The organism is Micromonospora sp. NPDC049107 (genome assembly GCF_040648595.1).
GTDB lineage: Bacteria > Actinomycetota > Actinomycetes > Mycobacteriales > Micromonosporaceae > Micromonospora.
The window spans coordinates 115,344-172,254 of sequence record NZ_JBEZEC010000001.1 but is presented as its reverse complement, the minus strand read 5'-3'; the positions used below and the strand labels follow the sequence as shown (position 1 = coordinate 172,254).

Here is a 56,911-nt window from a genome sequence, read left to right as displayed (position 1 = left end):
CCTTGCCGTCCTTGCCGTCCTTGCCGTCCTTGTCATTGCCACCGTGGTCGCCGCGGCCGAGGATCCTGGTGTCGCCGAAGTTGGCGATCCCACCGCCGGTGCCGTTGGAGTGGTTGAAGACGACGTCGATGTTCTCCAGGGTGGCCCGACCGCCGACGTCGACGCGGATGCCACCACCGCCACCGCCGATCCCGCTGGTGTCGTCGCCGCCCTTGATGGTGGCGTCGCGCAGTTTCAGGTCACCGCCGGCCCCCACCTCGAGGATCCGGAACGGCGTCGCGGCGGCCGCCCGGACGATCGTGGAACCGTTGCCGTCGATCGTGATCGGCTGGGTGACGATGGGAAGTCCGACGGGGCCGAACGGCACGGGCGGCTGGGGCGCGGACGCGTTGAGGGTGTAGGTGCACCCCTTGGCGAGCCGGAGCTTCGCCCCGTTGCCGGCGTTCGCGCGGACGATCGCCGCGATCAGCTCGTTGGCGCCGCACGGCACGTCCCAGGCGTCCCGGCCGCCACCGCTCCAGTCGTCGTCCCCGCGCTCCTTGTCGCCCCCGTGCTCCTTGTCGCGACCGCCCGGATCGTGCTTGCCGCTGTCGTCGTCCGCCGCCCGGCTGCTGCCGGCGAGGACCTGTTTCCCGAGCAGTCCTCCGCCCGCTCCGAGCGCTCCGGTCAGGCCTCCGGGCACGCCGACGGCCGCCAGACCGGCGACCCCGGTCAGTCCGGCCACCCCGGCGACGAGCCAGCGGGCCCGGCGCCTCTTGGCCGGACGTGGCTGGTCTGCCGCCGCATCGCTGACGTTCGGGTGTCGATGGTTGGACATATCTGGCCCTTCTCCGTACACCGTGTCTCTGCACGCCACAGTCGGCGCAGACAGCGACAAATCGGTTGTCGCTCCCACGGGGAACGTAGCCGAGTCGAACTCACATCAACCGGACTTATACGAAGAAGTCCTACGTTCGACGCAGGAGTGCGCATGACGGCCCCTTGCCTCGGCCACGCCGAAAGGTTATCCTCTAACATGTTATTCGCTAACTTTAAGGGGTCGTAGCCGATGCCAGCGGGTACGGGTCGCTGGCATCGGCCTCGCCGGCTGCGGGTTCGGCGTCGGCGCCGTGATGGCCACCTCCCTGGAGGCGGCGGTCGGTTCGGTTGGTGACGACGACGCCGGCAGCGGCTCGGCGGTGGTCAACACGTTGCGGCAGGTCGGTAGCGCCGTGGCGGTGGCCGCGATGGGCAGCGTGCTCTCCGGCGTCTACCAGCGGGACCTTGATCCGGCGCTCGGCGGTCGCCCGTCCACAGCGGCCGACGCGGCCAGGGAGTCGGTGTTCGGCGCGGCCGCCGTCGCCGAGAAGCTCGGACCAACCGGTTCCGCGCTGTTGCGCTCCGCCCAACTGGCGTACGTCGATGGAATGTCGGCGGTCATGTGGTGCTGCTTCGGACTCGCCGTGGTCGGCGCCGCGCTCTGCCTGGCCCTCCTGCCGAAACGCGAATCGTTCGCATCGGTGACACCGCACGGGCCGGGTGCCGGGTGAGCGGCATCGCGCGGAGCGGCGGTTAGGCTGCCACGGTATTCAGACGAATCCGCAGAATGAGGCCCCTGTGAGCAGTGCCGATGCTTCCCGGGCACCGGGATCCGACTGGCGCCGCGAGAAGAGAGAACGCACGCGCCGGCAGCTTCAGCAGAATGCCATGCGGCTGTTCCTGGAGAAGGGTTTCGACGCCACCACTGTCGAGGAGATCGCCGCCGCCAGCGGCGTCTCGCACATGACGTTCTTCCGCTACTTTCCCACCAAGGAGGACGCGGCACTCGAGGACGGCTACGACCCGATGATCGCCGACCTGATCGCCGAGCGTCCGGCCGACGAGCCCGCCATCGACAAGATCCGGCACGCTCTCACGCACGGGCTCAACCAGCTGTACGACAGCGAACGCGAGGTGCTGCTGTCCCGGATGCGACTGGTCCACCAGACGCCGGCGCTGCGGGCCGGCACCGGACAGCGACGCGACGCCGACCAGCAACTGCTCATCAAGGCGCTGGCGCCGACCGCCAGCGGATCCCGGGACAGGCTGCGCCTGCGGGTTCTGGTCGCGGCCGCGCTGGCGGCCACCACGGAGGCCATCCGTTACTGGGCGGAGAGCAACGGCGCCGACGACCTGCGCCACCTCATCAACGAGGCCTTCGACGCGCTACGCGCGGAGGTGACCCAGGGCGCTTCGGGCGACGAACCCCGCACCGACGCCGCCGCGCCGCGATCGCGGTGAACGGCCGGGACCGGCTGGGACTGGTCGTCACTCGGCGAGCAGGTGCTTCTGCACCTTGCCCATCGCATTTCGGGGCAGCGTGTCGAGAAACCTGATCTGGCGCGGCCGTTTGTGGACGGACAGCGTCCGCGCCACGAAGTCGACGAGCTCGGCCGCGCTCACCTGGTCCGCGACGACGAAGGCGGTGACCTCCTGGCCGAGGTCGTCGTTCGGCGTGCCGACGACCGCGGCCTCGCGAACACCCGGGTGGGCCAACAGCGCATCCTCAACCTCACCAGCGCCGATCCGGTAACCACCGCTCTTGATCAGGTCGGTCGACCGACGACCGACCAGTCGATGCACACCATCGGGCGACACGCTCGCGATGTCCCCGGTGCGGAACCACCCGTCCCCGTCGAGCAGCCGGGCGGTCACGTCGGGCTTGCCCAGGTAACCGTCGAAGAGCATCGGTCCGCGAACCCACAGCTCCCCGATGGCCGTCCCGTCGGCGGGTACCGGCCGCCCGTCCTCGTCGAGCACCCGCGTCTCCGCGCCCGGCACGGGAGTGCCGACCATGCCGGGCCGACGGTGCGGGTCGTCGGCGCGATTGCTCAACGTGATCAACGTTTCGGTCATGCCGTAACGCTCGACCGGCTGGTGACCGGTGAGCTGGCGCATCCGCTCGAACGACGGCGCGGGCAGGGCAGCGCTGCCGGAGACCAGCAGCCGCGCCGAACTGAGGCGCGCGGCGGCCGTCGGCTGGGCGCAGATCCGCGACCACACCGTCGGCACTCCGAAGTAGAGGGTGCCGCCCGCCTCGGCGTACGCCTCGGGCGTCGGCCGTCCGGTGTGGTGCAGCCGGCAGCCCACCCGCAGCGCGCCGAGCACGCCAAGGACGAGACCGTGGACGTGGAACAGGGGCAGACCGTGCACCAGGAGGTCGTCAGGGGTCCAGGCCCAGGCGTCGGCGAGCGCGTCGATGCCGGCCTCGACGGCACGGTGCGACAGGACCGCCCCCTTGGGCGCTCCCGTGGTGCCGCTCGTGTACATGATCAGAGCAGTGCGTTCGGGGGCCGGCGTCGGGTGCCGGGTGTCCGAGGTACGGCCCAGGTCGACCCGACGGACACCGATCCGCGCAGGTTCGTCCCCGGTGCCGCCGAGCAGCAGTGTCGCGCCGGAATCGCGCAGGATGTGCGCCCTCTCCCGAGGACCGGAGTCGGGCGGCACCGGGACGACGGCGGCTCCACCGAGCAGCGCGCCCACCATCCCCACCACGGTCTCGGTGGTCGCGCTGGCGTGCACGGCGACGACCGGTTCGCCGCGCAGGTCGTCTGCCACCGCGGCGGCGCATCCCCGCAGGCGCTCGGCGGACATCGTCACCGGCCCGAGGCGGATCAGATCATCGACGGTCGGGCTGGAGCGGTCGAGACCGTCGAGCAGGCGCATGGACCGAGGCTACGCCGAATGTCACGCGTACCTGACCGTCAGTATCTCCGGGGCTCACCCGGCGAGCGCGACGCAGCGGACGGACGTCGGTCGCGGCGGTGCGAGCAGTCCGCCCCCGACCGGCGGCGGGCGGGTCAGAGCCGGCGGAGCCGCTCGCGGAGCCAGCCGCGGTCGGGGTTCACCACGGCCTGAGCGTCGAACACGACCGTGGGCACCGTCTCGTTGCCGCCGGTGATCGCCCGAACGGCCGCGGCACCCGCCGGGTCGTGCCATATGTCGACCCAGTGTGCCTGCCGAGCGAGCCGGCCAAGTGAGAAGCGGAGCTGGAGGCAGTAACGGCAGGCGGGGCGCCAGTACACGATCGGCAGCCCGTCCGCCGCGCTGGCCCGCTGCGCTTCGGCGGCCCCCATCGAGCGGGGGAAGGCCCACGGCGACACCCCGAACGCCACCACCAGAAAGATCAGAAACTCGACACCGCCGACCACTGGCGACCCGGCGGCCAGTTGCGAAGCCAGGACCAGCACGCCGAAGGTCGCCGTCAACACCGTCAGGGCCCACCGCCGCACCACGCTGGGGACACTACCGTCGACGACCGGCTGCGCCCGCGCCACCCCGGTGGAGACCGGCCCGACACCCAGCGTCGCCCGGCGTCCATCGCACCCGCCGGGGGGCGCGCCCGACATCCATTGACTGATGCGAATACGTAAGCGCATCGCTACTATGGGTCAGTCTCGAGGCAAGGGGGTAGTGCCCGCGTGCGAAGTCCCGTCAACGGAACCGCGCCGACGTCCGCGCCCGGTCGACCCGCGCCCGTCGTGGCCGACCGACCGCGCGGGCTCGTCCGGCGTCTGGCGCTGTTGGCGGTGGCCGTCGGGGGCGGCTTCGTCCTGGCCCTCCTGTTCCAGGGGCCGGCCAGCGCCGACGACACGCGCGGCGGTTCCGGCGGCGCGCTTCATCGGCAGCTCGGCGCTCTGGTGGAGCCGGTCCGGCAGGTCACCATCACCGAACGCTCCGACCCCGACCCCCGCGGCGGCGTACGCGCCGAGGACCCCCGCCGTGGCGGGCGCCACGCTCCGCTGACCGGCGCGATAGCCGGTGTCGTCGGCGCACGCGACGTGCCGTCCCCGACCGCGTCCCGCCGCCCGACGGCGGCCGCGCGGACCTCCGTGCCGCCGTCCCGGACGGCCACCTCCGTCCGGTCCGACGCCACACGGTACGAACGGCTGCGATCCTCGACCGCGGCCCGCGCGACTCATCGTTCCGCCCACCGCGCCCGCCCACCTCGATCGGCGGCAGATTTCGCACGGCAGCCGGCGACCGCCGCGCCCGATCACCGAGAGCTGCCCGAAGCGCTCGTCTCGCCCGCCGTGGCGGGCCTGCTCACCCCGGTCCTGCGGCCCGCCGTCGACGTCGTGCGCGCCCTGCCGATCGCGCCCGTCGTCCCGGCGCTGCTGCGCGTCGTCGATGCCGTCCTGCCGCCCGCTCTCGGCGCGGTGGTCGTACCCGCGCCGCGTTCACCGGTCGCTCCCCCGGCGCTCGAACCGACCGCCGCGTCGCCCGCCGCCTCGCCCGGCGCGGCGCCCGCACCGGCCCCGCCAACCCCGCCGCCGGTTCCGGCGCTGCCGCCGATACACGCCGCGGCGACGCCAGCACCGGTCGCACCGCCGCCGACACCCGTGGCCGCGTACCCACCTGCCATGGCCCCACCGGGCCACCTCGCCGCGCGCCCGGCGCCGCCGGCCGTCGCGGCCTACCCTCCGGGTCAGCCCGTCACCCCGGTCGACCAGGACGCCGCCGGCACCGACGAGGGCTCGGCGCCCGCGCCGGGCCTGATCCGGCCGGCTCACCGGCAGTCACACCCCGGCATCGCCGCGCTCTGCCACCTCGTGCCGCTCTCCGTCGAGAGCCGAACTCCGTCTGGGATCGCCCGCCCGGGCTGAAGCCGGCCGCCGACCGCCGGGCTGCTCGCCCGCGCGGTCGGTCCCACCCCGCTGGCCTGGTCAATGGTGCCCGCGCCCACGCGCCCTGACGGCGTGGTGGGCCCATGGCCGCCCGACTTCTCGCGTACGACGATCGCTGCCAACCCGTGGACACACCGGGTTCGGTGACCGTCGTGACGTGCACCTGAGATCGGAGAAACACGGTGATCCACGTTGTTGTCGCCGAGGACATGGGTTTGCTGCGCGGAGCGCTCTGCGCCGCGCTGTCCCGTGAGGAGGACATGGAGGTGGTCGCCGACGTCGAGGGCGTCGGCGAACTGTTGACGGCGGTCCGCCGGTGCAGGCCGCAGGTGGTGGTGCTGGCGCTGACACCGGAGCTGCCCGACCCGGTGGAGGTGGTCGCCCGGATCAGCGCCGAGGCGCCGCACGCCGCCGTGTTGGCGATGAGCCCCCGGTGGAGCCCGGCCCTCGTGGAGGCGGCGCTGGCGGCCGGCGCACGCGGCCTGGTCGGCAAGGACAGCCCGCTGGTCGAGTTGGTGCGGTCGATCCGCGCGCTCGCGGCCGGGGAGCGGGCGATCGACCCGGCGGCCGCGGTGGCGGTGCTCAGTCCGTCGGAGATGCCGTTGACGCCCCGGGAGTTGGACGTGCTGCGGATGGCCGCCGAGGGTCTGCCACTCAAGGAGATCGCCGGTCGCCTCTTCCTGGCCCACGGGACGGTGCGTAACCACCTGTCGGCGATCCTGCGCAAGATCGGGGCCCGCAACCGGTTGGAAGCGGTGTGGCACGCCCGGCGCAACGGCTGGTTGTAGCCATCGGGGCGGGTCCGTCACGGGCCCGCCCCGTCGCCGTGCGGCCCCGACGAATGCGTGTTTGAATATTGACGTTGAGTGATCGTCATGCAAGCGCGGGAAGGTTCGTCGTGATCCGTACCCTGCTCGCTCTGGACGGGGCCCTGGTGTTGGGGGCGCTGTCGTTCGTCCTCGCCGCCGAGGACGACATCCGTGTCGTGGCGGAGGTGGATCGCGGCGACGCGGTCCGCGCGGCCGTCCATGCCCAGCGCCCGGACGTGGTGGTGGCCGACCTCGATCTGGTCGAGGAGGAGGTGCCCGGTCGCCTGGGCCTGTGCCCCATCCTGATGCTGGTCCACCCGCACCGGGCCCGCCGACTGCGGGGGATGCTCAGCCCGTCCCGGACGGTCGGCATCCTGCGCAACGACGCCGCCCCCCAGCGGGTCGTCGACGGGATCCGCCGGCTCGCCCGCCGGGAGCCCGTCCTCGACGCGGACCTCGTCGTCGCGGCCCTGCACTCGGACGACCCGCTGACCGAGCGGGAGCGGGAGGTGTTGACGCTGACGGCGGCGGGGGCACCGGTCGCCGAGGTCGCGGCGTCGCTCGGGCTCAGCCGTGGGACCGTCCGCAACCACCTCGCTCGGATCGCCCGCAAGGTGGGTGCGCGCACCCGGGTCGAGGCGGTGCGGTTGGCGGGCGAGGCGGGCTGGATCTGACCGGCGGAGGTCAGGCCGGCCGGGTCGCCGGGGACGGCGTCACCGGCTCCTCCCAGCAGCCGACGAGCGCCCGGTAGGTGGCCGAGCGGGTCAGCAACTGCTCGTGCGTCCCCACGGTTGGCGCGTCGCCGTCGAGGACCAGCACCCGATCGGCGCGCAGGGCGGAGCTGATCCGGTGGGCTACCACGACGAGGCTGCCGGGCCGTCGAGCGAAGGCGGCCTCGACGGTCGCCTCCAGCGCCGGGTCGAGATGGCAGGTCGCCTCGTCCAGGACCGCCAGCGGGGCGGGCGCGAGCCAGGCCCGGACCGCCGCGACGAGCTGCCGCTCACCGGCGGAGAGCTGGGCCGGTACGACCGGCGCGTCCAGGCCACCCAGGCGGGTCGCCAGGGGGCGTGCGCCCAGCTCGTCGACGGCGACCGCCAGGGTGTCGTCGTCGGCGTCGGGCCGGAGGTAGCGGAGGTTGTCGGCCAGCGTGCCGGTGAAGACGTACGCCTGCTGGGGCAGCAGCACCCGCATCCGGGCCAGGACGGCCGGCGCGGTGTCGGCGACCGGAGCACCGGCCAGGTGGACCGTGCCCTCCTGCGGTGGCACGAGCCCGGCCAGCAGAGCGGCCAGCGTGGACTTGCCCGCGCCGCTGGGTCCCACCACGGCAAGGTGATCGCCGTTGGCCAGCGTCAGCGAGAAGTTCCGCAGGATCGGCTCGGCGCTCGGGCCGTACCGGAAGGTCAGTCCCCGGACCTCGGCGGCCGGTGACCCCCCGACCGGCCTGGTCGACCGGCGCGGGCCGGGAGTCTCCCCCGTGGGCGCCGGCCGGTGGGGATAGACGCGCAGGATGTTCTCCAGAGTGACCGCGTAGCGCAGCCCGCCGCCGCCGAGGCCCTGCACGAGGGTGTGCACGGCGGGTTGCAGCCCGGTGGACACGTAGATCAGCGCCCCCAGCACCGCGCCCGCCGTCATTCCGCGCTCGACCAGCCACGGAGTGGCCACGAGCAGCACCACCAGCGGTGACCATCCGCCGATGCCGAGGCTGAGGCTACGGATCACCGCCATTCGGGCGAGGGTGCGCTCGGCGGCGGCCTGCGCCGACACGTGCTGCTCCACCTCGGACGCCACGCGCGCCTGGGCGCCACAGGCCAGCACGTCGCGGTGACCGGCCAGCGCCGTCGCGGCCGACTGGCCCAACCGCTCGCCCGCGCGGACGTACGCCCGCTGGTGCGCGACCATGGCCGGCAGAGCGGCGAGAAACACGGCCAGGCCGGCGACCAGCGGCGCGGCGGCCAGCGCCGCCGCCACCGGCGCGAGGGCGAGGAGGCCGAGCAGGGCAGCTCCGGCGGAGAAGAGGAAACCACGCGTGACCATCAGCAGGCCGGCGAAGGTGTCCCGGACGATCTCCATCTGGTGGGTCAGCCGGGTCATCGCCGCGCTGTCCGGGCGACCACCCGCGCGGGTGGCGTCCCGGAGCGCGCCCCGCACCACCTGGGCGGCCACCTCGTCGCGGAACGGCTCGACCACCGCGCCGAGGCTCCGGTACGTCCGGCCGGTCGCCGCCGCGCCGACCAGCACGGCCACGGCGAGGACCCCCAACCACGCCAGCCCGTCGACGAGACGCCCGGCCAGGAAGCCGTGGTCCACGGCACGGGCGACCAGCAGGCCGGCGAGCAGCGCCGGCAACGCCTCGACGAGCGACCACCCGCAGAGACGGGCGAGGTCAGCTCGGCGGGCCCGCAGCGCCCGCCAGGTCACCCGGCGCACGGTCAGCGGGGTCACGATCCACCGCCGGCCGGCTCGAACACGGCCCGGTAGTCCGGCTCGGCCCAGAGTCGCCGGTGCGGCGCCAGCGCGCGCAGCCGACCGCCGTCCAGCCAGGCGACCAGGTCGGCGCGGGCCGCCGCCGCCGCCCGGTGGGTGACCACCAGTCGGGTCCGCTCGCCGGGGCGCCCGACGATCGCTTCGGTGATCCGGTGTTCGGTCGCCGTGTCCAGGCTGGACGTCGCGTCGTCCAGGATGAGCAGCCGCTCGGCGGCGAACGCCCGGGCCAGGCCGAGGCGTTGGGTCTCACCACCGGAGAGCGGCGCGTCCACCAGCGGTGTGCGGTACCCCTCGGGCAGCCGGTCGATGACGTCGGCGACCGCCGCCAGACGGGCCGCCCGCAGAACCGCCGGCGTGGCGGGGCGCGCGTCGGCCGGTGGCACCGCGACGGCGCCCGGCAACGCCAGGCCGACCGCGTCGTGGACCGTCGCGCCGATCAGCACCGGCTGGTCGAAGGCGTAGCCGACGGCTCGGCGCAGCGCCGACGCGTCGAGGTCACGCAGCGGCACGCCGTCGAGGAGCGCCGTACCGTGATCCGGGTCGTGCAGCCGTCCCGCCACGGCCGCGAGGGTCGACTTGCCGGCACCGGACGCGCCGACGACGGCCACGGTCGCGCCGGCCGGCACGTCCAGGTCGATGCCGTCCAGGATGGGCCGGCCGTCATCGCCGTACACGCGCACGCCCCGCAGTCGCAGCGCGCCGCCGCCGGGCGGTAGGGGCCGGTCGCCGCTCGTCATGGCGGGCTGTCGCAGCGGTTCGGCGACCCGGTGCGCCCCGGCGCGGCTGCGCACCAGGTGGTTGAGCGTGGCGAGGACCGCACCGAGGCCGGCGCCCATGGCCGCGTACCGGACGGCGGCGACCAGTTCACCGGGCGTGAGCCAACCGGCCGTCAGGGCGTACCCGCCGACCGCGACGACGCTCAGGTGCAGCAGCGGCGCCACGGCGGCGGTACGCGCGCTCGCCCGCGCCAGCAGGTCCCAGGTACGTCGGCCGTGCCGGCCCAGCTCCGGCAGGGCCGCCAGCACGCGGGCCTCCTCGCGGTGGACGGTGGCGGCGGCGGCGATGGTCCGGGCGCCGGTCAGCGACTCCAGCAGTCGGCCGGCGATTTCGCCGAGCACCCGTTGGTAGCCGGCCGTCGCGGCGGAGGCGTCGGCCACGAAGGCGCGCATGAGGACGGCGAGCAGGCCGAGGCCGGCGAGCAGGGTGATCCCCAGGATCGGTTCCAGGAGGGCGAGCGCGACGACGCTGCCGAGGGGCGGCAGCACCGCCACGGCGGCCAGGACCACGGCGTTGCCGGCCTGCCCCGCGTCGGCGGACTGGCCGACCAGGCGACCGACGAGATCGCCCACCGGGTACCGGCGGGTGGCACGCACGTCCAGCGCGAACAGGTGGCGCAGCAGGTGGCGGCGCAGTCCGGCGGTGGCGCGGGCGGCGCCGAATCCGCTGGCCAGGTCGGTCAGGGCGTCGACGCAGACGAGGGCGACGACCAGGCCGCCGGCGGCCACCGCCCACCAGAGCGGGCCTCCGGTGAGGGCGGCGTCGACGGCGCGGCCCAGGGCCGCGGGAAGCAACAGTTCGGCGGCCGCGCCCAGGAGCGCGACCGCCGCGAGCCCGGCGGTCCAGCCGCCGCCAGCCAGGACCGTTCGCCGCAGCAACCGGTCCCCCGCGTCGAACGTCGACATCGCTCCTCCCGGTGCCACGCGGTCGCCCTGGGTGGGCACGTCTACCCACCCAGGGCGATCACGTTCGTGCGACGGATCAGTTGCAGGTCGTGACGGAGAGCGAGCTGTCGCCGCAGAGCAGCAGGCTCGCCCGGCTACCGCCACCCGTGCGGTCGGCCGGAGCCATCTCCAGGCCCTGGAGGTCCAGAAGCGCCATGTCGTTCACCTCCCTTCCATTCCTTCGTCGATCCGGTCGCCCCCGCTGTCGCGGGGGAGTCTCTGCGCGCCCGGCAGGGGCGCGAGGAAGGGCAGCACCGGCGGGTTGTCGTCCCGCGCGCAGGTCAGCGCGTACAGCACGCCGGCGGTGCCGGTGCCGAAGTCCATCGAGAGCCGGAGCAGCTGCTCACCGGGGAAGGCGGTCCCCTCCCGGTACGGCAGCGCGTGCCAGGCCAGCCGGTCCACCTGCGCGTCGAGCTCCCGGCGGTCGCCGTCGTGAACTGAGGCGGCGAGGTAGGTGATGATGCCGGCCCGGCCGGCGAAGAGCCCGGTCTGCGCGTAGAACGGTGACCGTGCCGCACGGCGGATCCCCGCGCTGGCCTGTGCGAACCCGTCGTCGTCGCGATGGCGCAGGTACTGATCGAGAACCAGTCCGATGCCGACGCTGCCGTGTGCCAGGTACGGCATGGTCCGCCAGCCCTCGTTGACCTCCAGGGCGCCGTCCGGGCGCAGCACGCACCGGCGCAGATCCTGGCGCAACGCCGTGGCGGCGTGCCCCAACAGGTCCTCGTCGCCGCTGAGCTCGTAGAGCCGCAGCAGCGTCAACGCCGGTCCGGTCCGGCCGCGCAGCAGCCCGGCGTACGGGTGGCGTCCGCCGCTGATGTCCGGGCCGGGATCGTCGGGCAGCTGCCCGATCAGCCGCTCGGCGGCCCGCCACGCGGCATCGCGCAACGACACCTCCCCGGTACGGGCGGCCAACTCGGCCAGGTTGAGCGCGATCCCGGACACTCCGCTCGCCAGGCTGTGGTCGAGTCCGTCCAGCGGCTCGCGCAGGCAGATGTCGAGCACGTCCAGCGCATCCTGCCGGCGGCCGAGGCTCTCGAGGGCGTGGGCGACACCGTGCAGGCCGTCATAGAAGCCGCAGCGGGTGCCGGACGGGGGCGCGGTCGCCCGTCGTACCAGCCAGTCCTCGTGTTCGGGCCACCGTCCGACGCCGCTGGTGTGCAGCGCGTACAGCACTCCCGCCGCCCCGTGGGCGAGGTTGAGGCCGCCGCTGCGGAACTGCTCGATGTCGCCGGGGAAGAGCCGGTCGGCGCGTGTCGGGGTGGCGCTGGCCAGGATGGCGCTCGCCAGCCTGTCCCGGGTGACGGGTGCGTCGTGCGCGGCCGTCACCTGCGGGCCGCCGGTTATCTCCTCGACCGCCGGGTCGAGGAAGGACCTCGGCACTGGAAAGTTCGCGGCGATGACGTCGGCCAGGTGCGCCGCCTTCGCCGGGGCGAGCCGCACCAGCTGGGTCAGCGGCAGGAACAGCGCCAACCGCAGGCAGGCCAGGGCGTACCTGTCGACCGCCGGTCCGGTCCGGTCGCGGGGAGCCGCGAAGCCCTGGTTGCGCAGCCCCGGTCGGCGGTGCCCGTCGATCGGCGCGGCCACCTCGAAGTCGACGAGGGCGACCCGGTCGTCCGGACGGATCATGATGTTGAACAGGTGCAGGTCGCCGTAGACCAGGCCGCGTTCGTGGATCGCCGCGATGAGGGACTCGACCTGCTCGTGGACGTGCCGGGCCCAGCGGGCGTACGCCGCCCGGTCCTCGTCCGTCGCGTCCGCGTCGATCAGCGGATACCTGTCGACCAGCACCTTGTTCAACGGTCGACCCTCGATGAACTCCAGCGCGAGGAACCGGTGCTCGCCCAGCTCGAACTCGTCGTGCACCCGGGGCACCTGGGGCAGGTCGGCGAGTTGCCGCAGGGCGTCGGCCTCGCGGGCCAGCCGGGCTACGGCGTCGGCGCCGTCGGCGTCGAGGCCGGCGTGCGGCCGGGCCTCCTTCAGCACGACCTCGGTGTCGGTGCGCAGGTCGCGGCCCACGTACAGGCCACCGCCGTTGGAGAAGTGGATCACCCGTTCGATCCGGTACGGCACCTGGTCGGTGCTGGTGCCGCTGCGCGCCGCGAGGTGCGGGCCGAGGAAGTCGGGCAGGGTGACCCAGGACGGCACGTGGAAGACGGGATCGCGCCGGTCCGGCACCAGCGTGCCGGAGTCGTCCTCGATCGCCGGCACCACCTGACCGTCGGGCGAGTGGCAGTAGCGGGCGGCGAAGCCGCCGTAGCGCACGTGGATCGGGCCGGCGCCATAGCGCAGGTCGCTGAGGATGTACGGCCCGGACTCGCCGGTGAGCAGCTCGTCGAGCTCCTTGCAGACCAGCTCCAGCTCCGCCTCGTCGCGCGGGTAGACGGTGACGAACTTGCCGCTGGCGGCCCGGGAGGCGTACTTGGAGTTGCGCAGCAGCAGTGTGCGGGGCCCTCGGAGGAACTTGAAGGACAGGCCCCGGGGTACGCAGTAGTCCCAGACGGCGTCCAACACGCGCTCGGCGTTCGCCAGACCCGCCGACACGTGGATCTTCCAGCCCTGCTGCGGCAGCGAACCGCCGTCCGGGGCGTAGATCAGCCAGTCGTCGAGCGGCTCACGACGCCAGCCGGTCGGGATGTCCCGCTCGGCGGCCGGAAAGACCGGCTGCGCGACGGCGCTGCCGAGCGAGTCGTAGAACAGGCGATCCGCGGCGCAGTAGCTGTCGTAGCGTTCGTCCACTGTCCCGCCGCCTCTCGATTCCGGCCGGCTGCTGTCGTCCGGCGTTGCATCGAGTCTCATCGACGGGGCCCGGTGGGCTCCAGTGCGCTAAGTCACCGACCGTGATGCGAGGTGCACACGAACTCGTGACAATAGTCAGGCACTGCCGAGGTTTGAAAAGACGACAGGTGGGCACCGGGCCGTCGCCCGATCCCCACCTGTCGTCGCGCACGTCGTCAGCCCAGGTACTTCTCCCACGGGCCGGTGATCGCCAGGGTCAGGCCCGGGTCCTGCATGTTGACGAACAGCACCTTCCCGTCGGCGCTGAAGGTCGGGCCACAGAACTCCGAGTCGTTGAGCTGGTTGCGGGCGATCGCGTACGTCGGCCCGCCCGGGATGGTGCTGAGCACGTGCGAGGCGCCCTTGCCGTCCTCGGCGAGCACGAGGCTCCCCCACGGGGTGACCGTCACGTTGTCCGGGCCGTCGAAGGTGATGTCGGTGTACTTGACCGGCGTCCCCTCCTCGGCGGCGGCCTGGTGCGGGAAGTACGTCACGAGCTGGATGGTCTGGTCCTTGAAGCTGTAGAACCAGACCATGCCGTCGTGCGGCGCCGCGTCGGCCGGCAGGTCGCCCTCGTCCCAGGCGTAGGAGTTGACGACGTACACGCCCTCGTCGGTGCTCCAGACGCCCTCGAACTTGCGGCCACGGGTGACCTGACCGTCGGCGAACTGCTCGCGTACGGAGGTGTGCCGCGCGTCGCGGTCCGGCACCTCGATCCACCGGACCGGGAACGGGCGGCCGAGCTGGGCGGAGGTCAGGTAGGCGACGTCCGGCAGCACGGAACCGTCGTCCATGATGATCTGCATGGCGGCGAGGACACCGGCGTCCGGCGCGAGGCGGGTCAGCACACCCGGGCCCAGCTTCACGCCGCGCGGCGCGGACCAGCGGTAGAAGAGGCCGTTGGGCTCGTCGGCGTCCTCGGAGAGGTAGACGTGGGTGCGGTCCCGGTCGATCGCCAGCGCCTCGTGGGAGTAGCGACCCAGACACTTGATCGGCCGCGGGTCAGCGCTGCCGTCGGCCCAGACCTCGAAGACGTACCCGTGGTCCTTGGCGTAGACGCCGGAGCGGTCGCCCTCCTCCCACCTGTCGCCGGCGCGGTCCTCGGTCTCCTCGCAGGTCAGCCAGGTGCCCCACGGGGTCGGGCCGCCGGCGCAGTTGGAGATGGTGCCGGAGAGGGCGACGAACTCGCCCAGGTTGCGGCCCGCGAGATCGGTCGTGATCACCGTGCAGCCACCGGCGTCGACGGCGCCCGGGTCGTAGACGGTGCCCTTGACGTGCGGTACGCCGAACTCGGCGCCCGGGTCGATCTCGTGGTTCTGGATCAGGGTGTAGCGGCCGCGTCCGGCGTCGTAGACGGCCATGCCGTCGTGGTCCGCCGGGGTCACGCCCTGACCACGGTCGAGGCGGGTGACGCCGGTACGGGTGACGATCGTGTAGCGGAAGCCCTTGGGCAGGGCCAGGATCCCCTTGGGGTCGTCCACCAGCGGCGGGAAGGGAACGCGACCAGCCCCGCCCGGCGAGTGCGGTCGGGCGGGGCTGGCCTGCGCCAGGGACGGCAGGCCACCGGCGACGGCGAGGCCCACACCGGCGGCGGCGCCGCCGGCGAGGAAGGTACGACGGGAGGAAGGCACGGGGATCAGCTCCTGATCAAGACAGTGCGACGGCCGAAAGCCAACCCGCACCGATGAACACCGAAGCGTCAGCTGTGGGCTCCACCGGTGACATCGGGGTGAAGAAACGGCGTCACCGGGGTCGTCGCGGTGACGCCCAGCCCTGCTCGTGCAGCCGTTCGATGCCGTCCAGCAGCAGGTCGAGCGCGAACTCGAACTCGAACTGGTCATCGCAGCCCTGCCCCACGACCGACTCGTCGTCGTGGGACGCCGCGGTGGCGATCTCCGCCAGGTGTGGGAACCGGGCGGCGAACTCCGGCGGCATCGCCGCGGCGGGTTCGGGGCTGGCCGCTCCGGACCGACCGGCGCGGCGGGAGTCGTCGAACAGCTCCTGGCTGAAGCCCAGCACCCGGCTGCCCATCGTGTGCATGACGTGGTGTGCGAGGTTCGCGGAGAACCCACCGGCCCGGAGGGTGCCGACCACCGAGTCGAGGTAGGCCAGGACGGCCGGCGTCGCCATGGTCCGCGACTCGATGGCCAGCGGCGCCCAGGGGTGCCGGCGCAGCACCGCCCGCGCCGAGAGGATGCGCCGGCGGATGGCGTCCTTCCAGGTGGTGTCGCGCTCGGGTGGGTCGATCTGGCCGACGACCACGTCGATCATGCCGTCGAGCAGTTCGTCCTTGTTGGCCACGTGCTTGTAGAGAGCCATCGGCACGACGCCCAGGTCCTGGGCGAGGTTGCGCATGCTGAGTGATTCGATGCCGGTCTCGTCGGCGAGCGCGACGGCCGCCCGCAGGATGCGGTCCCTGCTCAACGGCGTACGGCGCAGCGTCTCAGCCTGCTCGACCATCTCGTCCTCGTCCTGTCCGGCGGTTGTTGAACGATAACCACCATTGACAGGTGTACGGCGTACACTTACCGTTGGTGTACGCCGTACACCCCAGGGAGGGGCCATGAAGGCGATCGTGCAGGACCGGTACGGCGGCCCGGAAACACTCGTTCTCGGCGACGTCGACACGCCGACACCCGCCCCGAACGACGTGCTCGTGCGGGTGCGGGCCGCCTCGCTCAACGCGTACGACTGGCACGCCATGCGCGGCGATCCCCGGATGGCGCGGTTGGCGATGGGCCTGTCGCGGCCCCGCGCACGCATCCGCGGCCGGGACATCGCCGGCCGCGTCGAGGCCGTCGGGGCCGACGTACGCGACATCCGGGTGGGCGACGCGGTCTTCGGCGACCTCGGCGACGCCAACGGCGCGTTCGCCGAGTACGCGTGCGTGCCCCAGACGCAGGTCGCACAGCTGCCGACGAACCTGACCCCCCAGCAGGCGGCGGCCCTGCCACTGGCCGGCACCACGGCGCTCCTGGGACTCTGCGACGTCGGGCGGGTCGAGCCCGGTCAGCGCCTGCTCGTCAACGGCGCCTCGGGCGGCGTCGGCACCCTCGCGGTGCAACTGGGCAAGGCGCTCGGCGCGACCGTGACCGGGGTCTGCAGCACCCGCAACGTCGACCTGGTCCGCTCCCTCGGCGCCGACGACGTCGTCGACTACCGCCGGGACGACTTCGCCGACGGCTCACGCCGCCACGACGTCGTGCTCGACCTGGTCGGCAACCGCTCCCTCACCGACCTGCGGCGCGCGCTGACACCGACCGGGACGCTGGTGCTCTCCGGCGGCGGCGTGTACGGCGGCGGCAGCCTCGTCGGGCCGGTGTGGCTGATCGCGCGCGGACGACTACTCGCGCCGCTGGTCCGGCAGCGCATCGTCACGCTCACCACGACGCCGGGCCGGCAGCACCTCGACACGCTCCGCGCCCACGTCGAGGCCGGCCGCCTCACCCCGGTCGTCGACCGGACGTACCCGCTGCACGAGGTGCCCGACGCCATCCGGTACGTCGAGGGCGAACACGCGCGGGCCAAGGTCGTCATCACCATCTGACGTCCGCCGCGCGACCGCATCCGCCGGTACGGACGTCCACCAGCGTCGCGACGCCAGCGCGGCCAGACCCGCACCGGCGGCGTTGAGCAGCACGTCGTCCACCGAGGACACCCGGTCGAGCCGCAGGACGTACTGCGCGGCCTCCACCAGGACCGAGCAGCCCGCCCCGAGCAGCAGAACCCGGCGCACCGACGTCAACGCCGCGAACCGCAGCGGGGCGAAGAACCCCAGCGCCGCGAACACCAGCAGATTGCCGACGATCTGGCCCGTCGCCCTCGACGGGCCACCATCGACGACGATCGTGATCAGATCGCGTAGCGGCACGAGGTTCACCCGACCGGCGACGACGCCGGCCGCCGACCCCGGCAGGAGGATCATCCACACCCACGGCACCGTCCCGTAGGCGATGCCGACCTCCGCCGCCGACTTGCGCCACGCGTGCGGGTCACCGGCGGCCCGCCGACGACGCGCCAGGGCCCACACCGCCAGCGCGGCCAGCGGCAGGACGACCACCGTGACGAGGGCGACGCCGGTGAAGGTGCCGAACCAGCCGTGCCAGCCCCGGAGCATGGCTATCCGACGCCCTTCCACTGCGTCGCCGGGGTGAGCGGCACGGGCACGGGTCGGCGCGGCGTCGTCGTCAGCTCGATCCGGCGGCCCTGCGCCGCCGACTCCAGCAGCGCGGTCATCGTCTCAAGGACGTGCAGGGCGACGTCGCCACCGGCGCGGGGCGCACGCTGGTCATCGGCCAGGACGAAGTCGAGCAGGCCGATCCCCCGGCCGCTCTCGGCGTACCCGGCGCGCGCCTGGAGGGCACGCCACTCGTCGCCACCGAGCGCGAAGTGGCGGACCTCGCCGTCGAAGTAGTTCGGGTCCGGCACGGCGAGCGTGCCGGTCTCCCCGTGGACCTCGATGGGCGCGGCGGTCGTCGCGATGCCGTCGAAGCTCGTGGTGATCGTGGACAGCGCGCCGTCGACGTGTTCGAGGACGCCGGTGACGTGGGTGTCCACCCGAACCGGGATGTGCTCACCGGCGCGTGGGCCCGAACCGATGACGCGCTCGGAGCGCAGGCGGCTGGCGGCCCCGACCACCGCGCGGACCGGCCCGAGCAGGTGCACGAGCGCCGAGATGTAGTACGGCCCCATGTCGAACAGGGGGCCACCGCCGGGGGTGTAGTAGAAGTCCGGGTGCGGGTGCCAGCGCTCGTGACCGGCCGTGACCATGACGGCCGTCGCGGACATCGGGCGGCCGATCAGGCCGTCGTCGATCGCCGCACGCGCCGTCTGCGTGCCCGTGCCCAGGACGGTGTCCGGCGCGCATCCGATGTGGACGCCCGCCGAGGCGGCGCGGTCGACGATCGAGCGGCCGTCCGGGAACGTCACGGCGAGCGGCTTCTCGACGTACACGTTCTTGCCGGCGTCGATCGCGGCGCGTGAGACGTCGGCGTGCGCCGCGGGGATCGTCAGGTTGAGCACCGTGTGCACGTCCGGGTGGGCGAGCAGGCGCTCGACGCTCATCGCCGCACTGCCGGGGACCGTGGCCGCCGCCGCGGCCGACCGGGACTCGTCGAGGTCGGCCAGCGCGGCGATCCGCACCGCGGGGTGGTGCGCGAGGGTGTCCAGGTACGCGCGGGAGATGACCCCGAGACCTACGATGCCGACGCCGTGCGGGTCGCCCACACCATCCCCCTCTCGATGACGGTACGTACCGACGGGTGCTCCAGCACGTCGAGGTTGTGGCCCGGAGTTGTCACGACGACGCGGCCCGCGCCCCAGCGGCGGGTCCAGATCGCCGGCGAGGTGACCGACCGGTGCCACGGATGCCACTCCCGCGTGGGGTGGGTGGTGACGGCCAGGACGTCGATCAGGTCGTCGTGCAGCACCCAGTACTGCTCGCTGACCAGGTCGAAGTCCTCGATGCCGGCGGTGATCGGGTGTTCCCGGCCGAGGTCGGTGACGCGCACGCTGTGCGGCAGGAAGTTGTCCTCCTCCCCACCGTGGCGCTCGCACGGCTCCTTGCCCGGGTGGGTGGCGAACTGGCCGCCCACCAGGTGCAGGTACTCCGCCGAGGCACGGAACGCGTCCACCATGCCGCCGTGCCAGCCGGTGAAGCCCGTGCCGGCGACGACCGCCGCGGCGAGTCCGGCCACCTGGGCCGAGGTGATCTCCGACATCGTCATGCACTGCACGATCAGGTCGGTGCCGGCCAACTCGTCGGCATCGGCGTAGATCTCCGTCGACTCCTCGACCCGTACCGCGTAGCCGTTGCGTTCGAGGAAGGGGATGAACAACTCGGTCGCCTTGACCGGCTGGTGCCCTTCCCATCCGCCTCGGACCACAAGTGCTCTCAGCTGCGTCACCGTCGCTCCTTCCACCGTCCGTCGCCACCGGGCCGACCGCTGCCGCCCCGGCGTTTGTCGGGCATCGAAACCGTACCCGTGCGGCCGTGTCACGGCACGGCGCGGTGCGTGCCGGATCGTACGTCGGATGGCCGATTGTCCACGCTCAGCGCCGTCGATACGGTGATTCCGTGTTCGGGGAGGCCGTGCAGGAGCTTCGGCGCAGCAGCGCGTTGACCCAGGAGGATCTGGCCGCGAAGACCGGGCTGTCGGTCCGTCACCTGCGGGACCTGGAGGCCGGGCGGATCGCCCGACCGCGTCCCGCGACGATGCTGTTGCTCGCCGACGCCTTCGGTCTACAGGGGTCGAGACGGGACCGTTTCCTCGCCGGGGCCCCCACCCCACCCCCGTCCAGTGGCGTTCCGGCGCAGTTGCCGGCGGACGGTTTCGGCTTCGTCGGCCGCGAGGGCGCGCTGGCCCGCCTCGACGAGATCCTGGCCCGGTCGGTGGATCAGCCGACCGCGATGGGGCTCGCGATCGTCTCCGGCACCGCCGGGGTGGGCAAGACCGCGCTCGCGGCGCACTGGGCGCACCGCGTCGCCGCGCACTTCCCCGACGGCCAGCTCTACGTCAACCTGCGCGGCTTCGACCCGGGCGGCGTCCCGCTCAGTCCGAGCACGGCGCTCGCCGGGTTCGTCAACGCTCTCGCGGGACCGGCGGCCCGCCCGTCGACCGGGCTGGACGAGCAGGTCGCCCGGTACCGGAGCCTGCTGGCCGGCCGACGGGTGCTCGTCGTGCTGGACAATGCCGGCGACGCCGACCAGGTACGCCCGCTGCTGCCGGGAGCGCCGGGCTGCTTCGTCCTCGTCACCAGCCGCCACCAGTTCCTGGGCCTGGTCAGCGTGAACGGCGCCCATCCGGTCACCCTGGACGTCATGTCCGGGGCCGAGTCCCGCGCGCTGCTGACCCGACGCCTCGGCGCGGAACGCGTGGCCGCCGAGCCCGAGGCCGTCGACGCCATCGTCGGCGCTTCCGCCGGGCTGCCGCTGGCGCTGTCGGTCGTGGCCGCCCGCGCGGCGATCCACAGTGGGTTCCGGTTGACGGACCTGGCCGCGCACCTGCGCCCGGAGGCCGATCGCCTCGACGCCTTCGACGGCGGTGAACCCGTCACCGACCTGCGGCTGGTCATGTCCTGGTCGTACCGGACGCTCGACCCGGCCACCGCCGGGCTGTTCCGGCTGCTGAGCGTGCATCCGGGCCCGGACTTCGCCGTCGCGGCGGCGGCCAGCCTCGCCGGGATCACGCCCGCGCGGGCCCACCGCCACCTGACCGAGCTGACCCGGGCCCACCTGCTCAACGAGCACCGGCCCGGCCGGTTCACGTACCACGACCTGCTGCGCGCTTACGCCGCCGAGCTGACGGCGGTCGAGGACGGCGAGGCGGACCGTCACGCGGCCCGTACCCGCCTGCTCGACCACTACCTCGGCGTCGCGTACGCCGCCGACGAACTGCTCTATTCGCAGCGGGACCGACTGCCGATCGACCCGCCGGGGCCGGGGGTCGCGCCGGTGCCACTGGCCGACCGGGACGCGGCGCTGGCGTGGTTCACCGACGAGCACCCGGTGCTGCTCTCGGCGCTGCGGCTGGCCGCCGACCACGGTTTCGACCGTCACACGTGCCACCTGGCCTGGGCGATCACCACCTATCTCAACCAGCGCGGCTACTGGGAAGACTGGACCGGCAGCCTGCGGGCGGCGTTGTCGGCGGCCGTCCGGCTGGCCGACGACCGGGCCGAGGCGTACGCCCACGGGGTGCTCGGCTTCGCCGGCATCGCGCTGCACCGGTACGCGGACGCGCAGCGCCACCTGGAGCTGGCGTACGACCGGTACCGGCGGCTGGACGACCTCGCCGGGCAGGCCCGCGCCGAGCTGAACCTCGGCTGGATCCGCGACCAGACGGGCGAGCCCGAGTTGGCCCTCGGCCACGCCCGGGAGGCGCTGCGGCTGCACCGGCAGGCCGGCCACGTCACCGGCCAGGCCTTCGCGCTGAACGCGGTGGGCTGGTCCCAGGGCCAGCTCGGCGACCACCACGCCGCGATCGAGAGCTGCCAGCAGGCGCTGGCCCTGTTCACGTCGGCGGAGAACGTGCTCGGGCAGGCGATCACCTGGGGCAGCCTCGGGCAGTCGCACCTTCAGCTCGACGCGTTCACCGACGCGGTCACCTGCTACGGGCACGCTGTCCGCCTGCGCCGCGAGATCGGTCACCGCCGGTTGGAGGCGGACGCGTTGGTGAGTCTCGGCGACGCTCACCTGGCCGCCGGCGACGCCCCGTCGGCCCACCTGGCGTGGCAGCGGGCGCGGGACATCCTCTCCTCGCTCGGCGAGGCCGACACCGGGGCGCTCGACGCCAAACTCGCGCAGCCGCGCTGAGGGCCCCAGGTGCCCCGCGTACCGGTCAGAACGTGGCGATCGGGTTGACCGGGCTGCCGGACGTGCCGGCGAAGCGGACCGGTGCGACGGCGAGCTGGAAGTCCCACTGGCCGAGTTCGGCGGCGGTCGTCGCGCACGCCTCCAGGTCGCAGTTGTCGAGCAGCCAGAGACCCATCGCGACGAGACCGACGGCGTGCACGGGCATCAACACGTCGTCGTACCCCGAGGGCTGGACGTCCTGCGGGGAGTCGGCGGCGATCAGCGCGACGCCGCGCTCGTGGAGCCACGGCAGGCAGGACGCGTGCCAACCGGTCTGCGCGAAACCGGTGGCCGAGCGCCCCTCGCGCCGGAAGCGCCCGTGGCCGGTACGCAGGAGCACCGCGTCGCCGACACCCACCCGTACGCCCTGGCGGCGCTCGGCCTCTTCGAGGTCGTCGGGGAACACCCCCTGGCCCGGTTCCCACCAGGGGACGTCGCGGGCCCCGGCGACGTCCAGCAGGACACCGCGGGTGATGATGCCGTCCGCCGCCGCCGTGACGGCCGCCCACGCCGAGCCCGCCGCCTCGTCGACCAGCGAGTGGGACCGCCCGTTGTACATCGCGCCGTCCCAGAAGATGTGGCACGGCGAATCGAGGTGGGTGATGGTGTTGCCGTGGTACGTGATGCCGAGTCGCTCGTTCGAGAAGCCCCAGCGCCGGTCGGCGTGGAAGGCGGCCGGCATGTTCTCGGCGCCCGGCATCTCCACGGCGTACGGGCACGTCGTCGTCGACCGTTCCATCTCCCCCGGCACGGTGACCTCCCACGCGCAGGACACACTCCTGCCACGGCGCACGGCCCGCGCCGCCGCCAGTCGGACGTCGTCGGTGATGTGGTTCAGCGTGCCGCGCTCGTCGTCGTCGCCCCACCGGCCCCAGTTCGACAGCTTGTCGAAGTATCCGAGCACGTCCTCCTGCGTCGGCAACGCCCGCTCTGCCGTCATCGCGGCACCTCCTGTCCGGCCTTCCTGCATCCCAGGCAGGGTATCCCCCGGCGCGTCAGGTCTGGATGGTGAACGTGGCGACGACGCCGTTGTGGTCGGACGCGGTGCCGCCGACGATGTCGTATCCGGTCATCCACATGAGCTGGTACTCGGGCAGCCGCTTCCAGAAGTAGATGTAGTCGATGTGCCGGTTGCCGTGCGTACCGGTGCCCTTCTCGCCGTACAGGTTGTAGTTGGAGCGCAGGTTGGGCAGTTCGTTGGCCTCGAAGACCCGCCACGGGAACTTCGCGTACCCGAAGGCGCGGTCGGCGCTGAAGTCGACGTTGAGGTCACCGCTCACGATGACCTGGCCTCCGCCCTGCTTGTCGACCGCCAGGTCCTTGAGTCCCTGGAACTGCGCCTCGGCGCACCGGGTGCGCGGCAGGTCCTCCGGCCGGCCGGCGTCTTCGATGCCGGCCACCGCGTGGGCGTTGATGTGTGTCACGGTCCGACCGCTGGCCTTGTGGCGGTACGTGACCCAGTTGTTGTACCGCGCGGGCGGCACCTCGCCCGGGCCGTTGGTGTCACATACGAAGATCGAGCCCTTGTCCCGTACGTCGAACATGCTCCGGCGGGCGATCAGTGCCTCGCCGGCCTGGTTGGTGCCGCCCGGCGCGTACAACCACCATCCGTTGTCGGCGGCCCAGTTCTCCAGGAAGTCCTTGCGGTTGCCGACCTCGTTGAGACCGACGAGGTCCGCCCGGGACGCGATCAGGTTCAGGTCGTGCGCGAAGTCGGCCTGGCTCAACCCGTTGTAGATGTTCAGCGTCGCCGCCCGGAAGGCCGTGGTCGCGGCGGCCGCCGGTGTGGCCGGCAGCAGGGCCGCCACCAGCGCGATGGCGGCCGCGAGAGCACCAAGGGCGCGGGCTGGGCGGCGTGTTGTCGTCGGCATCGACTCCCCTTCGCACACGTGAGGACCGCCGTCGGTGGCGGTCGGCGCACTCTATCGATCTCAGTCGACCTGATGCCGAACGCGGAAGTACGCGGAGGCGACAGCTTGGGGTCGCGGGCCGGTGGGGGTCCAGCCCTGCGGGTCGGCCAGCACCACCGCCTGTGCGGCGATGACGCGTTCACCGTCAGAGGTGAGCACGGGAGCTCAGATTTCTTGCGTGTCACGCATCTTTGCGTGGCACGCAAGAAGTGCTAGGGTGGTGGCATGACGGGGCTGCGGGAGCGCAAGAAGGCCGAGACGCGGGCGGCGCTCGGCTGGGCCGCGATCCACCTCACCGCCGAGCGCGGCTACGACAACGTCCGCGTCGAGGACATCGCCGAGGCGGCCGGCGTCTCCCCGCGTACCTTCAACAACTACTTCTCCAGCAAGGCCGAGGCCATCGCCTCCCGCCACCTCGACCGCAGCCTGCGCACCGCCGCCGCGCTGCGCGAACGCCCCGCCGACGAGCCGCTGTGGGCCGCGCTCACCCAGGCCGCGCTGGCGCAGTTCACGCGCGGCCCCGAGGTCGAGGCGATGCCCTCCCCCGCGCACGCCCAGTGGGTGGCCGGCGTCCGCACCATGCTCGCCGAGCCCGCCCTCCAGGGCGAGCGCCTGCGCGCCGTCGCGACCGCCGAGGCCGAGTTGGCCAACGCGGTCGCCGAACGCACCGGGACCGACCTCGCCACCGACATGTACCCGAGGCTCGTCGCGGCCGCTGCCAGCGCGGCCGTCGCCGTCGCCATGCAGCACTACCTCGACAGCGCCGACCCGCCCACTCCGATCGAACACCTCATCACCGACGCCTTCGCCCAGGTCGCCGCCGGCCTCCCCGCGCCGCCCCGCTGACGCGCCGGCCCGCACCCGGGCACCCCTCACCCACCATCCTCAGCCGCGTCACACCCCGCGGCGGGCCGGTCGTACGCCGCGCCCGCCGTGGCGACGACGCACGCCCCGAAGGGATCACGACCGTGATCGACGTCCTCATCGTCGGCGCCGGCCCCAACGGCCTGATGCTCGCCTGCGAACTGGCTCTCGCCGGTGTCCACCCCGTCGTCCTCGAACGCCACCCGACGCCCGGCGGCGAGCCCCGCGCCAACGGCCTCGTCGGCCAGGTCGTCCGCCTCCTCGACCGGCGCGGCCTGTACGCGCGCCTCAGCGGCGACAGCAACCCGCCGTCCCCGCAACCCGCCTTCACCTTCGGCGCGTTCCCGCTGGACCTCACGGTGCTCACGGACAACCCGCACTACGTGCTCGGCGTGCCGCAGGCCCAGCTCGAAGCCGCCCTCGCCGCCCGCGCCGCCGAACTCGGCGTCGACCTGCGCCGCGGCCACGAGGTCGTCGACCTGCGCCAACGGCCCGACGCGGTCGAGGTCGACCTCGCCGACGGTACGCGGCTCACCGCCCGCTTCGTCGTCGGCGCGGACGGCGGCCGCAGCCGGGTACGCCGTACCGCCGGCATCGACTTCCCCGGCGTCACCAACGACCGGTCGGTCTCCCGTACCGCGACGGTGACCGTCCCCGCGTCGTTCCTCGACCCCGAGACCGGCGGCCTGCTCGCCCCCGGCTACGGGGTCGTGCCGCCGTTCCTGCACACCCGCACGCCGCGCGGCCTGATCGCCTGGGCCCCGTTCCCCGGCCGGCCGGCGCTGGTCAGCACCACGGAGTGGCCCGACGCGCCGACGAGCGACGAGACCCCGATGAGCCTGGCCGAGCTGCGCGCCAGCGTCACCCGGGTGCTCGGCGTCGACGTGCCTCTCGGTCCACCCGACGGCCCCGGCCTGCTCCGCCGGCTGACCGGTCGCAACACCCGGATCGCCGCCCGCTACCGCGCCGGTCGGGTGCTGCTGGTCGGCGACGCCGCGCACGTGCACCCCGCCATCGGTGGCCCCGGCCTCAACCTCGGCCTGCAGGACGCCGTGAACCTGGGGTGGAAGCTCGCCGCCACCGTGCGCGGCTGGGCGCCGGAGGGTCTGCTCGACACGTACGAGACCGAACGTCGTCCGGTCGCCGAGCGGGTCGTCATGTCCACCGAGGCACAGTCGGCGCTGATCGGTCCCGGCGAGGAGATCACCGGGCTGCGGGAACTCTTCGGCGAACTACTGCGGATACCGGAGGTGACCGGGCACATCGCGGCGCTGATGTCCGGCGCGGACATCCGCTACCCCGCCGATCCCGCCGACCCGATGGCCGGCCGGTCCGCCCCCGACGTGGTCGTGCACGGCGACCGGGGCGTCGTACGACTCGCCGAGCTGACCCGCGGCGCCCGGCCGCTGCTGCTGGACTCCACGGGCGCCTGGGCCGAGGTCGCCGCACCCTGGCGGGACCGGGTGGACGTGGTCACCGGCCACCTGGAGGGCACGACCGCGACCGGGCTGCTGGTCCGCCCCGACTGCTTCGTCGCCTGGTCGGCCGGGGACGCCTGCACGTTGCGCGCCGCGCTCACCCGCCACTTCGGCCGGCCGCTCTGACCATCGGTGGCCGGGAACGCCTCGCGCTCCCGGCCACCGGCTGTCCACAGCGCGGGATCAGTTGGTGATCACCGGCCAGGCGTAGGCGAGCAGCGCGCAGGCGGCGCCGAGCAGCGCGAACGAGATGCCCCGGGTGGGCAGGGGCAGGGCCGCGAGCACGATCAGGATGACGGCGATGATGTAGAGAAATGCCTGGGCGGACATGGAGGTCTCCTCAGTAAGGGGGGTAAGAAAAACGATCAGCCGTCCGGGGTGAACAGCCCCTGGATGCCGACGACAATCGCGATCAGGCCAAAGATCGCGAGCAACAGGCGGACTCCGGTCGCGCCGTCCGACTGCTCCACGCCCGACGCCGGACGACCGGTCAGACGGCCCCACAACAGGGCCAGGCCGACACCGATCCCGACCACCTCGAAGTGGAACACCCGGGGGCCGGACACCAGGTGGACGATCAGGTAGTAGCCGCCGGTCACCAGCGCCACGAGCCCGACCACCCACGCGATCGGCGCCACCCGACCGGCGAGGCGGCCCAGGTCGTCACCGACGCGCGGCAGCAACCGCAGCACGGCGATGGCGAGCAGGAAGCCGCCGACGATGTTGGCGAGGTCGAGCAGCAAAGCCATGATCACGAGGGTCTCCGTCGATCGGACGATCAGCCGGCGGGCAGATACCCATGGACCTGACCGGTTGAAACGACATTCGGCGATCGACCTTGAGCCGGAGCGCTCACTGTGGAGCGATGAGGGGGGCGTAGTCGGCACGGCCGAGCGGCTGTGCCGACAGCAACCCGTCGGCGCGCGGCACTCCCAGCGGCCGTTCGTCGCGCACGAACGTCACGGTGCTGACGTCGGGACGGCTGGTGAGCGTGCAGACGATCTGCCCGAAGGCGAGCACCTCGTCGCTGCGACCGGCGTCGTCACCAGGTTCGTCGACCATGACCCGGGCCTGGCTGGCGCTCAGCGTCACACCGGCCGCGTTGACCGCCCCCGGCAGGGCACTGGTGAGGTCGGTGTCGCGTTCGGCAGTGGTGGGGCCGGCGAACAGGTGCCGCAGGTGCTCCTCGATGGTGGGTGGACGGTCGACGCTCCGCAGCACCGGGACGATCCGGTTGTCGCGTACGAGGCAGAGGGTCTCGGTGGCCGGACCGGCCGGCGCGGTGTCGGCGGATGCGGTGTCGGCGGTGGTCGGGAACGGCCCGCGCGGCGGCGACACCGGGCGGGGCGCGTCGTCGGCGGGGATGCCGCAGCCGACCAGCAGCGCGACGAGACCCAGACCGAGCAGGCGCCGACGACTCATGCCAGGCTCTCCGGCAGGGTCACGCGGAACCGGGCGCCGCCGCCGGGATGGTCGGTGACGGTGACGGTCCCACCGTGCGCGCTCGCGTGCTGGGCGACCAGGGCGAGACCGAGCCCGGTGCCGTCGCCCGCGCCACGCGTGTGGGCGGCACGTCCACGCACGAAGCGGTCGAAGATGGCCTCCCGGTCCTCGACGGGTACGCCCGGGCCGTCGTCCTCGACCTCGATCACGGCGGCGCTGCCGTCGCGGTCGAGCAGGACGGACGTCGGACCGCCCCCGTAGGTCACGGCGTTGTCCAGCAGGTTCGCCAGGATCTGCGCGACGCGCCGACGCTCGACCCGCCACGTCGCGGGCGCCCCGGGCGCGAGCCGCACGATCGACACCGGCAGGTCCAGGGCTTCGCAGGCGGCGCGGGCCAGCGCCACCGGGTCCACCGGCGCGCGGTGCGCGGGCTGGTCGCTACGGGCCAGGTCGATCAGGTCGTTGACGAGCCGCTGAAAGCGGTCGATCTCGTCGGCGACCAACCCCGCCGCGATCGCCGTCCGCTCGTCCTGGTGTTCCCGGCGACGGGCCAGCACGCTCGCCGCGGCGGCGAGGGTCTGCAACGGCGACCGCAGTTCGTGGCTGACGTCGGCGGCGAAGCGGCGGTCGCGCTCGATGCGGTGGGCGAGCCGGTCGACCATCTGGTTGAACGAGGAGGACAACCGGGTCAGGTCGGGGTCGGTGGCCGGGTCCAGGCGGGCCGTGAAGTCACCGGCCGCGATCTTCTCCGCCGCGTCGGCGACCGCCGTCAACGGGCGCAGCCCGTGCCGGGTGGCGTGCCACCCCAGCGCGGCGCCGGACCCGGCGATCATGATGGCCACGGTGGTCAACGCGAGCGCCAGGACCTGAAACGTCTGCTCCAACTCGCGCAGGGAATTGACCTCGAAGTACGTCGCCGTCGCGGACAGGGGCACGCCGACCACGAGAACCGACTGACCGTCCACCCGTACCCGTTGCACCGCCGGCTGCCCGGACGCCACGACGCGGCGCAGGTCCTGGGGGATGGCGGTGGTGGGGCCGGGGTCGGCCGTGCGGGCGTACCACTCGCCGTTGAGGTGCAGCACCGGGCGACGTCCGCCGCCGGTGTCCAGCGACCGCAGCACCTCCACGACATTGGGGGTGTCGGTGTCGATCCCGGCGCGCACGACCGTCGCGTCGAAGTACGCGGCGCGCAGGGCGGTGCGTTCCCGCTCTCCGATCAGGGATCGGCGGGTCAGCTCGTAGGAGACCAGGGCCATCGAGGCGGCGAGCAGGAGCGCGCCGACGGCGAACGCGGCGGTGACCCGGGTACGCAGTCCGAGGCGTCTCATCGCTGCAACTTGTAACCCATACCCCGCAGGGTGACCAGGTGCCGAGGGGTCGCCGGGTCCGGCTCGATCTTCTGCCGCAACCGGCCGACGTGCACGTCGACAAGCCGCTCGTCGCCGATGTCGTAGCCCCAGACCCGCTGCAGCAACTGTTGGCGTGACAGCACCCGGCCCGCGTGCTCGGCCAGCTCGCACAGCAACCGGAACTCGGTACGGGTCACCGCCACCGGCCGGCCGCCACGACGCACCTCGCCCGCGTCGGGACTGATCTCCAACTCGCCGAACGCCAGCACGGGCACCGGCTCCGCCGCCGGCCCCCCGACCACGGCGCGGGCACGGCGACGCAGCGCCCGCAGCCGCGCGGTCAGTTCCTTGATCGCGACCGGCTTGACCAGGTAGTCGTCCGCGCCGGCCTCCAGGGCGGCGACGATGTCATGGGTGTCGTCCCGGGCGCTGACCACCACGATCGGCACGTCGTCGTCGCGGCGGAGCTGCCGGATGCACTCGAAGCCGTCGAGGCCGGGAAGCATCAGGTCGACGAGCACGTAGTCCGCCGGATCACGGCGCTGCGCGCGCAGCCCCTCCTCGGCGGTGGCCGCGCCCACCGCGTCGTACCCCTCGTCCTGGAGGGCGAGCAGCAGCGCCAGTCGGATCCGGTCGTCGTCCTCGATCACCAGTACGGCCGTCATAACCGCATCATCCCCAGGCCACGACGACACGGCCAATCGCGTCCGCCGGCCTGCGGATTTGTCACCCAACTGTCATAGATCCGCGCGACGCCCGCCACGCCGGACCGGCACGGTGGCAGGCGACCAGAGCCACGAGAAAGGGGTACGACAGTGACGGGACCACTCAAACCTCCGTCGTACGCGCTGCCGCTGGTGGAGGTCAGCATCACCCAACTGGACCTGAGCTGCCTGGCCGAGAGCGGCGCCGTGTTCGACCGGCTGCTGGCGCTGCGCCCCGGGCAGGTCGTCGTCGACCTGTCGGAGTGCCGTTACCTCGACGCCGCCGCCATCGGCCTGCTGCTGGACATCCACCGACGGCTGGCCCGCGCCGACGGGACCCTCGTCGTACGCAACCCCAACCGGCGTATCCAGCGCATCCTGCACCACGCCCGGCTGGACCAGGTCCTGCCGATCGTCACCGAACCGCCGTCGGCGTCGCCCGGCGATCCGGCGACGCGGGACGAGTCGCGGCCGGTCGAGCCGGCGCTCGCCGCTCGCGGCGGACAGAAAGGATCAGCGGCATGACCGTCGTCCCGGACGACAACCTGATGACCCTCATCTGTGACATCTGCGGCGACAGTCTCACCGCCACCGCCTGCGTGCTGCCCGACGCCGAGGTCGTCTGGACGCTCGTGTCCGAGCACGGCTGGAGCGGCTCGCCGTTCGCCACCGGACCACACCGCTGCCCCCACTGCAGCCTGCTCCCGCCCGCGAACCCCCGGCAGGCCTCGATCGAGGGCCACGGTCCCGGCGGGATTCTCGGCATCGACCACCTCGACGACGCCACCATCGTCACCGCCAGCGGCGACATCGACGTCGCCACCGGGGACGCGCTGCGTGCCGCGCTGCGGCAGGCGGCCGAGGCGGGCGCACCCGTGCTGGTCGACCTGAGTCGTGTACACGCCATCGACTCCACCGGCCTCGGCCTGCTGGTCCGGGCCCACCTCGACGCCCGCGAGCGGGGCCTCACGCTCTGCCTCGCCGCGCCGTCGCGGTTCATCCGGACCGTCCTGCACACGATGCGCCTGGACGGCGTCTTCCCGATCTTCGACAGTCGCGAGGACGCCCTGGACCGGATGGCCCGGCCGGCGCTGTCCGTGGCCGCGCCCACGGCCGAGACGTAACGCCGACGGCCGTGGCAGCAGCTCAGACGCCCATCGTCACGAGATCCGCGGACGCCAGGTTCACGCCGATGACCAACGGTTTCGCAGGGTGGCCAGGCCGGCCGGGGTTATCTCGCCGAGGACGCGGAGCCGGGCCATTCCACCGTCCGGGTACGCGTCGAGGCGTACCCAGGTCACCGCGTCCGCGTCGGTGACCAGGAATCGGTGCCGGGTGTCGGGTTGCAGGCGGGTCACCGGCAGCAGGTCGAACCAGCCGTCCGGGTCGTCCGGGTCGGTGGCGCACCCGCGGACCGCCGCCGCCCCGGGCGCGTTGCCCTTGAAGTGGCTGGTATCCAACTCGACGAGCCGGACGACGCCGGGTGCGGCGAGGCGCAGCAGGACCCAGTCGTTGCCGTCGTCGCGGCGGCGGGCCGTCTCCCAGCCCTCCCCCATCGTGCGGGCCCGGCCGGGGGCGATCAGGTTGTGGGGCGTGCCGTAGAACATGTCGCTGCATCCCACGACGAGACCCCCGTGTTCCAGGGCCGCCAGGTCGACCAGGCCACCGGCGAGGAACCGGGGGTCGGGGGTGGCCTCGCCGTGCACCCGCAACCGGGCGACACCGCCGTCCGGGAAGATCGACAGGCGTACGTGGGTGACCCGGTGTCCCGGTTCGACGGAGAAGACGTTGCGGGTGTCGCCGGCGAGCGCCACCCGGGGCACCAGGGGCGTCCAGGTCGCCTCGGCGAGGTCCTCGGGTGCCGGATGCCCGTCCAGGCGGCAGGCGTCGACCGCCGCGTACGGCGGGTAGTTGCCGGTGAAGTGGCTGGTGTCCACGACGACGGTGTGCACGATCCCGGGCACGCCGAGCCGCACGATGGCGTGATCGTGCCCGGGGGTACGCCGACGGCGGGTCTCCCACCCCTCGTACACCTGGCCCTTGGCCCCGAAGGTGGCTGGGGCGAACGTCGGCGGCTTCGGGTCGACGAGGTGGTCGGCGGGGGCGAAGAACTCGTCGTTGGCGTGGACGACGCCACCGGACAGCGCCCGGGAGGCGAGGTCGGGAAGTGTGCTCATCGGCTGCTCCCGGAGATGAGGCGTCCCCGTGGCGGTCCGTCCGGCGAGACCGGCTGGCCACGCAGCCACACGTCGCGTACGACGCCGTGCAGCGTCCGCCCGGCGTACGGGGTGACGGGATGGCGGTGCCGCAGCGTCGCCGGGTCGACCACGAACGGCTCGTCCGGTGCGAAGGCGACGAGGTCGGCGTCGGAACCGGGAGCGATGCGCCCCTTGGTGCCCAGTCCGGCGATCTCGGCGGGCCGCTGCGCCATCCACCGGACGACGTCGATCAGCCGGTACCCGCGCCGCCGGGCACTGCTCCAGATGGCCGGCAGGCCGATCTGCAACGACGAGATGCCTCCCCACGCGGCGGCGAAGTCACCGCTCGGCGGTCTCTTCAGAGCCGGTGTGCTGGGTGAGTGGTCGGAGACGACGCAGTCGATGACCCCGGCGACCAGACCCGCCCAGAGCCGGTCCTGGTTGGCGCGGTCCCGGATCGGCGGACAGCACTTGTACTCGGTGGCGCCGTCGGGCACCTCCTCGGCGCTCAGGCAGAGGTAGTGCGGGCAGGTCTCGACGGTGACGCTGACGCCCGCGTCCCGCGCGGCGGCGATCAGCGGCAGGGCGTCGGCCGACGACAGGTGCAGGATGTGGACGCGTGCGGCGGCGCGTCGGGCGGCGTCCAGCACCCGGGCGATGGCCGTTGTCTCGGCGTTCGGTGGCCGGGACGCCACGAAGTCGGCGTAGCGGCGCGACGGTGGTGCGGCGCTGATGTCGTCGGGGTTCTCGGCGTGCACGATGAACAGGGCGTCGACCGCGCGGAGCGCGGTGTCGAGCGCCGGTGGGTCCAGCGGCGGGAACTCCGGCACACCGGAGTCGACGAGGAAACATTTGAAGCCGAGGACACCGGCGCGGTGCAGCGCCGCGAGGTCTCCGGCGTTGCCGGGCACAGCTCCGCCCCAGAAACCGACGTCCGTGTGCACCGCGCCGTCGGCGGCGCGGCGCTTCACGTCGAGGGCCGGCACCGACACGGTCGGCGGGAGGGAGTTGAGCGGCATGTCGACGATCGTCGTCACGCCGCCGGCTATCGCGGCGCGGGTGGCCGAGGCGAAGCCCTCCCATTCGGTACGCCCGGGTTCGTTCACGTGCACATGGGTGTCGACGAGGCCGGGCAGCAGGGCCAGGTCGCCGAGGTCGGTGACCGGCCCGTCGGGCGTGGCGTCGTGGTCGGTCACCGCCATGATGCGTCCGTCGGTGACGCAGACCGTCGCCGGCCGTTCGCCCCGCGGGGTGACGACCCGCGTCGAGCGCAGGACGAGGTCGTAGCTCACAGCGCCTCCAGGGTGGCTCGGTCGACGCCGACCTCGTCCGGGTCGAGCGCGCCGCAGTCGAGGCCACGGCGCAGGAACCCGGCGAGCGCGTGTGCGGTCGCCGGTTCGTCCAGCACGCCCCCGGCGCGGCGGTCCAGGTACGCGGTGAGGCGTTCCACGGTGGCCGCACGGCTCTCGCGGAAGAAGGCGTAGGTGGCGGCGTACCGGGTGGGCAACTGCGCGGGATGCAGGTCCCAACCCTGGTAGAAGCCGCGCGCGAGGGACCGCCGGACCAGGCTCGTGTGCAGCCGCCAGGCCCGGTGTACGGCCGTCGCGTCGCCGACCGGGAGCACGTTCGACGAGCCGTCGCTGAGGCGTACGCCGGTGCCGGCCGCCGCCGCCTGCATGACGGCCTTGGCGTGGTCGGCGACGGGATGGTCGAGCGACTGGTGGGCGGCCGCGACGCCGCAGGCGGCGCTGTAGTCGTACGTGCCGTAGTGCAGCCCGACGCAGCGGCCCTGGGCGGCGGTGATCATGCGGGCGACGGTGGCGGTGCCGTCCGCGCCCAGCACCGCCTCCGGGGTCTCGATCTGCAGCTCGAAGCGCAGGCTCGCGGCCGGCAGCGCGTACGCGGCCTCCAACGCCGCGCACAGCAGGGACATCGCCGCGACCTGCTCGACGGCCCGGACCTTCGGCAGGGTGACGACGAAACCGGGTGGGGGTGGACCGAGCGCGTCGAGGAACACGTCGAGGGTACGGATCGCCCGGTCCCGGCTGTCGGCGTCGAGGCTCTTGCAGCGCAGCCCGACGAACGCGGGGCGCGGGCCGTTCCGCAGCGCCGTCGCGGCGACGCGGGCGCTCTCGTCCTCCTCGTCGTCGTCGCGTACGCCGTAGCCGTCCTCGAAGTCGAGACGGAGATCCTCGATGGGCTCGGTGGACAGCTTCGCCAGCACGCGGTCGCGCAGCTCCACCGGGAACGGCAGGGGTGGGCACCCGTTCAGCGTGTCGAGGGCCTGCTCGCCCCAGCGCCGGCACAGGTCCGGGGTGTACCGGTCCGCCGGGACGTACACGGTGTGCACCGGCTGCCGGCCGGCGGCCGCACCCGGGTAGCGCCGCCGCAGCGCCTCGTCGACCGGCGCGAGCCGGCGGTCCAGTTCGAGGCCGGTCCGCTCGTGCAGTCGCCGGCCCATCAGTCGACGACCTCGTACGCGGGCACCGTGAGGAAGTCGACGAACTCGTCGTCCAGCGCGCCCCGCTCGACGAGGGCCCGTGCGTCCGGCCACCGCCCGGCCGCGTAGGCGGTCTCCCCCACGGCGTGCCGAATCCCGGCCAGTTCCTCCCCCACGACGCGTCGGACGAGGTCCGCGGAGACCGTCTCGCCGGTGTCGGCCAGCCGGACAGCCTGGTGCGCCCACTGCCAGATCTGGGCGCGGGAGATCTCGGCGGTGGCCGCGTCCTCCATGAGGTTGTTGATGGCGACGGCCCCGACGCCCCGGAGCCAGGCCTCCAGGTAGCGCAGCGCGACCGAGACGTTGGTCCGCAACCCGGCCGAGGTGACCTCGCCGCCCGCGACCGTGAAGTCGAGCAGCCGGTCGGCGGGCACGCGCACGTCGTCGCGGATGCGGTCCAGTTGGTTGTCCCGCTGCCCGAGGACGCCGTCGAAGACCTCGCGGCAGACCGGCACCAGCGCCGGGTGGGCCACCCAGGAGCCGTCGAAGCCGTCGTTCGCCTCGCGCTCCTTGTCCGCGCGGACCTGCGCGAAGGCCGCCGCGTTCCGCTGCGCGTCACCGCCGGGCACGAAGGCCGACATGCCGCCGATGGCGACCGCGCCACGGCGGTGACAGGTCGCGACGAGCAGATCGGTGTACGCGCGCAGGAACGGCGCGGTCATCGTGATCGCGGCACGGTCGGGCAGCACGGTCCGCTCGCGGAAGTTCTTGATGATGGAGAACAGGTAGTCCCAGCGCCCCGCGTTGAGCCCGGCGGCGTGCGGCCCCAGCGCGTGCAGGATCTCGTCCATCTCGAACGCCGCCGTGATGGTCTCGATGAGCACGGTCGCGCGGATCGCGCCGCGTCCGATGCCGAGCGTGTCCTCGGCGTACGCGAACACGTCGTGCCAGAGCCGCGCCTCCCGGTGGCTCTCCAGCTTCGGCAGGTAGTAGTACGGGCCGACGCCCCGCGCGATCGACTCCCGCGCGTTGTGGAAGGCGTGCAGGCCGAAGTCGACGAGCGCGCCGGCGGCCGGCACGCCGTCGACCAGCACGTGACGCTCGTCGAGATGCCAGCCCCGTGGTCGTACGACGATGGTGGCGAGCGGCCCGTCCGCGCGCAGGGCGTAGTGCCGCCCGTCCGGCGCGTCGTGGGTGATCGTGGCGCGTACGGCGTCGTACAGGTTGATCTGCCCGGCCATGACGTTCGCCCAGTGCGGCGTGTTGGCGTCCTCCAGGTCGGCGAGCCAGACCTGCGCGCCGGAGTTCAGCGCGTTGATGGCCATCTTGCGGTCGGTGGGTCCGGTGATCTCCACGCGCCGGTCGGCGAGACCGGGTGGTGGCGGGGGCACCCGCCACTCGGATTCGCGGATGTCCTTCGTCTCGGTCAGGAAGTCGAGTCGGCCGGTCCGGGCGATCTCCGCGCGTCGCCGAGCGCGACGGGCGAGCAGTTCCGCCCGGCGGGCGTCGAAGCGCCGGTGCAGCTCGCTGACGAACCCCAGCGCCTCGGGGCTGAGGATTTCCCGTTCGGTCATCGTCGGCACGTGCACTCCTGTCCTCGCTGTCGGGTGGGCCGTCACCGGGTTGCGTCGCGCAGCCGACCCGCTGCCCGTCGGGCCCGCAGGAGCAGGTCCCGTTCGTCGACGGTGCTCAGACGGCCGCCCTCAACGACCGGTCGACCGCCGACGAGCAGCAGCTCCACCGGCGCCGGCGCGCCGAGGACGAGGGCGGCGACCGGATCGGCGATGTCGGCGTGGCCGAGCCCGTCGAGACGCCAGAGCGCGACGTCGGCCAGCTTGCCCACCTCCAGCGAGCCGATCTCGTCCGCGCGGCCGAGGCAGCGGGCGCCGCCACGGGTGGCGAGGGTGAGCGCCTCGCGCGCGGTCAGGGCGGTCGGCCCACCCCGCAGACGGGCCACCAGCAGGGCCTGGCGTACCTCCGCGACCAGCTGTCCGGCCTCCTGGGAGGCGGCGCCGTCGACGCCGAGGCCGACGGACGCGCCGGCGTCGAGCAGGTCCCGCACAGGGGCGATACCCGCGCCGAGCCGGGCGTTCGAGCTGGGACAGTGCGCCAACGACGTGCCGCTCGCCGCGATCCGCCCGATGGCGTCGGCGTCCAGGTGCACGCCGTGCGCAAGCCAGACGTCGTCGCCGAGCCAGCCGAGCCGCTCGGCGTACTCGGCGGGCGCGCAGCCGTGCGTGGCCCGGCAGTAGTCCTCCTCGTCCACGGTCTCGGCCAGGTGGGTGTGCAGCCGGACGCCCCGGTCCCGCGCCAACGCGGCAGCGTCCCGCATCAACCGTTCACTCGCGGAGAACGGGGAGCAGGGACCCACCGCGACCCGGACCATCGCGTCCGGTGCGGGATCGGAGAAGCGGTCGATCGCCTCGGCCGTCGCGGCCAGCGCGACGTCGGTGTCCTCCACGAGGTGGTCCGGCGGCAGACCACCGGCGGACGCGCCGAGGTCCATGGAGCCGCGGACGGGGTGAAAGCGCAGCCCCACCCGGCCCGCCTCGGCCACCTCGGCGGCGAACAGGTCGCCGGCCCCCGCCGGGAACACGTAGTGGTGGTCGGTGGTCGTGGTGCAGCCGGACAGCGCGAGCCAGCCCAGCCCCGCGCCGACGGCCGCCGAGACGTCCTCCTCGCCGATGCGCGCCCACACCGGATACAGGTCGGTGAGCCAGCCGAACAGGTCGGCCTGCTGCGCGAGGCCCCGGGTAACCCACTGGTAGAGGTGGTGGTGGGTGTTGACCAGCCCCGGCGTGGCGAGGCAGCCGGTGCCGTCGACGCGCCGGACGGGCCCCGCCTGGTCCGTGGCGGCCGCCGGACCGGGCCCGACGGCGACGATCCGTCCACCCTCGACGACCAGGTGACCGCGCTCGTACTCGCGGCCCGTGCCGTCGACGGTCGCCACCGCGCAGCCCTCGATGACGATGCGCTCCGGCCGGGGCGGGGTCACACGTCCCACCACGACTCGACCCACCGTGGCGCGTCGTCGCGACGCACGGCGCCCTCGATCAGCCCGTACGGGCGGTCGGGGGCGTGGAAGACCTCGTTGGGATTGTCGAGCCCGAAGGGTGCGAGGTCGACGAGGAAGTGGTGCTTGTTGGGCAGCGACATCCGTACCTCGGTGATCTCCGGCCGATTTTCGAGGACCCGCTGACCCATCGCGTGGAGGGTCTGCTGCAGGGAGAGGCTGTGCGTGTCGACGAACGCCTCGACGAGGTGCCGCCGTGCCTCGCCGAACGAGACCGCCCAGTCGTCGCTCCCGCTCGTCGCGTGTCGCCAACGAGCGTCCACCGCCGTGGCCAGGATCCGGTCGTGCGCCTCGGGCAACGTCGTGTACGCGTCCCGCACGAAGCCGAAGAACTCCGAGTCGGTCGTGTTCATCAGCACCATCCCGGTCAGCCCGGAGACGACGACGGCGTCCGACCCGTCGACGGTGACCGTCGCCGTCCGCGTCTCGGCCCCCGAGCGGGCGAACGAGTGCGGGCCCAGGCGTCCCCAGGCGTGCTCGTGGATGTCGACGGTCGCCCGGGTGACGGCGGGCTGCGACTCGACGAAGTGCCGGGCCAGGCGCAGCCCGAAGTCCTCGATCGCGCCGACGCCGTGTTGGCGGGCGAAGGCGTACACCGTGTTCTTCTGGCTGTCGGTCGGCAGGACCTTGCTGTTGTCGCCGGTCAGGTGGGTGTCGGCCAGGTCGCCGGCGAGCGCGACGCCGACGGTCAGATCGGTCAGGTCGTGCCGCGCGCCGTGGCGGACGACGTGGACCAGCCGCACTTCGGCCTTGCCGTACTGGTGGGGGCCGAGAACAACGTCCAACGGGTCAACTCCCTCGATACGTCGAATAGCCGTACGGGCTCAGCAGCAGAGGCACGTGCACGTGCCGCCAGACATCCGTGACCACGAACACCACCGACACCTCCGGGAAGAACGCCCCGAGGCCGAGGTAGCCGGCGGTGTCGAAGCAGAGTCGGTACGTCCCCCGGGCCCAGCGCCGCTTGGGCACCCAGTCGCGCAGCCGCCCGTCGGGGTCCGTACGCCCCGTGGCGACGTCGATCCACCGGTCGCCGGCCCAGCGGTACAGGTGCACGGCCACTCCCTGGGCCGGTTCCCCGCGGGCGGTGTCGAGGACGTGCGTGGAGAGGCTCACTCGGCCATCAGCCTCGTCAGTCGCAGCGCCGTGATCCGGGTCAGCTCGGCCCGGACCACCTCCCGCTCCGCCGCCGCGCCGTTGGCGAGCCGGGCGGTGGCGGCGGCGACGATCTCCGCGGGCGACCGTCCGTTCGCGAAGATCAGGAAGAGGTGGCCGAAGCGGGCCTCGTAGGCGCGGTTGACCTCGCGCAGGGCGAGCCGGGTGCGCTCGTCGCTGTCGGCGACGCCGGCCTGCTCGCGGCGGGACCAGGTCGCGTCACGCCCGTCGCCGTCGGCCCGTTGCCCGATCCGGGGATGCGCCGCCAGCGCCTCGGCGATGTCGGGCCAGGGCAGGGCGGCGAGCGTCGCGGATCCCGTGGTGACGAGCGCCGCCGGGGTGGCGTAGGGACGGGCGGCGGCCACGGCCCGCGCCCACGACGGCGACGCGCAGCACGCCGACAGCTCCCGCTCGGCGTCGGCCGCCGGCAACGCGTTGAACCACGTCAGACGCTCGTGCACCGGACCTCCCCTCCACTTCGCGGTGGCGGTAGTCAAACAGCGACATCGAGCCGGGTGCATTGGGCGAGCGAACCGAACTTGAAACATTGCCGCCCTACGGTCTCTGGAGCTTCCTCCAAGGCAAGGAGTTGTCGATGCGCCTCAACGACCTCCTGGGCCAGGCCGGCCTCAAACTGACGTTGCTCAGCGGCCACAGCCAGGGCGAGCGGGTGATCCAACAGTTCTTCACCACCGACCTGCTCGACCCGAGCCGCTACCTGTCCGGCGGCGAGGTGGTGCTCACCGGTCTCATGTGGAGACGCGGTCCGACGGACTCCGAGGTGTTCGCGGCGGCCGTCGCGCGGGCGGGCGTCAGCGCGGTCGGGGCCGGCGCGGCGGCGTTCGGCACCGTCCCGGCCGATGTCGTCGAGGCGTGCGCACGTCACGACGTCCCCGTGTTCGAGGTACCCGTCGAGGTGTCCTTCACCGTCATCAGCGATGCCATCGGCACTGCCCTGCGGGTCGAGAGAGCCACCGGACTGGCCGCGACCGTGCACCGGCACCAGGGTCTGATCGCGGCGCTCACCGAGGACGCGCACCTCGCCGACCTGCTGCCGTCGGCCGCCGCCGAGACCCCCTGCTGGGTCCTGTCGCCCACCGGCCGGCTCGTCGCGGGCACCGCCCCGATCGACGGCGACCTGTGCGCCCGGCTGGCGCGTACGTTCCTGACCGCCCCTCGGCTGCCCCACGTCCTCGGCGTCGGCCGGGACCGGCGCGTCTCGCTCTTCGGCGCGAGCGCCCACCCGGGCCGGCGGGTCGGCACGTGGTTCCTGGCCTGCGCGGGCGACCTGACCACCTGGGAGCCCGAGCGCCGCCAGGCCGTCGAAGGGCTGGTCACCCTGCTCACCCTCGAACGCGCCCACCTCGACCGGCACCTGCACGTCGAGCGTCGCCTCGCCGCGCTCCTGCTGCGACCGCTGGTCGGCGGCGCCGCGCCCGCCGAGATCGCGGCGCGTCTCGAAGCGTGTCGCCTGGACCCGGACGCCACCTTCCTCGCCCTCACCGCCGGCACCGCAACGGCGGCGCCCGACGACCTGCCGCTCAGCGTCGTCGAGGAGGTCGTGCGGCCGCTGGCGCCCACGTCGGCCATCGCGACCGTCGGCGACGAGGTCCACGCGCTCATCCCCGTCGACTCCCCCGGCGACGTCAGCCCGGCCGACCTCGTGCAGGGGATCCGCCAGGCGACGCGGGCACTGACACCGGCTCTGGGCGCAGCGCGGTTCGCCATCGGGATCAGCGCCGCGGCATCGGGGGCCGACGCGCTGGACACGGCGGTCGAGGAGGCCCGCCACGCCTACCGGTACGCCGTCACCGGGCAGGAGCGGGTGGCGGTGGTGTCCAGCGGAGACCTGTCCTCGCACGCGCTGCTGCTGGCCGGCGTCCCGACCGAGGCCCGGCGGGCGTTCCACCGCCGGCTGTTGCGCCCCCTCGCCGAGTACGACCGCGCGCACGACGCCCGCCTCGTGCACACCCTCGACATGTTCCTGCGCTGCGACGGCTCGTGGACCCGCACGGCGAAGGAGCTGCACGTCCACGTCAACACCCTGCGCTACCGCATCCAGCGCATCGAGCAGCTCACCGGCCGCAAGCTGCACCGCTTCGACGACCGCGTCGACCTGTACCTCGCGCTGCAACTGCAACGCCACTAGGCCGTGTGTCAAAGCCCCTGGCCGGCCTGCGGAGGCCGAGCGGACCGGCCGTTTCGGCCGCTGGTGAACCGCCGCTCGCGGGCCCGTGGTCCGACCGGATCGGAGCCACCCGCTCCATTGAGCGTGATGCCTGTGGGTCATCAAGATGACTCACCGGCATCACGCTCATTCTGGTGTCCGCCGTCCGCCCCTCGGCTCGACCGAGGACCTTGACACCCGGCCTGGACGAGTACGTGTCCAGGTGGCTGCCCGCTGTGCGAAAGCCCAACTCGCGGCGGCGAGCACCCGGCAGCCTTCGTGCCCTGAGCCAATGGGCTGCGACCCTCCGCACTGCTGAGATGGCTGTCAGGTGAGCCGACCGGGTTCGCGGGACGGGGTGTGCGGGGTGGATCTGAACTCGGTACGGACCGTGGTGCCCGCGGCGGCGGCCGGTCGCTGGCAGCCGGGCGACGCCTGGCTCGCCGGTGGCACATACCTGTTCTCCGAACCCCATCGGCACCTCCGCCGGCTCCGCGACCTGACCGGCGAGGACTGGCCGCCGGTGACCGACACACCGCGTGGCCTGGACATCGCCGCGACGTGCACGATCGCGGAGCTGGCCCGGTCCACGACGGTGCGGCCCACGGCACTGCGGGAGCTGGTCCGGCGCTGCTGCGAGGCGTTCCTCGCCTCGTTCAAGATCTGGAACACGGCGACCGTCGGCGGGAACCTGTGCACGGCGCTGCCGGCGGGCCCGATGATCTCGCTGGGCACGGCCCTGGACGGCACCTGCCTGCTGCTGACCGCCGAGGGCGGCCGGCGTGAGCTGGCGGTCGCGGACTTCGTGACAGGCGAGGGCACGACCGCCCTCGTACCCGGGGAGTTTCTGCGGTCGATGACCCTGCCCGCCGCCTCCCTGCGCAGTCCGACCGCGTTGCGCCGGGGATCCCTGTTCGTCGGCGGCCGGTCCGCCGCGCTGCTGGTCGGCCGCACCGACCCGGACGGGTCGTTCGTGCTCACCGTGACCGCGTCCACGGTACGGCCGGTGCAGCTCCGGTTCGACGCCCTGCCCACGGCCGGGACGCTGCGGCAGGCCGTCACCGACGGCATCCCCGCCGAGCGGTACGTCGACGACGTGCACGGTCTGCCGCGGTGGCGACGCCACCTCACCCTGCTGTTCGCCGAGCAGATCCGCGCCGAACTCGCCGGAAGGAGCCCGCGGTGACCGCCGGCGGAATCGTGGTTGACGGGACGGCGTGCAACCAGGCCCCCCGGCCCGGCCAGTGCCTGCGCACCTACCTGCGCGAACGCGGTCGCCTCGGGGTCAAGAAGGGCTGCGACACGGGCGACTGCGGCGCCTGCACGGTGCACGTCGACGGCCAACCCGTGCACAGCTGCGTCTACCCGGCGGTCCGGGCCCGGGGTCGTCAGGTCACCACCATCGGCGGCCTGGCCACGCCCGACGGCCTGCACCCCGTGCAGCAGCGCTTCCTGGACGCGCAGGGCTTCCAGTGCGGTTTCTGCACCGCCGGGTTCATCATGACGGCCGCCGCGCTCGACGAGCGCCAACTCGACGCGCTCCCGCAGGCGTTGAAGGGCAACCTGTGCCGCTGCACCGGCTACCGGGCGATCGAGGACGCCGTTCGCGGTGACCGCCACGTCCACGAGCCGGCCTCGGGCGCGGCGGTCGGGGCCAACGTGGCGGCGCCGGCCGGCCGGGAGGTGGTCACCGGCGCGGCCCGGTACACGTTCGACGTCGACGTGCCCGGTCTGCTGCACCTGAAGGTGCTGCGCTCGCCCCACCCGCACGCGCGGATCCTGGCCGTCGACACCACCGCGGCGCTCGCCCTACCGGGCGTCCACGCGGTGCTCACCCACGCGGACGCCCCCGACCGTCGCTACTCGACCGCGCAGCACGAGCACCCGAGCGACGACCCGGCCGACACCCGGCTCCTGGACGACGTGGTGCGCCACGTGGGCCAGCGGGTCGCCGCCGTCGTCGCGGACACCGAGGCCGCCGCCGAGGAGGGCTGCCGACGCGTCGTCGTGCGCTACGAGGTGCTACCGGCGGTCGTCGACCCGGAGGCGGCGATGGCACCCGGCGCGCCGGTCCTGCACGGCGACCGGGGCGCCGAGGCCGGCATCGCCCGACCGGCCGACAACGTGGTCGGCGAGATCCACGCCGAGGTCGGCGACGTGGACGCCGGGCTCGCGGCCGCCGACCTGGTCCATCGGCAGACGTTCCGCACCCCACGTGTGCAGCACGCCAGCCTGGAGACGCACGGGGCGCTGGCCTGGGTCGACGCCGACGGACGGGTGACCGTACGCTCCAGCACCCAGACGCCGTTCCTCACCCGCCGCGCGCTGTGCCGGCTGTTCGACCTGCCGCTGGACCGGGTGCGGGTGCTCACCGGCCGGGTCGGCGGCGGGTTCGGCGGCAAGCAGGAGATGCTCGTCGAGGACCTCGTCGTCCTCGCCGTGCTGAAGACCGGCCGCCCGGTGAAACTCGAACACACCCGCGCGGAACAGTTCACCGCCACCACCACCCGGCACCCCTTCACCGTCGAGGTGACCGCCGGCGCCCGTCGGGACGGCACCCTGACCGGCATCCGCCTGCGGGTCGTCTCTAACACCGGGGCGTACGGCAACCACGGGCCCGGTGTGCTGTTCCACGGCTGCCACGAATCCCTGTCGGTGTACCGGTGCCCGAACAAGAGAGTCGACGGGTACGCGGTCTACACCAACACCGTCCCCGCCGGCGCGTTCCGCGGCTACGGCCTCGGGCAGGTCAGCTTCGCCGTCGAGTCGGTCCTCGACGAGCTGGCGCGACGCCTCGACCTCGACCCGGTCGACCTGCGCGCCCGCAACGTCGTACGCCCCGGTGAACGACTCGTCCCCCCGGCCGGCCACGACGACGACCTGACCGTCGGCAGCTACGGCCTCGACCAGTGTCTGGACGTCGTCGCCGCCGCCGCGCGGGACGCGGGACCGCCCGCACCGCCCGGCTGGCTCACCGGGCACGGCATGGCCCTGTCGATGATCGCCACCGCGCCACCCGGTGGGCACCACGCGGACGCCCGGGTGACGCTGCTGCCCGACGGGCGTTTCGAGGTCGCCGTCGGCACCGCCGAGTTCGGTAACGGCAGCACCACCGTGCACCAGCAGCTCGCCGCCGAGACGCTGGGCACGACGCCCGACCGGATCGCCATCCGCCAGTCCGACACGGACCTGGTCGGGCACGACACCGGGGCGTTCGGCAGCACCGGCACGATCGTCGCGGGCACCGCCGTCCTGCGCGCCTGTCGGGCGCTGCGTGACCGCCTGCTCGCGTTCGCGTCCGCGCACACCGGCGTACCGGTCGCGCACTGCCGACTCGACGCCGACGCCCTCGACTGCGCCGGCGACCGGCTGTCCCTGCCGGACCTGTGGGAACTCGCCCAGTCGGCCGGCGAGCAGACGGCCGCCGACGGGCACTGCGCGGGCACGCCACGGTCGGTGGCCTTCAACACGCAGTGGTTCCGGGTCGCGGTCGACCCGGACACGGGCGAGATCCGCATCCTGCGCAGCGTCCACGCCGCCGACGCCGGCACGGTCGTGAACCCCATGCAGTGCCGGGGCCAGGTCGAGGGCGGGGTCGCCCAGGCCATCGGGGCCGCCCTGTGCGAGGAGGTACGCGTCGATCCGGGCGGCACCGTCACCACGGCCGCGTTCCGCCAGTACCACCTGCCGACCCTCGCCGATATTCCGCGAACGGAGGTCCACTTCGCCCGGACGCGCGACGCCGTCGGCCCGCTGGGCGCGAAGTCGATGAGTGAGAGCCCGTTCAATCCGGTCGCGGCGGCGCTGGCGAACGCCCTACGCGACGCGACCGGCATCCGCTTCACCGATCTGCCACTCACCGCCGACCGGGTCTGGCTCGCTCTGCACGAGCAACGTTCAGCACCGACAATTACCTGATGGTCACGTGAACGGGTACGTTACTCGCCATTCACACGGATGACTGACCATGAGCGCGAAGATCAAGCAATCTCCTTCGAGGGCGCCCGAATGGCGCTTCCACCGATGGTCCGATGAGGAGTATCCCTTGCGTTCCCTTCCTATGCGCGCGGCTCTGGCCACGGCCGCGGCGACACTCGTCGTGCTGGGCACCGCGCCGGCCCCGGCGCAGGCCGCGCCGACCGAGGTGCAGATCCTCGGCTTCAACGACTTCCACGGCCGCCTGGAGGCGCCCACGGCGGGAGTCGGTGGCGCCGCGCAGATGGCCGGCATGATCGAGCAGTTGCGGGCGGCCAACAACAACACGCTGGTCCTGTCCGCCGGTGACAGCATCGGCGCGTCCCCGTTCATCTCGCTCGTGCAGAAGGACGAGCCGACGATCGACTTCCTCAAGATGATCGGCGTCGACGCGTCGAGCGTCGGCAACCACGAGCTCGACCGCGGGTTCGACGACCTCGACGACCGGGTAATCCCCCGCTCCGGCTTCCCGTACCTGGCCGCGAACGTGTACCGGGGCACCGAGGCCGCTCCCGGCCGCCTGGCGGAGTCCACCGTGCTGACGGTCGGCGGCGTCCGCATCGGCGTCGTCGGCGCGGTCACCCTGGAGACCCCGTCGCTGGTGTCACCGGCCGGCATCCCGGGCCTGACCTTCAAGGACCCGACCGCCGAGGCGAACCGCGTCGCGGCGAAGCTGAAGGCCGACGACGACGTGGACGCCGTCGTGCTCCTCGTGCACGAGGGCTCGGAGGCGAGCGGCACGGACGCCGCCGCCTGCGCCGCCGTGGCGGACCCGAGCACTCCCTTCGGCAAGATCGTGACCGGCGCCAGCGCCGACATCAACGTCATCATCTCGGGTCACACCCACGTCCCGTACAACTGCTCGTACGACGTGCCGAAGCTGGGACACAAGCGGCCGGTCCTGCAGACCGGCCGGTACGGGGACGCCCTGGACCAGGTCAAGCTCACCGTCGCCGACGGTAAGGTGACCGCCGCCGAAGGCGCCGTCCTCCCGATCAAGGGCTACCCGGCGGACCCGGCGGTCGCGCAGTTCGTCGCCGACACCAAGGCCGAGGCCGACGTGCAGGGCAAGGTGAAGATCGGCGAGATCACCGCCGACATCAAGCGCGCCGTCACCGCCGAGGGCGTCGAGGACCGTGGCAGCGAGTCGACCCTCGGCAACTTCATCGCCGACGTCCAGCTGGAGGGCACCCGCGCGGCCAACCGGGGCGGAGCGCAGATCGCCTTCATGAACCCGGGCGGCCTGCGCGCCGACTTCGTCAAGAGCCCCGACGGCACGGTCACCTTCGCCGACGCCGCCACCGTCCAGCCGTTCGCCAACGACGTGATCACCAAGACCTACACCGGTGCGGAGATCAAGGAGACGCTGGAGCAGCAGTGGCAACCGGCGGGCGCGTCGCGGCCCTTCCTGCACCTGGGCGTCTCCAAGGGCTTCAGCTACGTCTACGACCCGAACGGTCCGGCGGGCAACCGGGTCATCGCCGACCGCATCTTCCTCAACGGCACGGTCATCGACCCGAAGGGCACCTACCGGGTGACGGTCAACTCGTTCCTGGCCTCCGGCGGTGACAACTTCAAGGCGCTCGCCGGCGGCGTCGACCCGCTCGCGACCGGCGACAACGACCTCACCGTGCTCGTCGACTACCTCCGGGCGAAGTCCCCGGTCACCGCCGACACGGTGGAGCGCGCGTACACCGTGGACCAGCCGGGCGCCCCGGTCGGCGGCGGCCCCAGCGGTGAGCCCACCGGCAGCCCCACCGCCAGCCCCAGCGGCGGCACCGGCAACGGCGGCGGAGCCGGCGAACCCGGTCTGCCGATCACCGGCGTCAAGGCCCTCACGATCGCCGGCGCCGGCATCCTGCTGTTGCTGGCCGGCGCCGTCGCGCTCGTCGCGGCCCGGCGGCGGCGCATTCGCCTGACCGTCGAGTGACGCGAAGCTGAAACGAACTGTCGTCTCCGGAAGCCCGCGCGGCTTCCGGAGACGACCGTCGGTCTGTCACACCGCCCGGGTCAGCCGCAGCAACCGCCAGACGGTACGCAGTGACACGCTCGGATAGAAGCCGACGTACTCGGGCGTCACCCGCGGCTGCCACTTCTCCTTGAACTCGGCCTGGCTGCGGGCCGGGTAGATCCAGTCCCCGTGCTCGGCGATGAACCCGATCAGCCGGTCCGTGCCCCGATGGCTGCCACCGGCCGGCTGGTGCCGGGGCGACAGCTCCCGGAACGGCGTGAGGCCCAGGTGCAGCCACCGCGCACCCTCGGCCTGGAAACGCTGCGACGCGACCACGAACGCCAGGTCGACCGCGCCGGGTGGCGCGTCGGGCTCACGGCGCGTGATGTCGTACAGCCAGCCGCCCTCGCGGCCGAACGCCGGGGAGTACGACACGTACGCCACCGGCGCACCGTCGGACAACGCGAGGAACAGCCGGCGTACGGGATCGTCCTGGCGGGCACGCTCACCGACCAGGAACTCGATCTGCTTGACGTGCCGGCCCTTGTCCGCGAGCCAACGGGCGTCCAGGGCGTCCAGGCGCGCGGCGAGCGGCGCGTCGTACGGCACGTCCCGGCCGGCCTCCACGACGGTGACCCCGGCCCGCCGGGAGCGCGCCAACTTGTTGCGCACCTTCTCGAACTTGCGGCCACGCAGGCTGAAGCTGTCCAGGTCGATCGAGTACGCCGCGCCGAGCTGACTGAGCTGGTAACCGAACTCGGCGTACAGGTCGAGGTCGTCCGGGGTGAGCTGGACCGCGCACAGCCGCCGGCCCTCCTGCTGCGCCCAGCCGTGGAACGCCCCGAGCAGCCGCTTGCGGTCCTCCGGGTCGGCGTAGACGCTGCCCAGTTGCACGGCGTGCCGCCGCCCGGCCGGCCGGTACGCGATGAACCCGTCGAGACCGGTCACCGTGAAGTGCCGCGTCTCCCTGTTCAGCGCCAGCGCGGCGCTGGAGTGCTGCGCGTGCCGGCGCAGGACGGCCAGGGCGGTCATCGGTTCCATGGCGGTGGCCTCCACCTATCAGGGAGCGGACGGGTCGTGGCGGGTCGCCGCGCGCCGGCGTGCCCGCGCGAGCTGGACAAGGTCCACGGCCTCACGCCCGACGGCCGAGGCGGGTTCGCCGCCGGTGACACGGTGGGCGACGGCACCCACCAGCCGGGGCAGGGTGAGCAGTCGGTCGGCGTCGAGCCGGTCACCCATCACGTCATCGAGCCGGCCCACGGCCCGGGAGTTGCGCTGGAGGCCGGCGAGGAACGCGTGCTCCATCGCGGTGACCGTGCCGCCCCGGCCGATGTCCTGGCCGTACCAGTAGTTCGGCAACTCAGCCCGGTCTCGGTTCCGGGCCCACCGGGCCAGCCCCGACGACAGCGCCGCCGGCTGTTCCCAGTGCGCGGTCAGCACCGCCGCGAGCGCGCGGGCGTTGCGCAGCGCGTCGTTGATCCCGTGTCCCAGGGTGGCGTCCTTGGCGTGCCCGGCGTCGCCCACCAGGGCCCAGCCCGGCCCGAACGGCTGCCGGAAGAAGGACGGGTACCGCACCACGCGGTGCAGGTCCCCCACCGGCTCGCCGGCGGCGGCGAGGTGGCCCACCTGCGGGCTGACCGACTCGACGTGCCGCAGGAACCCGGCCACCTTCTGACCGGCCAGCTCGCCCTGTAGGCGCTCCGGAGGTTGCGCGATGACCACGAAATCCTCGGGACCGGTGGGCAGGATCGAGACGATGTGCACCCCGATGCGGTGCCACAGCAGCGCCGGCGGGATCCGTGCGCCGGTGAAGTACCGCCAGAGCAGGGCCCGTTCGCTGCGCGCCGTCAGGTACTGGCGGGCACCCACCCACCGGGCCACCGACGAGTTACGGCCGTCCGCTCCCACCACCAGCCGCGCCGACACGTCCCGGACCGAACCGTCGGCACGCTGCACGGTCACGCCGCGCACCGCGCCGTCCGCGCCGTGCCGCAGACCGACGACGGCGGTGCCGGTGGAGGTCTTGGCGCCGGCGGCGACCGCCCGGTCCAGCAGAACCTGGTCGAGGACGTCCCGAGGTGGACACAGCCCCGGGTCGTCCGGGTGGCGGAAGTGCAGCTTCACGTCGTCCAGCCGGACCCACACGTCGTGCAGCGGCGGCACGCCCTGTGCGACGACGGTGTCGTACACGCCCTCGATCCGCAGGTCCTCGGTGCCGTGCAGGATGTGCGTGGACAGGGTCGGCGCGGGCAGGTCACCGCGGTCGAACACGGCCACCGACAGACCGGCTGCCGCGAGCCGGGCCGCCAGCGCCGAACCGGCCACCCGCGCCCCCACGATCACGACGTCGACCTGCTGCTCCATCGCCCGGTTGCCGGCCACGACCGCGCCGCCCGTCGCCGCCGCCGGCAATCCGGTGGCCGGGCCCGTTGGTTCCGCGGCCGCACCGACCGGCGGCACCGTCGCGGTGGCCGCTGGCTCTGGGGCCGCGGCGACCGGCAGGTCTGGCGTTGTGGCCGGCCCGGACGCCGCGGAGACTGGCAGCTCCGCCGCCACAGCGACCGGGGGCCGAGTTGGCTCGACGGCCGACGACGGGTCGGTCGGCGCGACAGGGGTCACGAGGGCGGGTGGGATTGGCGAGCGGCGGGCAGGGGCGATCTTGTCGGCCGCGTCCAGCCCGCGCAGGTAGCCGGCCAGCAGCAGGTTGCCGATCCGGCCCGTCGGCATCAGGCCCGCGGTGCCGCGCAGCCAGGGCAGCTCCGGCAGCGGCGCGGTCGGGTCGGCCGCCGTCGGATCCGAGCGGTCGACCAGCCGGGGGGCGAGCACCTCGGCCGTCAGCGCCGAGAGGGCCAGGCCGTGCCCACACCACGCGCCCGCGAACCACACCCCCGGCCGGCCCGGAACCGGACCGACGATCGGCAGCCGGTCGAACGTGGACGCCGTGACGCCGGACCAGAAGTCGGTCACCGGCACGTCCGCCAGCGCCGGAAAGGTCGCGGCGAGTTCGCGGACCAGCCGGTCCCGAACGGCGGCGATACCGCGCTCGTCGACGCGCGGCTCCAGCAGGGCGGGACCACCGCCGAACAGCAGCCGGCCGCGAGCGGTCATCCGCAGGTAGTTGAAGAACGACCGGCTGTCGATGGCCGCGCCGCGCCCCTCCCAACCGGTCCGCGCCAGCAGGTCGGCGGGTACGGGGCCGGTGCGCAGGACATGGGTACGGATCACCGCGACGTTCCGGGTGAACAGTCCCAGCCCGGTGGTGAAGCCGTCCGTGGTCAGGGCCACCCGTCTGGCGCGTACCCGATGTCCCCCGGCCGTCACCGTGACCGGGTCGCCGCCGGTGATCGCGGTGACCGGCGTGTTCTCGGCGATGCGCACCCCGGCGGTGAGCAGCGCCGCCCGGAGTGCCTGGACCAGCAGCCACGGGTTGACCAGCGCCACGTCGGGGTAGCACAACGCGCCGTGGTAACGGGTGCTGCCCAGGCGCTCGGTGGCGCCGTCGCGGTCCAGGTAGGAGGCGTCGAAGCCGAGGTCGCGCAGGGTCTGCGCCTGACGTCGGAGCGATCCGGCGTGTGCGGGCGCCGACGCGGCCACGAGCTGGAAGCCGTCGGTCAGCTCGCAGCCGTCGGGCAGACCCCGGGCCAGCCGCCGCAGCGCGGCGATCCCGTCGAGCGTGGCGGCGAACATGGTCCGGGCCCGGTCCCGTCCGTACCGTCTGACCAGTGTCGTGATCGGGCCGCCGACCCCGGGGCCGACGATGCCGGTGCTGTGTCCGCTGGCGCCGGAGCCGACCTCGGTGGCCTCCAGGACCAGGATGTCGCGGGCGGGCAGGTGGTTCGTCAACTGGTACGCCAGCGCGAGCCCGGCCAGCCCTCCTCCGACGATGGCGACGGACGCCTCCTCGTCGCCGGCGAGGGCCGGCAGTCGCGCGGCCCGCGGGTCGTCGCGTTGCCAACCGCTCGCCGCGGAGACCGGCCGGCTCATCAGGCCACCGAGGTGGGTCTCGACGTGGCCGTCGGGACCGGTGAGTCGGCTCGCCCGGCAGGGGCCGGCGACGGACCGCCGGTCACCTCGCGCAGCAGCGCGTCGAAGGCGGGCAGACGCTTCGGCTCGAACGGCACGCCGAAGGGCTTGAGCTGGTTGCCGAAGAGCGAGCGGTCACCGAAGAGGTGGATCGGCACCGCCAGCAGCGCCCATTCCGGCCCGATCAGCCAGGCCCAGAGCGCCACCACCAGTCCAGCGCTGAGCAGGCTGTGCATGCTGTTGTAGAGGACGTAGTACGCCTTCGGAATCCGCCCGTCCGGGCTGCGATGGTAGGCGATCGCCCCGGGGATGTAGCCGATCAGGTCGATGTAGAGGAACAGCCCGATCGCCGGCAGCCACCGGATCTCGTCCCAGTGCGCGATGAACAGGCCACTCGCCAGCGCGAGCCCGGCGAACCACTCCGCGCGGTGCAGCCGGGCGGTGGTCGGCGTGTCGAACGTGTTCAGCTGGTCCATCGTCAGGCCTTCCCGCTGACGCCGACCGACGCGGTCGCCAGGACGCCGTCCGGGATGGTCACCGCCGGGAACAGTCCCCGGAGAACGTGGTGGATCGTCTCGGTGAGGACCCGCTCCGCGACCGGATCGATGATGCTGGCGAGACTGGGCACGCCGAAGTCGAAGCTCGCCACGAACGTCATCGCCACCCCGTCCGGGTCCTGGCGCAGCGTCCACGCGCCGGAGAACTCGTCGAAGTCACCGTCGATCTGGTCGAACTCGATGGTGAGACGATCGCGGTCCAGGTCGTCGGCCTCCGTCCAGGCCAGGATCCCGTTGCGGAACAGGACCTCCCACGAGCTGACGACCCGTCGCGCGTCGGCCGGCGACTGCACGGTCACCCTCTGGACCACGTCGACCAGGTGCGGGTAGCGCTCGAAGTCGACCAGCTGGTCGAACACCGCGCCGCCGTCCCCACCGGAAAGGAATGCCTGGATCTCGACCCGTCGCATGTCAGTGGACCCCCAGCCGGTCTGCTGTCGGATAGCGGTGGCCGAGCGTGCGCAGCGCGCCGTCGAACGCGTCGACCAGGAGGGCGACCTCGTCGCCGGAGAGCACCGCGGGTGGAGTGAGGCGCAGCACGGCGCTGGCGTTCAGCGAGTGGTTCACGATCACCCGGGCGTTGAGGAGTTCGAGGATGGCCTCGCCGGCCAGCCCCGGACCGGCGAACTCCACGCCGATCAGCAGCCCGACGCCGCGTACCTCACGAACCAGGTGCGGATACCCGGCCGCCGCCGCCCGCAGGCGGGCCAGCAACTCGTCACCGAGCGTCGCCGAGCGCTCGACCAACCGTTCCTCGGTGGCGACCGTGATCGCGGCACGGGTGGCGGCCATCGCGATCGGCGCGCCGGAGAACGTAGACGTGTGCAGGAACGGGTCCTTGTCGAAGGCCTGGAACGCCTCGGCGGTGGCGACCACGGCGGAGACCGGCACGATGCCGCCGGACAGGCTCTTGCCGGCCAGCAGCACGTCCGGTGTCACGCCCTCGCGAAGGGCGCCCCACCAGTGACCGAGGCGGCCGACGCCGGTGAGGATCTCGTCGAGCACCAGGAACGCGCCGTGCTCCCGGCACAGTCGGGACACCTCGCGCAGGTAGCCGGGCGGCGGGATGACCACCCCGCCCTCGCCCTGCACCGGTTCCATGATCACGCAGGCCGGCGGCCCGGCCGCCAGCACGGCGGCCAGCGCCTCGGCGTCTCCGTACGGAACGTGCGAGGCGTCCGGCAACAGCGGGCGGAACGGACGCTGGTAGAGGTCCTGCCCGGTGACGGAGAGCGCCCCCATGGTCTTGCCGTGGTATCCGTTGACGGTCGAGACGAGCCTGCGCCGGCCCTGGACACGGGCCATCTTGATGGCCGCCTCCACAGCCTCCGCGCCGGAGCCCGCGAAGTGCACCCGGGTCAACCCGGGCGGCGCCACCGCGACGAGCGCCGCCGCGGCCTCGGCCACCGACGGCTCCAGCATCAGTCGGGTGGCAATCGGATGGCTCTGGATCTGCGCGATGACCGCGGCGACCACGGCCGGGTGCCGGGCGCCATGCAGGAACACGCCGTAGCCGCCCACGTTGAGGAAACGGTTGCCGTCCGAGGTGTACACCCAGGCGCCCTCGGAACCGACCTCGACGTGCCCGCCGAACATGTCGCCGAGCTTGGCGCGGCCCCGGGACAGGAACCGACGGTAGTTGTTCCGGACCTGCTCCCGTACCTGCTGATCGGTCTCTACGCTGCTGGCTGTCACCACTCCTCCTAGCTCACCACGAGCGGCTGGCCGCCGAACCAGGCCGTCAGTTCCGCGGCGGTGCTCACCCGCGACGGTGGATGGAAGGCGACCGCGTGCGACGTGGCGGCGAGATAGGCCACCTCGGGCGAGGAGATGAACGCCATCCCACCGAGCAGATCCACCGACCCGCGCACCGCCGTGGCGATCGCGTTCGCGGCGGCGAAGCGCACCACGAGCGCCCGGCCGAGGGCGTCGTTGCCGCCGTCGCCGTCGTCGAGACTCCGTGCCGCGCCGTCCAACATGATCGCCGCGCCCTGCACGGCGGTCGCCACGTCCGCCCGCTCGGTGACCGGTCCCCGGCCGCTGGTGATCGCGCGCTCGACCAGCGCGGACGCCACCCCCAGGTAACACGCGGTCACCAGGAGCTGGAACCAGACGAACCCGATGGTCTGCAGGTCGTCGAGCTGGCCGTCGAGCGCGACCTCCGGGTAGACGAACAGGTCCGGGTGCACCTCGACGTCGTTGAGCAGCACGGCGTCGGACTCGGCGCCGGTGAGCACCGGCGACGCCCAGAAGGGCTCGATCGTGATGCCCGGCGACTCCGCCGGGATGAGCGCCACACCCAGGCGGGTGCCGCCGTCGTCGGTGGGCACCGCCACGCTGGCGGTCAGCAGGTCCATCGAGGCGGAGAGGCTGCACGGGCGCTTCGCACCGGTGACCCGCCAGTTCTTGCCGTCCCGCCGGGCCGTCATGGTGGGCGTCAGGATGCCGCGACCGGCATGCCCCTCGGCGAAGCCGGAGGCCACCAGCCGGCGATCGGTGGCCACCGCCTCCAGCAGCATCCACTCGAACCCGACGTTCGCCCGGGCCAGGGCCACCAGGCCGGCGACCGAGAACTGGTGCATCGTGGTGGCGACCGCCAGCGACGGCGCCTGCGCGGCCAGGGCGCGGGTGACCCGCACGGCCTGGAGGGCGGACGCGCCGAGCCCCTGGTAGGTCTTGGGCACCACCAGACCCGCGCCCCCCGCCTCCCGGAAGAGGGCGACGCCCGGCCCACCCGGGCGCTCCAACTCCATCAGGGGAACCTCGCCGAGCCTCTTGAGCAGGCCGGGAAGCAGCATGTCGCAGGTGTCCCGCTCGGTGTCGAGAAAGCTCATGCCGCCAGACCCTCCCGCTCGGCACGCAGCGGGGAGGCAAGTGCCGCCCGCCGGGGCTGGACGTCGCGACCGATGCTGATGCCCTGCAGGTGCGACGTACGCAGCATTGGATAGTTGCTCTCGCCCCCCGGGCCGCCGGTCAGGCCGGCGCCACCGTGGGTGGACAGGTACGGGACGAACCCGATGTGCGAGTCGTTGATCTTGAGTAGGCCCCCGTTGTGCACCCGGGCCACGAACTGCTCGACCATGGACTCGTCACCGGTCCAGACCGAGTTGCGCAGGGCGTACTCGTTGGCGTTCAGGAAGTCGATGACGTCGTCGAGCAGGCCGTCGCCGTGGTCCGGGTCGGGCACCACCACCGGCAGCAGCGGGAAGAAGGTCTCCCGGGCCACCGCCCACACCGCCCGGGCGTCGGTCAGGCCGTTGACCCGCAGAACGGTCGGCTCGACGAACACCCCGGTGGACGAGATCGAGCCGTCCAGCTCCATCCGGTTCCCACCGGCGAGCACCTCGGCGCCGCACTCCGTGGCCTGCTCGACGTACCGGGCGAACTGGTCGCTCTTGAGCACCGGCGACAGCAGCACGTCCGGATCCTCGGGATGACCGGGCCGGATCTTGCGGGCGTGGCTGATCAGGCGGGCCAGCAGACGGTCCGCGATCGCCGGGTGGGCCACCACGTAGTTGGGAACCATGCAGATCTGCCCGGACCCGAAGAAGCTCTCGGTGAGCGCCTCGGCGGCACGGTCGAGATCGGCGTCGTGCCACACCACGCAACCGTCGTTGCCGGCCAACTCCAGGATCGGCTTCTTGCCCCGGCGTACCGCCTCCACTCCGAGCGGGATGCCGAGTTCGCTGCTGCCGAAGTAGAAGATGTCGTCGACGAGCGGGCTGGCCAGGAACTGGTCGAGGATCCGCTTGGGCGGGCCGCAGACCACGTTCAGGGTGCCGGGTGGGGCACCGACCTCGTCGAGGATCGGCGCCACGATCTCGCGCAGCACGAACATCACGCCGTAGGGGCTCCCCCGCGGCGCCTTCACGACGAGCGCGTTGCCGGCGGCGAGCGCGGGAACGCCGAGCAGCGAGTTGACCGCCGCCGCGTTCTGCGGTGGGCTCAGCGCGACCACGCCGTCGGGCTTGCGTACCACCAGTAGACGCCGGTTCGCGTCGTCGTACTCCCGGTGCATCTGCTCCGCGCACAGCCCGATCGTCTCGGGGCTCGTCCCGTGCAGGCACCCGGCCAGCTCCCACTCGGCGAGCGCGCGGGGGTGCCCCTCCTGGACGAGGACCTCCACCACCTCGTCGTGCCGCCGGCGCAGCTCCTCGTGGAGTCGGTGCGCCACCTGGAGCCGTACCCGAAGAGGCATCGCGCCCCAGACGGGCGCCGCCGCCGCGGCGGCCTGGATGGCCTGCTCGACGACGGCGTCGTCGGCCACCGCGCAGCGGGCCAGGACGCTCGCGTGGTCGTCGCCGTCGTGGCGACGGCCGCGGTCCAGGTCACGCTTGAGGGAAAGCTGGGGCAGCATGTCGTCGAGCACCGCCGAGGCGCGCAGGCAATGTACCCACTTGTCCGCTGGAACGTCCTGACCTGCGATGTAGGACCCGTACGATCGCAACGTCGCAGCCCCCTCCCATAAGCGAGTCTGTGCTACTAATTCATTAGTCGAGGAACGGTCGAACCATAGATGCCCTCGTTGAAGGGTGTCAACGAACCTTTGAGCAGAGGCAAGATGCCGACACACGACGCGCAAGCGCCCAGGAAAAGCCCCATGCGGTGGATTCGGATCGGATCGGCATTACTGGCCGCGCAGATGCTCGCCCTCGGCGTGCCGGCGTCCGTCGCGCCACGGTGGTTCTTCGACTGGTTCCCGTTCGGCGCGGGCTGGGTCGCCGCCGGTGGCCCGTACAACGAGCACCTGCTGTCCGACCTGGGCTACGCCTACCTGGCGTTGGCGGTCGTCCTCGGGTGGGCGGCCGCGCGGCCGGTGCGGGAGTTGTGTCTCGCCGCAGCGGCCGCGTCGGTCGTCGCGAACACGCCACACCTGCTGTTCCATCTGGCCCACGCGGGGGCGCTGCCAACCGCCGACAGCGTCGCGGAGAACGCCCTGCTGGTGCTCACCGTCGTGGTGGGACTGGCGGTCTTCTTCGCCGGCTACCGTCTCCCGGCCGGCAACGCCGCCGGGCAGCCAACCGCCGATCTCCCGCGCGAGCGGCCGTAGCCCGCACGCCGACCGCCCGAACGGGAGTCGTCCGACGGTCAGGAACGGCTGGTCGGCCAGATACGGCGGGCCGGGCGGCCGTCGGCCGCGGGAAGCGGACGCGTCGACTCCCACAACCGCCGCCACTCGGCGGCCTGCGGCCCGGTGGTGGACGCGACGGCGGCGGCCGGCGCGGTCCGCAGTGAGCGGTACCAGCCGACCTCCTCCTCCACCCACAACCGGCCGATCGCGGCGGACATCCGCTCGTGGAACGCCCGCGCCCCCTCGCCCTCGCGGGGCCACAGTGGCCGGCCGTAGCGCACCACGACCGTGCGCCGGCCGGGCACCGGCCAGTTCCGGCCGCGCGGCATGGCGCCGAACGTGCCCCGCAGCGCGACCGGCACCGCCGGAACGTTGTGCGTGCAGCACAGGTGCGCGGCGCCCAACCGCATGCCGCTCATCCAGCCGTCGGTGGACCTGCTGCTCTCCGGAAAGAGCAGCAGGCTCCAACCGTCGCCGAGCAGCTTGGTGGCGAGGCTGCGTAGCCGCCGGTCACCCTGCCGCTCGATCGGGAAGGCGTTGAACACCAGCGACGTCACGACGGCCCGCCAGCGCGCGTCGAAGAAGTAGTCGGCGGCGGCCCCGACGGCCAGCCGCCGCGCGAACCGACGGGGCACCGAGCCGAGAATCAACGGCGTGTCCAGGTGACTCGCGTGATTGGAGACGAAGACGGCGGGCCCCTGCAAGCCGTCGAGGTACTCCGTGCCGCGAACGACCGGATGGGTCTGGGTCCAGGCCACCG

General features: G+C 73.1%; 51 protein-coding genes and 1 pseudogene (2 of these 52 only partly in view). 16 read left to right on the top strand and 36 right to left on the bottom strand.

The window, feature by feature from the left end; all coding sequences use genetic code 11:
• On the bottom strand, positions 1 to 817 hold the 5' portion of the coding sequence (locus AB0B55_RS00685) for a hypothetical protein (protein ID WP_357169142.1). It extends 776 nt beyond the left edge of the window; the window shows 817 of its 1,593 coding nt (coding positions 1–817); its start codon is at positions 815 to 817; the stop codon falls past the left edge of the window.
• A 295-nt stretch (positions 818 to 1,112) separates the two neighbouring features.
• Between AB0B55_RS00685 and AB0B55_RS00680 the strand changes: the two genes are divergently transcribed.
• Both AB0B55_RS00680 and AB0B55_RS00675 read left to right on the top strand, forming a co-directional pair.
• The gene (locus tag AB0B55_RS00680) at positions 1,113 to 1,529 is read left to right on the top strand and encodes a hypothetical protein (RefSeq protein WP_357169139.1); all 417 of its coding nucleotides are present in this window, start codon (positions 1,113 to 1,115) and stop codon (positions 1,527 to 1,529) included.
• 157 nt (positions 1,530 to 1,686) lie between these two features.
• On the top strand, positions 1,687 to 2,259 hold the full coding sequence (locus AB0B55_RS00675; protein WP_357169136.1) for a TetR family transcriptional regulator: 573 nt from the start codon (positions 1,687 to 1,689) through the stop codon (positions 2,257 to 2,259).
• A 27-nt stretch (positions 2,260 to 2,286) separates the two neighbouring features.
• Here the strand turns inward: AB0B55_RS00675 and AB0B55_RS00670 are convergent, their stop codons facing one another.
• Together AB0B55_RS00670 and AB0B55_RS00665 are read right to left on the bottom strand one after the other, a co-directional pair.
• Positions 2,287 to 3,684 (bottom strand): acyl-CoA synthetase, encoded by a 1,398-nt coding sequence (locus tag AB0B55_RS00670; protein WP_357169133.1) that lies wholly within the window; start codon positions 3,682 to 3,684, stop codon positions 2,287 to 2,289.
• Between the two features lie 134 nt (positions 3,685 to 3,818).
• Positions 3,819 to 4,367, bottom strand: coding sequence for a glutaredoxin domain-containing protein (locus AB0B55_RS00665; protein ID WP_357169130.1), 549 nt, complete (start codon positions 4,365 to 4,367; stop codon positions 3,819 to 3,821).
• A gap of 72 nt (positions 4,368 to 4,439) precedes the next feature.
• Here AB0B55_RS00665 and AB0B55_RS00660 point away from each other — a divergent pair, with 72 nt between their 5' ends.
• From AB0B55_RS00660 to AB0B55_RS00650, 3 genes are all read left to right on the top strand, one after another.
• Complete coding sequence (locus tag AB0B55_RS00660) at positions 4,440 to 5,624, top strand: hypothetical protein (RefSeq protein WP_357125414.1); 1,185 nt, start codon at positions 4,440 to 4,442, stop codon at positions 5,622 to 5,624.
• A gap of 203 nt (positions 5,625 to 5,827) precedes the next feature.
• On the top strand, positions 5,828 to 6,433 hold the full coding sequence (locus tag AB0B55_RS00655; protein ID WP_357125411.1) for a response regulator transcription factor: 606 nt from the start codon (positions 5,828 to 5,830) through the stop codon (positions 6,431 to 6,433).
• Positions 6,434 to 6,543: 110 nt separating this feature from the next.
• A complete protein-coding gene (locus tag AB0B55_RS00650; RefSeq protein WP_357125408.1) occupies positions 6,544 to 7,128 on the top strand; it encodes a response regulator transcription factor in 585 nt (194 codons plus the stop codon).
• A 10-nt stretch (positions 7,129 to 7,138) separates the two neighbouring features.
• Here AB0B55_RS00650 and AB0B55_RS00645 read toward each other — a convergent pair whose 3' ends face one another.
• The 6 genes from AB0B55_RS00645 to AB0B55_RS00620 all read right to left on the bottom strand — a co-directional run bounded on the left by AB0B55_RS00645 (position 7,139) and on the right by AB0B55_RS00620 (position 15,897).
• Entirely contained in the window at positions 7,139 to 8,896 is a 1,758-nt protein-coding gene (locus AB0B55_RS00645; RefSeq protein WP_357169127.1) for an ABC transporter ATP-binding protein, read from the bottom strand.
• Positions 8,893 to 10,620: an ABC transporter ATP-binding protein gene (locus AB0B55_RS00640; RefSeq protein WP_357125401.1), complete on the bottom strand. Its 1,728-nt coding sequence runs from the start codon at positions 10,618 to 10,620 to the stop codon at positions 8,893 to 8,895. The genes AB0B55_RS00645 and AB0B55_RS00640 overlap by 4 nt, the downstream gene beginning before the upstream one ends.
• Positions 10,621 to 10,696: 76 nt before the next feature.
• The gene (locus AB0B55_RS00635; RefSeq protein ID WP_013734295.1) at positions 10,697 to 10,816 is read right to left on the bottom strand and encodes a SapB/AmfS family lanthipeptide; all 120 of its coding nucleotides are present in this window, start codon (positions 10,814 to 10,816) and stop codon (positions 10,697 to 10,699) included.
• A gap of 5 nt (positions 10,817 to 10,821) precedes the next feature.
• A complete protein-coding gene (lanKC, locus tag AB0B55_RS00630) occupies positions 10,822 to 13,398 on the bottom strand; it encodes a class III lanthionine synthetase LanKC (RefSeq protein ID WP_357169124.1) in 2,577 nt (858 codons plus the stop codon).
• Between the two features lie 215 nt (positions 13,399 to 13,613).
• Positions 13,614 to 15,068, bottom strand: coding sequence for an alkaline phosphatase PhoX (locus AB0B55_RS00625; protein ID WP_357169121.1), 1,455 nt, complete (start codon positions 15,066 to 15,068; stop codon positions 13,614 to 13,616).
• 112 nt (positions 15,069 to 15,180) lie between these two features.
• Positions 15,181 to 15,897, bottom strand: a complete 717-nt coding sequence (locus AB0B55_RS00620; RefSeq protein WP_357125392.1) for a TetR/AcrR family transcriptional regulator C-terminal domain-containing protein — start codon at positions 15,895 to 15,897, stop codon at positions 15,181 to 15,183.
• 103 nt (positions 15,898 to 16,000) lie between these two features.
• Between AB0B55_RS00620 and AB0B55_RS00615 the strand changes: the two genes are divergently transcribed.
• The gene (locus AB0B55_RS00615) at positions 16,001 to 16,984 is read left to right on the top strand and encodes an NAD(P)-dependent alcohol dehydrogenase (protein ID WP_357125389.1); all 984 of its coding nucleotides are present in this window, start codon (positions 16,001 to 16,003) and stop codon (positions 16,982 to 16,984) included.
• 63 nt (positions 16,985 to 17,047) lie between these two features.
• Here the strand turns inward: AB0B55_RS00615 and AB0B55_RS00610 are convergent.
• The 3 genes and pseudogenes from AB0B55_RS00610 to AB0B55_RS00600 all read right to left on the bottom strand — a co-directional run.
• Positions 17,048 to 17,362, bottom strand: a pseudogene (locus AB0B55_RS00610) (VanZ family protein); the annotation flags it as partial.
• A gap of 194 nt (positions 17,363 to 17,556) precedes the next feature.
• A complete protein-coding gene (locus AB0B55_RS00605; protein WP_357125386.1) occupies positions 17,557 to 18,663 on the bottom strand; it encodes a Gfo/Idh/MocA family oxidoreductase in 1,107 nt (368 codons plus the stop codon).
• Positions 18,633 to 19,343: a ThuA domain-containing protein gene (locus AB0B55_RS00600; RefSeq protein ID WP_357169118.1), complete on the bottom strand. Its 711-nt coding sequence runs from the start codon at positions 19,341 to 19,343 to the stop codon at positions 18,633 to 18,635. The genes AB0B55_RS00605 and AB0B55_RS00600 overlap by 31 nt, the downstream gene beginning before the upstream one ends.
• A 170-nt stretch (positions 19,344 to 19,513) precedes the next feature.
• Between AB0B55_RS00600 and AB0B55_RS00595 the strand changes: the two genes are divergently transcribed.
• A complete protein-coding gene (locus AB0B55_RS00595) occupies positions 19,514 to 21,751 on the top strand; it encodes a tetratricopeptide repeat protein (RefSeq protein WP_357169115.1) in 2,238 nt (745 codons plus the stop codon).
• A 25-nt stretch (positions 21,752 to 21,776) separates the two neighbouring features.
• Here the strand turns inward: AB0B55_RS00595 and AB0B55_RS00590 are convergent, their stop codons facing one another.
• The 3 genes from AB0B55_RS00590 to AB0B55_RS00580 are packed head-to-tail and all read right to left on the bottom strand — an operon-like array spanning position 21,777 to position 23,859.
• Entirely contained in the window at positions 21,777 to 22,730 is a 954-nt protein-coding gene (locus AB0B55_RS00590) for a cyclase family protein (protein WP_357169112.1), read from the bottom strand.
• A 55-nt stretch (positions 22,731 to 22,785) separates the two neighbouring features.
• Entirely contained in the window at positions 22,786 to 23,661 is an 876-nt protein-coding gene (locus tag AB0B55_RS00585; protein ID WP_357169109.1) for an endonuclease/exonuclease/phosphatase family protein, read from the bottom strand.
• A gap of 60 nt (positions 23,662 to 23,721) precedes the next feature.
• The gene (locus AB0B55_RS00580; RefSeq protein ID WP_357125370.1) at positions 23,722 to 23,859 is read right to left on the bottom strand and encodes a hypothetical protein; all 138 of its coding nucleotides are present in this window, start codon (positions 23,857 to 23,859) and stop codon (positions 23,722 to 23,724) included.
• Positions 23,860 to 23,925: 66 nt separating this feature from the next.
• On the opposite strand from AB0B55_RS00580, the gene AB0B55_RS00575 reads away from it, so the two are divergent.
• Complete coding sequence (locus AB0B55_RS00575; RefSeq protein ID WP_357169106.1) at positions 23,926 to 24,546, top strand: TetR family transcriptional regulator; 621 nt, start codon at positions 23,926 to 23,928, stop codon at positions 24,544 to 24,546.
• Between the two features lie 122 nt (positions 24,547 to 24,668).
• Positions 24,669 to 26,168, top strand: a complete 1,500-nt coding sequence (locus AB0B55_RS00570; protein WP_357169103.1) for an FAD-dependent monooxygenase — start codon at positions 24,669 to 24,671, stop codon at positions 26,166 to 26,168.
• A 57-nt stretch (positions 26,169 to 26,225) separates the two neighbouring features.
• Here AB0B55_RS00570 and AB0B55_RS00565 read toward each other — a convergent pair whose 3' ends face one another.
• The 5 genes from AB0B55_RS00565 to AB0B55_RS00545 all read right to left on the bottom strand — a co-directional run bounded on the left by AB0B55_RS00565 (position 26,226) and on the right by AB0B55_RS00545 (position 29,502).
• A complete protein-coding gene (locus AB0B55_RS00565; RefSeq protein ID WP_355048005.1) occupies positions 26,226 to 26,372 on the bottom strand; it encodes a hypothetical protein in 147 nt (48 codons plus the stop codon).
• A gap of 35 nt (positions 26,373 to 26,407) precedes the next feature.
• Positions 26,408 to 26,791, bottom strand: coding sequence for a hypothetical protein (locus AB0B55_RS00560; protein WP_355048247.1), 384 nt, complete (start codon positions 26,789 to 26,791; stop codon positions 26,408 to 26,410).
• 103 nt (positions 26,792 to 26,894) lie between these two features.
• Positions 26,895 to 27,464: a GerMN domain-containing protein gene (locus tag AB0B55_RS00555; protein ID WP_357125359.1), complete on the bottom strand. Its 570-nt coding sequence runs from the start codon at positions 27,462 to 27,464 to the stop codon at positions 26,895 to 26,897.
• On the bottom strand, positions 27,461 to 28,816 hold the full coding sequence (locus AB0B55_RS00550; protein WP_357125356.1) for a HAMP domain-containing sensor histidine kinase: 1,356 nt from the start codon (positions 28,814 to 28,816) through the stop codon (positions 27,461 to 27,463). The genes AB0B55_RS00555 and AB0B55_RS00550 overlap by 4 nt, the downstream gene beginning before the upstream one ends.
• Positions 28,813 to 29,502, bottom strand: a complete 690-nt coding sequence (locus AB0B55_RS00545; RefSeq protein WP_355048002.1) for a response regulator transcription factor — start codon at positions 29,500 to 29,502, stop codon at positions 28,813 to 28,815. The genes AB0B55_RS00550 and AB0B55_RS00545 overlap by 4 nt, the downstream gene beginning before the upstream one ends.
• Positions 29,503 to 29,652: 150 nt before the next feature.
• On the opposite strand from AB0B55_RS00545, the gene AB0B55_RS00540 reads away from it, so the two are divergent.
• Both AB0B55_RS00540 and AB0B55_RS00535 read left to right on the top strand, forming a co-directional pair.
• Positions 29,653 to 30,066 carry an STAS domain-containing protein gene (locus tag AB0B55_RS00540; RefSeq protein ID WP_357125352.1) on the top strand — a complete coding sequence of 138 codons (414 nt, stop codon included), beginning with the start codon at positions 29,653 to 29,655 and terminating at the stop codon, positions 30,064 to 30,066.
• Positions 30,063 to 30,665: an STAS domain-containing protein gene (locus tag AB0B55_RS00535; RefSeq protein ID WP_357125349.1), complete on the top strand. Its 603-nt coding sequence runs from the start codon at positions 30,063 to 30,065 to the stop codon at positions 30,663 to 30,665. The genes AB0B55_RS00540 and AB0B55_RS00535 overlap by 4 nt, the downstream gene beginning before the upstream one ends.
• Before the next feature lie 60 nt (positions 30,666 to 30,725).
• On the opposite strand, the gene alc is transcribed toward AB0B55_RS00535, so the two are convergent.
• The 8 genes from alc to uraD are packed head-to-tail and all read right to left on the bottom strand — an operon-like array spanning position 30,726 to position 38,868.
• Positions 30,726 to 31,718, bottom strand: a complete 993-nt coding sequence (gene alc, locus AB0B55_RS00530) for an allantoicase (RefSeq protein ID WP_357125346.1) — start codon at positions 31,716 to 31,718, stop codon at positions 30,726 to 30,728.
• Positions 31,715 to 33,031, bottom strand: coding sequence for an allantoinase AllB (allB, locus tag AB0B55_RS00525; RefSeq protein WP_357125343.1), 1,317 nt, complete (start codon positions 33,029 to 33,031; stop codon positions 31,715 to 31,717). The genes alc and allB overlap by 4 nt, the downstream gene beginning before the upstream one ends.
• On the bottom strand, positions 33,028 to 34,200 hold the full coding sequence (locus AB0B55_RS00520; RefSeq protein WP_357169100.1) for a hypothetical protein: 1,173 nt from the start codon (positions 34,198 to 34,200) through the stop codon (positions 33,028 to 33,030). Before AB0B55_RS00520 ends, allB begins: the two co-directional genes overlap by 4 nt.
• Positions 34,200 to 35,753, bottom strand: a complete 1,554-nt coding sequence (aceB, locus tag AB0B55_RS00515) for a malate synthase A (protein ID WP_357125711.1) — start codon at positions 35,751 to 35,753, stop codon at positions 34,200 to 34,202. The genes AB0B55_RS00520 and aceB overlap by 1 nt, the downstream gene beginning before the upstream one ends.
• Positions 35,754 to 35,794: 41 nt before the next feature.
• Positions 35,795 to 37,186, bottom strand: coding sequence for an 8-oxoguanine deaminase (locus AB0B55_RS00510; RefSeq protein ID WP_357169097.1), 1,392 nt, complete (start codon positions 37,184 to 37,186; stop codon positions 35,795 to 35,797).
• Entirely contained in the window at positions 37,171 to 38,037 is an 867-nt protein-coding gene (gene pucL, locus AB0B55_RS00505) for a factor-independent urate hydroxylase (RefSeq protein WP_357169094.1), read from the bottom strand. The genes AB0B55_RS00510 and pucL overlap by 16 nt, the downstream gene beginning before the upstream one ends.
• A gap of 4 nt (positions 38,038 to 38,041) precedes the next feature.
• Positions 38,042 to 38,368, bottom strand: coding sequence for a hydroxyisourate hydrolase (gene uraH / locus AB0B55_RS00500; RefSeq protein WP_355047963.1), 327 nt, complete (start codon positions 38,366 to 38,368; stop codon positions 38,042 to 38,044).
• Positions 38,365 to 38,868 carry a 2-oxo-4-hydroxy-4-carboxy-5-ureidoimidazoline decarboxylase gene (uraD, locus tag AB0B55_RS00495; protein WP_357169091.1) on the bottom strand — a complete coding sequence of 168 codons (504 nt, stop codon included), beginning with the start codon at positions 38,866 to 38,868 and terminating at the stop codon, positions 38,365 to 38,367. The genes uraH and uraD overlap by 4 nt, the downstream gene beginning before the upstream one ends.
• 134 nt (positions 38,869 to 39,002) lie before the next feature.
• Here uraD and AB0B55_RS00490 point away from each other — a divergent pair, with 134 nt between their 5' ends.
• The 4 genes from AB0B55_RS00490 to AB0B55_RS00475 all read left to right on the top strand — a co-directional run bounded on the left by AB0B55_RS00490 (position 39,003) and on the right by AB0B55_RS00475 (position 46,479).
• Positions 39,003 to 40,556: a helix-turn-helix domain-containing protein gene (locus tag AB0B55_RS00490; protein ID WP_357169088.1), complete on the top strand. Its 1,554-nt coding sequence runs from the start codon at positions 39,003 to 39,005 to the stop codon at positions 40,554 to 40,556.
• A gap of 385 nt (positions 40,557 to 40,941) precedes the next feature.
• Complete coding sequence (locus AB0B55_RS00485) at positions 40,942 to 41,760, top strand: FAD binding domain-containing protein (protein ID WP_357169086.1); 819 nt, start codon at positions 40,942 to 40,944, stop codon at positions 41,758 to 41,760.
• The gene (locus AB0B55_RS00480) at positions 41,757 to 44,492 is read left to right on the top strand and encodes a molybdopterin cofactor-binding domain-containing protein (RefSeq protein WP_357169083.1); all 2,736 of its coding nucleotides are present in this window, start codon (positions 41,757 to 41,759) and stop codon (positions 44,490 to 44,492) included. Before AB0B55_RS00485 ends, AB0B55_RS00480 begins: the two co-directional genes overlap by 4 nt.
• A 127-nt stretch (positions 44,493 to 44,619) precedes the next feature.
• Complete coding sequence (locus tag AB0B55_RS00475) at positions 44,620 to 46,479, top strand: 5'-nucleotidase C-terminal domain-containing protein (RefSeq protein WP_357125318.1); 1,860 nt, start codon at positions 44,620 to 44,622, stop codon at positions 46,477 to 46,479.
• A 66-nt stretch (positions 46,480 to 46,545) separates the two neighbouring features.
• Here AB0B55_RS00475 and AB0B55_RS00470 read toward each other — a convergent pair whose 3' ends face one another.
• Genes AB0B55_RS00470 through AB0B55_RS00440 form a run of 7 tightly spaced genes read right to left on the bottom strand, consistent with a single transcriptional unit; the run spans position 46,546 to position 55,437 of the window.
• The gene (locus AB0B55_RS00470) at positions 46,546 to 47,541 is read right to left on the bottom strand and encodes a DUF2156 domain-containing protein (RefSeq protein ID WP_357125315.1); all 996 of its coding nucleotides are present in this window, start codon (positions 47,539 to 47,541) and stop codon (positions 46,546 to 46,548) included.
• Between the two features lie 18 nt (positions 47,542 to 47,559).
• Positions 47,560 to 50,484 (bottom strand): FAD-dependent oxidoreductase, encoded by a 2,925-nt coding sequence (locus AB0B55_RS00465; protein ID WP_357169080.1) that lies wholly within the window; start codon positions 50,482 to 50,484, stop codon positions 47,560 to 47,562.
• Positions 50,484 to 50,999 carry a hypothetical protein gene (locus AB0B55_RS00460; protein WP_357125308.1) on the bottom strand — a complete coding sequence of 172 codons (516 nt, stop codon included), beginning with the start codon at positions 50,997 to 50,999 and terminating at the stop codon, positions 50,484 to 50,486. The genes AB0B55_RS00465 and AB0B55_RS00460 overlap by 1 nt, the downstream gene beginning before the upstream one ends.
• Positions 51,000 to 51,001: 2 nt before the next feature.
• Positions 51,002 to 51,490: an SRPBCC family protein gene (locus AB0B55_RS00455; RefSeq protein WP_357125305.1), complete on the bottom strand. Its 489-nt coding sequence runs from the start codon at positions 51,488 to 51,490 to the stop codon at positions 51,002 to 51,004.
• A gap of 1 nt (position 51,491) precedes the next feature.
• On the bottom strand, positions 51,492 to 52,775 hold the full coding sequence (locus tag AB0B55_RS00450; protein ID WP_357125302.1) for an aminotransferase class III-fold pyridoxal phosphate-dependent enzyme: 1,284 nt from the start codon (positions 52,773 to 52,775) through the stop codon (positions 51,492 to 51,494).
• An 8-nt stretch (positions 52,776 to 52,783) separates the two neighbouring features.
• Positions 52,784 to 53,914 carry an acyl-CoA dehydrogenase family protein gene (locus AB0B55_RS00445; protein ID WP_357125299.1) on the bottom strand — a complete coding sequence of 377 codons (1,131 nt, stop codon included), beginning with the start codon at positions 53,912 to 53,914 and terminating at the stop codon, positions 52,784 to 52,786.
• Entirely contained in the window at positions 53,911 to 55,437 is a 1,527-nt protein-coding gene (locus tag AB0B55_RS00440) for an aldehyde dehydrogenase family protein (RefSeq protein WP_357169077.1), read from the bottom strand. Before AB0B55_RS00440 ends, AB0B55_RS00445 begins: the two co-directional genes overlap by 4 nt.
• A gap of 243 nt (positions 55,438 to 55,680) precedes the next feature.
• Between AB0B55_RS00440 and AB0B55_RS00435 the strand changes: the two genes are divergently transcribed.
• On the top strand, positions 55,681 to 56,130 hold the full coding sequence (locus AB0B55_RS00435; RefSeq protein ID WP_357169074.1) for a hypothetical protein: 450 nt from the start codon (positions 55,681 to 55,683) through the stop codon (positions 56,128 to 56,130).
• A 38-nt stretch (positions 56,131 to 56,168) separates the two neighbouring features.
• On the opposite strand, the gene AB0B55_RS00430 is transcribed toward AB0B55_RS00435, so the two are convergent.
• On the bottom strand, positions 56,169 to 56,911 hold the 3' portion of the coding sequence (locus AB0B55_RS00430; protein ID WP_357125290.1) for a lysophospholipid acyltransferase family protein. The gene runs 184 nt beyond the window's last position; 743 of the gene's 927 nt are visible here — the last part of the coding sequence; its start codon lies beyond the right edge, outside the window — the gene reads right to left on this strand; the stop codon is at positions 56,169 to 56,171.

Bases quoted from the DNA above. Each gene is read 5' to 3' on its own strand.
- AB0B55_RS00680 (WP_357169139.1), top strand. From the start codon at position 1,113: ATGGCCACCTCCCTGGAGGCGGCGGTCGGTTCGGTTGGTGACGACGAC.
- AB0B55_RS00675 (WP_357169136.1), top strand. From the start codon at position 1,687: ATGCGGCTGTTCCTGGAGAAGGGTTTCGACGCCACCACTGTCGAGGAG.
- AB0B55_RS00670 (WP_357169133.1), bottom strand. From the start codon at position 3,684: ATGCGCCTGCTCGACGGTCTCGACCGCTCCAGCCCGACCGTCGATGAT.
- AB0B55_RS00665 (WP_357169130.1), bottom strand. From the start codon at position 4,367: ATGTCGGGCGCGCCCCCCGGCGGGTGCGATGGACGCCGGGCGACGCTG.
- AB0B55_RS00640 (WP_357125401.1), bottom strand. From the start codon at position 10,620: ATGTCGACGTTCGACGCGGGGGACCGGTTGCTGCGGCGAACGGTCCTG.
- AB0B55_RS00635 (WP_013734295.1), bottom strand. From the start codon at position 10,816: ATGGCGCTTCTGGACCTCCAGGGCCTGGAGATGGCTCCGGCCGACCGC.
- AB0B55_RS00620 (WP_357125392.1), bottom strand. From the start codon at position 15,897: ATGGTCGAGCAGGCTGAGACGCTGCGCCGTACGCCGTTGAGCAGGGAC.
- AB0B55_RS00615 (WP_357125389.1), top strand. From the start codon at position 16,001: ATGAAGGCGATCGTGCAGGACCGGTACGGCGGCCCGGAAACACTCGTT.
- AB0B55_RS00590 (WP_357169112.1), bottom strand. From the start codon at position 22,730: ATGACGGCAGAGCGGGCGTTGCCGACGCAGGAGGACGTGCTCGGATAC.
- AB0B55_RS00585 (WP_357169109.1), bottom strand. From the start codon at position 23,661: ATGCCGACGACAACACGCCGCCCAGCCCGCGCCCTTGGTGCTCTCGCG.
- AB0B55_RS00575 (WP_357169106.1), top strand. From the start codon at position 23,926: ATGACGGGGCTGCGGGAGCGCAAGAAGGCCGAGACGCGGGCGGCGCTC.
- AB0B55_RS00565 (WP_355048005.1), bottom strand. From the start codon at position 26,372: ATGTCCGCCCAGGCATTTCTCTACATCATCGCCGTCATCCTGATCGTG.
- AB0B55_RS00560 (WP_355048247.1), bottom strand. From the start codon at position 26,791: ATGGCTTTGCTGCTCGACCTCGCCAACATCGTCGGCGGCTTCCTGCTC.
- AB0B55_RS00555 (WP_357125359.1), bottom strand. From the start codon at position 27,464: ATGAGTCGTCGGCGCCTGCTCGGTCTGGGTCTCGTCGCGCTGCTGGTC.
- AB0B55_RS00550 (WP_357125356.1), bottom strand. From the start codon at position 28,816: ATGAGACGCCTCGGACTGCGTACCCGGGTCACCGCCGCGTTCGCCGTC.
- AB0B55_RS00545 (WP_355048002.1), bottom strand. From the start codon at position 29,502: ATGACGGCCGTACTGGTGATCGAGGACGACGACCGGATCCGACTGGCG.
- AB0B55_RS00535 (WP_357125349.1), top strand. From the start codon at position 30,063: ATGACCGTCGTCCCGGACGACAACCTGATGACCCTCATCTGTGACATC.
- alc (WP_357125346.1), bottom strand. From the start codon at position 31,718: ATGAGCACACTTCCCGACCTCGCCTCCCGGGCGCTGTCCGGTGGCGTC.
- AB0B55_RS00520 (WP_357169100.1), bottom strand. From the start codon at position 34,200: ATGGGCCGGCGACTGCACGAGCGGACCGGCCTCGAACTGGACCGCCGG.
- aceB (WP_357125711.1), bottom strand. From the start codon at position 35,753: ATGACCGAACGGGAAATCCTCAGCCCCGAGGCGCTGGGGTTCGTCAGC.
- AB0B55_RS00490 (WP_357169088.1), top strand. From the start codon at position 39,003: ATGCGCCTCAACGACCTCCTGGGCCAGGCCGGCCTCAAACTGACGTTG.
- AB0B55_RS00470 (WP_357125315.1), bottom strand. From the start codon at position 47,541: ATGGAACCGATGACCGCCCTGGCCGTCCTGCGCCGGCACGCGCAGCAC.
- AB0B55_RS00465 (WP_357169080.1), bottom strand. From the start codon at position 50,484: ATGAGCCGGCCGGTCTCCGCGGCGAGCGGTTGGCAACGCGACGACCCG.
- AB0B55_RS00460 (WP_357125308.1), bottom strand. From the start codon at position 50,999: ATGGACCAGCTGAACACGTTCGACACGCCGACCACCGCCCGGCTGCAC.
- AB0B55_RS00455 (WP_357125305.1), bottom strand. From the start codon at position 51,490: ATGCGACGGGTCGAGATCCAGGCATTCCTTTCCGGTGGGGACGGCGGC.
- AB0B55_RS00445 (WP_357125299.1), bottom strand. From the start codon at position 53,914: ATGAGCTTTCTCGACACCGAGCGGGACACCTGCGACATGCTGCTTCCC.
- AB0B55_RS00440 (WP_357169077.1), bottom strand. From the start codon at position 55,437: ATGCTGCCCCAGCTTTCCCTCAAGCGTGACCTGGACCGCGGCCGTCGC.
- AB0B55_RS00435 (WP_357169074.1), top strand. From the start codon at position 55,681: ATGCGGTGGATTCGGATCGGATCGGCATTACTGGCCGCGCAGATGCTC.